The organism is Parvimonas micra (genome assembly GCF_021300775.1).
In the GTDB taxonomy this organism is placed as follows: Bacteria; Bacillota; Clostridia; order Tissierellales; family Peptoniphilaceae; genus Parvimonas.
On sequence record NZ_JAJTJP010000003.1, the window covers coordinates 1 to 57671 of the forward strand.

Below are 57671 nucleotides of genomic sequence, written 5' to 3' on the forward strand. Positions count from 1 at the left end.
ATCACGTTCGACTTGCATGTGTTAAGCACGCCGCCAGCGTTCGTCCTGAGCCAGGATCAAACTCTCTATTAAAAGTTCGTCTGCTCTCGCTGACTTTTTTGTTACACCAAATTATTGTTTTTCTTTGTACTCTCAAAGTTTTTATCACTGTTTACTTTTCTTGGTTCATTGTCGCAATACTCTTGCGACTTTGATATTATAGCACCTATTTTTTAATTTGTCAACACCTTTTAAAAATTTTTTTAAAAAGTTTATATGTGTTTTATAATTATTAAATAGTTTTTTTAATATCTTGCACCATAAGTGCTTTAATATTATATCAGTCATATTTATTATCGTCAATACCATTTTGACATATTTTTTTACTTTTTTTAGTTTTTTTTATTTTTTTCTACCTTTAGTAGAAATCTCATCTATGTTTATTTTTAGTATATAGATTTTTTCAATGTTTTTTTCTATATATTTAATTCCTGATTCTATAAAGTCTGGAGAATATTTATATAATATTGATTGTATTCCTATGTTTTTTTCTACGTCATCAACTATTGAAATTTTTCCAAATACAATTACAGATATATATTTTGTCGAAAACTGGTTTGGTAATCTCTCAACTTTATCTACCACCGTAAAAGAAATTTTAGAATTTTCTTTTATATTTTTTAATTTATGTCCACCTTGATTTGTACAATGAATATATATTACATCATTATAGTATGCATAACTCACTGGTATTCCATAAGGTTGATTACAATTATCAGATGTTGAAAGCACTCCATACTCTCCGTTTTTTAGTAATTCTTTTCCCTCTTCTACACTTAGTTCTCTATCTTTTCTTCTCATTTCCATAATTTTACCCCTTTACTATTTTTTTCTTCTTACATTTTTAAATAACAAAAAAGATAAGCTAAAAGCTTATCTTTTTTGTTTTATATCGGAACATTATATGAAAAAGCAACTAAATAAACTCATTGTCATTTGTTTTATAATACAATCTTTTATTTACGCTTTATATCTAATTACATTATATCATATTTATTTATAATTTCAACAATTTACTTATATTAATTTTCTATAGATATACGTTTAATTATAAGATTTTCTTATAAGAACTTATCTTTCATATTTATCCAATACCAATTTTCATTGAATACTAACTTATATAGTTTAAATAGTGATTTTTTAAATTCAAAATATTCTACATCTGTATAGTCTTTTTCAATTCCATCTATAACAAAGCTTATTTTCTTATGTTGATTTTCTAATGGAACAATTTTTAATGTTGATGTATCAGGAATTACTAATGAATTTGAAATTGTTCTATATACTTTTGAGAATATTGGTGCTAAAGGAGTTAATTGAAACCCTCTTAGTGTTGGGTACATTATACTTCCTCCGGCAGACATATTATAAGCTGTACTTCCTGAAGGAGTTGATATAATTAATCCATCTCCTGCAAATGTCTCAAGATGATTTTCATCGATAAATATATCTAAATGTATAACTTCCGAATTATTAGACTTTATTACAAAATCATTTAAGCATTTATTAGTAAATACTATATCATTAGTTTTTAAATCACAATCTAGTAATCTAATCTTTTCTACAAAGTATTTTTGTTCTAAATAATCATCTATAAATTTCTCAATTTTATCAAAACTAATTTCTTGAAAAAAACCAAGCGTTCCTGTATTTATTCCTACAAAAGGAATTTTTGGAAAATTTGAATTATGTACTCCTCTTATAAACGCTCCATCTCCACCTATACAGATATTTAATTCAGCTTCTTCTCTATATTTTTGAGATACTTCAAACCCTTTTTTCTCAAATAATTCTTTGGTTTTTATAAAAGCCTTTAATGATTTAATATTATCATTAAAGAATATATTAATCAATCTTTTCATAATTTCACCTTTTATTTTAATCTATAAAAGTATTTTATCATATACAAACTATATTAGCAAGAAAAAAGGAGCTTTAGCTCCTTTAAATTTTCTTCTTTTTCTTAATTTTTTTTAATCTATAAAAATCTTCTCTTTCTTTTTCCTCAAGAACTTCTGAAATATATTTTTCAGTTTCTTCAAGATTTGGAATTTGAATTTTATCTAAAGCATTTGCCCTTTTTTGATTCTTTTTTATTTCTATAGATAGTTTATAAACTGTGTTTTCAGTTTCTGAAAGTCTATATACTAGTCTTTTAATTTTTTGAAATATTTTTATGGCTTCATCAATTGCTGGGCTTGTCATATACATTCCATAATGAGGTCTTAAAGTTCCATGCTCATATTTTACACTCGGAACATCAAGTCCCATAATAGATTTATAAGAAATTTCAAAATTTTCAGACTTATCTATTGATAGAGAAATGTCTTGAACATTCATAACTCCCATAGTTATATTTGCCTCTTGTAAAATTGAATATGCTCTTTCAAATAGTACTTTTACATCTTCTTGAATTTCCTTTGCTTTTTCAATTTGTTGCATCATTTCTTTTATAAGTACAGTTCTTTTTTTATCTATTAGATTATAGCCTACTTTAGATAATTTTAAATCGTCTTTAATTTTTAATAGATTTGATTTTGTAGGAGCAATATTTTGAATCATATTACCACCTTCCGTATTTTTCTATATATTTACTTTCCAATCTATCTAATTCAATTTTAGGGAATAGTTTGAATAAATCCCAAGCAATATCAAGTGATTTTTCAATTGTTCTGGATTCATCAAAGTTTTGGTTTAAAAAGTTTTGTTCAAACTCCCTACCGAATTCCATATAAATTTTATCTATCTCTGTTAAATCATCTTCCCCAATTATTTGTGATAGCGAACGAACTTCTATAACCTTTGAATAAAGAGCGAACAACTGAGATTGTACTTGATCATGATCTTCTCTTGTATATCCATCTCCAATACCATCTTTCATAAGTCTTGATAGTGAAGGCAAAATATTAACAGGTGGATAAATATTCTTTTGGAATAATTCCCTTGATAAAACTATTTGTCCTTCAGTAATAAAACCTGTAAGGTCAGGAATTGGATGAGTTATATCATCATTTGGCATAGTTAAAATAGGAATTAATGTAATTGAACCTTTCTTTCCCTTTACCATTCCGGCTCTTTCATATAAGGTAGAAAGATCTGAATACAAATATCCCGGGTATCCCTTTCTACTAGGAACTTCTTCTCTTGCAGAAGAAATTTCTCTTAAAGCCTCTGCATAACTTGTAATATCAGTCATAACTACCAAAATATGCATTCCTTCTTCAAAGGCAAGATATTCTGCAGCAGTTAATACAGTTCTAGGCGTTGAAATTCTTTCAACAATTGGTGCATCAGCAAGATTTATATATGAAACAACTCTGGAAGATGCTCCTGATTCTTCAAAAGCACTTTTAAAGAACTCATAATCATCATATTTAATTCCCATTCCTGCAAATACTATTGCAAATTTATCATCAGAATTTTTTAATTTAGATTGTCTAACAATTTGAGCTGCCAACGCATTATGTGTCAAACCATTTGATGAAAATATTGGAAGTTTTTGTCCCCTAATTAAAGTAGTAAGAGTATCAATTGCAGAAATTCCAGTTTCCAAATAATCTCTTGGATATTCTCTTGCAACAGGATTCATAGGTCTTCCATTTACATTATATTTTTTCTCTGAAATAATATAATCTCCATTGTCAATTGGTTCTCCTACACCATTAAAAGTTCTTCCTAAAATATCTTTACTAAGACAAATTTCAAGCGGAGTTCCTGTAAAAGTAACAGCAGAATTTTGTGTTGAAATTCCGGTTGTACCTTCAAAAACTTGAGCAATTACCTTATCTCCTTGAATTCTAACAACCTTGGCTCTTCTTTTCTCTTTACCGTCTATTACAATATCCATCATTTCATCATAGCTGACATTATCTACACCTTTAAGTACAATCAAAGGTCCATCTATTTTTTCCAGTTTTAAATATTGTCTTTGCATAATAATCACCTACTCTCCCTGATTTTCATCTATCAAAGCAGCATAATAGCTATTAATTTTTGAATTTAAGATTTCAAATGCTTCCTCATATTTTTCATTTGGAATATTATATTTCATCTTTATAACTTCTTCAAACAAATCATCATTTTTTATACGAGTAAGGGCAACTTGTTGTTTTACTGCTAAAGTACAATTCATATATAAATTATCTATTACTTTTAACATTTCAAATTGTTTTTTTAAAGGAACATAACTGTCTGTTTCATGCATTGCATTTTGTTGTAAAAATCCCTTTTTCAAAACTTTTGCAATTTCTATAACTATTCTTTGATCATTTGGTAAAACATCTTCTCCAACCAATTGAACTATTTGATTTAATTTGTTATCTTCTGAGAGAAGTTCCATCATCTTTGCTCTTATTTTCAATAGTTCTGGTGATACATTTTCATCATAATATTCTTTAATTAATGAAATATATCCACTATAACTTGTAAGATAGTTTACAGCAGGATAGTGTCTTATATATGCTAAATTCTTATCCAAACCTATAAAGGCTGAAACAAATCTTTTAGTATTTTCAGTTACCGGTTCAGAAAAATCTCCACCAGGAGGTGAAACTGCTCCGATTACAGTAATAGAACCTTCTTCTTTTGAGAGAGTCTTTACATAACCCGCTCTTTCATAAAATTGTGCAATTCTTGAAGGAAGATATGCAGGATAGCCTTCTTCTGCAGGCATTTCTTCAAGTCTTCCTGAAATTTCTCTCAACGCTTCTGCCCATCTTGAAGTAGAATCTGCCATAATAGCAACATGGTAACCCATATCTCTATAATACTCCGCAATAGTTATTCCGGTATATATTGATGCTTCACGAGCAGCAACTGGCATATTAGAAGTATTTGCTATTAAAATGGTTCTTTCCATAAGCGGTTTTGAAGTTCTTGGGTCAATTAACTTTGGAAATTCCTCAAGAACATCTGTCATTTCATTACCACGTTCTCCACAGCCGATATAAACTATAATATCAGCATCAGACCATTTTGCAAGTTGATGTTGAGTCATAGTTTTTCCTGTACCGAATCCACCCGGAAGAGCAGATGTACCACCTTTTGCTATTGGAAAGAAAACATCAAGTACTCTTTGTCCTGTAATTAAAGGTTTTGAAATTGGCATCCTTAAATTTGTAGGACGTGGAATTCTAACTGGCCATTTATGATACATTTTTAAATTGTGAATTTTCCCATTTTCGTCTTTTATTAATACTAAATTTGTTTCTAAATTATATTTTCCTGAAGGTAAAACTTCAATTACTTCACCACTAACAGTTGGTGGAACTAAAATTTTATGTTTAATAAAACTTGTTTCTTGTGTTGTAGCAAAAACTTCCCCAGATGACAACTTATCTCCAACTTTAACAAGTATTTCAACATCCCACTCTTTATCCTTGTCTATTGAAATCAATCCAATTCCTTCAGCAATAAATTCTCCTGTCATAGAATATATTTTTTCAAGAGGTCTTTGAATACCATCAAATATATTTCCAATAATTCCTGGACCCAATGTTACTGAAAGAGGAACATTGGTACTTTCAATTGTTTCTCCTACTTTTAAACCCTGTGTTTCTTCATAAACTTGTATAGTCGCTACATCTTCGTCAATAGATATGATTTCTCCAATTAATTTTTTATCCCCAACCAAAACCATATCTCTAACTTTGTAAATTTCCATACTATCCGCTTTAACAACAGGACCATTTATATCAATTATTTTAGGTATATTACGCATTACCTTTCTCCTCATTACAATTATTAATTAATTGTTTATTCCAATTTCTTTTTTTAAATTTGCTAAAATTTTTTGGTATTTTGTCGTTAATAGAAAATCGAGAGAATAATTTAATCTATAAGTTTTTTCCACATTTTCTATTTCAAAACCTCCAACTTTTATATCAAGACTTTTTTCAACCTTGATATCTCCTAAGACATTTTTTATTATTTCCTTATCTCTTTCAAAACTTTTTTCATAAACATAAACAATATCATTAGAATTTATTTCTGATTTTACATTTTTTAAAGTATTTTTTAAATATGATACACCTTTTTCAGTCATATATGAATTATTCAATTCTTCTTTAAGAGCTTTAAAAAATTCATCATATATTTCTTTATTCGTATTTAAAATGATATCTTGTCCTTCTTTTAAAGTTTTTGAACGAATTTTATCTGATTTACTTTCAAGTTTTGCCCTATAGTCTCTCTTTAATTTTTCTATTTCTTCGTATTTTTTAGCTTTATATTCTGTAATTAATCTCTCAGTTTCAGAAGCAATTTTTTTTAATTCTTCATTATACTTTTCATCAATTTCTTCATTTAGTATTCTTTTAAATGACTCTATCTTATCTTCAATTGTTATCATAAGATTTCTCCTTAAATATTAATTCCTATTGATTCGTTTATATAGTTTGTAATGAAATTTGGATCTCTTTTCAAACCTGTTCTATCTGGTATCTCAACTATAAGTGGAAAAGTATTTTTTAATTTAACTTCCATAACTTCTTCGCTAATAAGGTCAAAAATATTTTCAGTTAAAATTAAAATTCCAATTTCCTTATTATTTAGACAATCATTAAATTCTTCCAAAGCCTCTTCTCTAGTCTTTAAAACAACTCCAGTTATACCAGCTAATCTCATTCCTACAAGTGTATCTGTATTATCAGATATAAGATAACTTATCATAAAATTCTCCTAAACTCTTTGTAAAATCATAATTGAAATTATAAGTCCGTAAATTGCAATACCTTCTGCAAGTCCAAGAATAATAAGTGTTTTACCTAAAATTGAAGAATCTTCTGAAACAGCACCGATTGCTGCTGAGCCTGCTTGACCAACACCAATTCCTGTACCAATTGCTGCAAGACCAGTTGATAAGGCAGCTGCTAAATATCCCATTCCACTCGCTGAACTTGATGTACTTTGTGTAGTTTCTGCTGCAAAAGCAATATCTGGAACAAGTCCCATTAAAAATAAAGCTAAAATTGAAATGACATTAATTGCTATTGCCTTTTTCAATCCTGATTTTGTTGTTTTCTTTCCTTTTCTTAAATAAGAAATACCTGTTAAAATAGTTGTTCCTATTCCTAATGTTATTAATAATAAAGTAATTTTCATAATTTTCCTCCTAATTTTCTTCTTTTAATTCTACTTTTAACGGTTCATAATTAATTCCTTCACCATTAAAATATTTACTAAATAATTCATAATATTCCAATCTTATCGCTTGAATGAAAACTATAAGTCCTTCAAGACAAACTATGAATATATTTCCTAAAACAATCATAAATATATTTCCAATACTTGAACCCAGCATTTGTCCTAAAGCATGAAATGCCATAAAAAGTCCAACATGGTTAATCGCAAAAGCTCCAACTCTTATAAAAGAAAGTGTATTTGAAAAGAATCCCATTACAGTTTCAAACATTTCAAATCCGCTTTCAACAGGAGAGAATTCTTCTTTTTCTTCTATTTTACTAATCATTGGAACAAGTTTAGGTTTCATAAACATCAATGTTGAAGTTACAACCAAAATTACAACACTTATTATTGTAATCATTGAAGATACATTTATACTTACATACTTTTTTAACAAAACAGTATTTAAAACTATTACTATAAATGAGATATAGAATAAAAATCCTGATAACCCATTTTTATCAAAAAATAATTTTCCAAATTCTTTTCTCATCTTTAAGTTTCTAAAGTTGATAATATATGCAATTAATATCATTAAAATACCAAGTCCAATTGTTGCGACAAGTATTGTGTTAATATCATTCATCGGCCTTATAATTAAAGCTGGAATTAATTCTTCAATTCCAAAAACACTTCCATATACAAAACCGAAAAACATTGATGAAAAACCAATTCTTTGGATAATCTTTGCTATTACACCAAGTTTTTTCGACAATAACATTCCAGCGATTACAAAAATCAAACCCTGCCCTACATCTCCGAACATCATTCCAAACAAAAGCAAATATGTTATTGCAAAAAACGACGTCGGATCTGTTTCCTTATAGTCAGGAATTGAATACATCTTTACCAAAGCTTCAAAAGGTCTTAAAATAAAATTATTTTTTAACTTTGTAGGTATCTTAAATTTTGAAGGAATTTCATTGTCATCTTCAAAATATATCAAAGCACTTTCTGAAACTTTCTCTACTGAATTCTTTATACTTTTAACTTTAGATTCAGGAACAAAAGCACTTAATAAAATAAAATTTTTACTTTCAGCAATATGTCCCTCAAGTTCCTCAATCTTTTCAATAATTTTATATCTATAATAAAAACCTAAAATATCTTGCAAATATTTATCCTTAAATTCAGCTTTTTCTTTTAAAATTTCATCCTGTTCTCTTTCTAAACTTTCCAATTCAGCATTTTTATTTTTAATAAAATCCTTAAAAGAAATATCTACATTAGGAAGTTCAATTCTATCAAAGGACAAAGAACGAATAAAATATTTTGTATCTTTTGCATAAACGGAAGGGGTGAAGATTATTACAGTTTCTCCATAACTACTAGTTCCTAAATGCACAACTATTCCATTAATATTTTCATAATTTTCCTTTAATTTTATCCAAGAATTTTTTGAAATTTCTCCCATATCAAAATTAATATGTTTTAAATTGTAAAACTCAGATATTTTCATATCACTATCAGAAAAATATTCAACAGCATTTAATAATATTTTAATTTCTGCTCTCCTTTTCCTGTTTTCGTCTTCTCTAGACTTTATTGAAGAAGATTTTACAGATATATCATCTAATAATTTAAGTTTTTCACTGTAATTTAATTCTTTTAAATCATTTAAAGTAACATCATCTTCTTTAATGTTAAAAAAATCAAACATTTGATCTAAAAGTTCTTTATACTTTCTCTTTTTAAAAACTTTTTCTCTATGATATGGCCTTATCTTATCAACAGCAACACCCATATCATTAAAAATCCCTATTTGAGAATCCATATACTTCATTGTGAAATTTTCTGAATTTTCAGCATTTGTAATATGAATCGAGCCATTCAAAACAATTTCTCTAAGAATACTGTGAGCATCCTGTTTTAAAGCAACAAGATTCATCATTTTCATTTTTTCAACAGCCAATTTAACACCCCCTAACTAACTAAATTAATGAATATTAATTAGATATTCTTTTACTTCACTTTTACTTAATTTATACTTATTCGCTTCTGCTATTCTAATTAAATTTTCATTTTGAATATTTAACTGAATAATAAACTTGAGCAAAGTCGAAATTGAATTATCATAGTCTTTAAGTTTCTTTAAATGGCTAAGATAAACATATTCTTTAATATTTCTATTTGAAACAATAGTATTTCCATTTGCATCTTCAAGAGTATGTCTTAATTTAGTTTTCTTTATCTTCTCAACAATAGCCTCAACGCTATCACTATATATTAAGTCCTTTAAAAAATCGCCTTTAATAAACTTTCCAAATCTTAAACTATAACTATAAATCTCTTCATTTGGTAAGTCATAATACTTTTTTGCTCTAATTATCCATTGAAGATTGATTGTATCTATTAAAGTAGAAAAATAATCATTAAAGATAGCCTGACTTGATTTTGATAATTTATCTATAGCATTTTTCATAGTTAAAAAATACAAACTATCTAATTTCATTTCAACATGAAAATGTAGTCTAAATATATCATCATCCGTTAAAGAGGCAACTGCTTTTTTGTAAATTGTGCTTTTTAATACTTCAAGTGCCTGATTAAAATTATCACAATTTATAAGCTTCGCATAATCAATATGTTTATTTTTCCTATACATTATTGTATCTCTTTCCAAGTCAATCTTTTCATTTTCAACAATACTTCTAAGAATTATTTTTAAATCTTTAAATTCATACTTCATAAGCATTGCTTCTATAATTTTTTTATCCTCACCAAAAAGGAAAAATTTTAATCTACCAAGCAACTCAGCTTCAATCTTATTGAGCATAAATTCTGTGTCATATCTATTTCTCATAGATCTTTCTTCATACATAGGAATTTCGTATTTATATAGTATATTATTCTTTAAATAATCCACAATCTCATGCCTTTGTTCAAAAGATAAAATTTTGTCATAATCAGATTGCTTTAATATTCCTTTTCTTAAAACTCCAATTTTAGCATTAATTGAATGAAAGTTATTCCCCATAAAACTCACCACTTTCCAAAAGGGAACTAGCAATATTTTTAACCAAGTTTTCCTTTTTATCTTCAAAAACATTTTTTATCTCTAAAGATTTTTTGTTATATTCTTCAAGTTTATCCTTATCTTCATGCTCAATTTTAGAAAGATATAGCTTAAGATTTTCTTGTTCTTCTTCTAAAACTTTATTGTACTCTTCATCAATAACATTAAGTCTTTCTTTTCTATCAAGAAGTAACTTTTGTTTTTCAGCTTCTAATTTCATTTGATAATCCTCAGCACCCTTATCAATATCAAATATATTTTTTATAAAACTTTCCATAAATGCCTCCTTTCTAAAATTATTAAATTTTTAAAAATTTCTCCAAAACAAAAGCGCATTCGTAAAAATGCACTTCCAAATTTGCGATAATAAAAAATAAACTTGTTTACGGTATGATGAACTCAACTATAAACAAATTTGATAATTTATTTTTATTAAAATATAATGTTTTAAGCTAATCTACAATAAGCTTATTTAAAATAAGTTTATCTTCATCATAAGTAAACTATATGATATTTTTAATATTACAATAAGTTAAAAAAATATTTTTTAAACTATTTTAATAACCAATAACTATTTATCAGATAATTCAATCATTGGCATTATTCTATCAGAGTTTTTATCATCTACACTAATTCCCCATCCACAAACTGGGCAAGATAAAAATTTCTTTGATGAAAACGGAAAAATTGGTATAAAAAATAATGTAAACCATTTTTTATCATTATAAAGTGTCCATATTGAAGTATTATCACAATGATCACAATGACACGCTTCTTTTGTTTGACCTATTTTTTTGCTTCTTACTTTAGATCCATAAAAAATTATCATTTTACCTCCTAAATACCATAATTTATATATAGTATTATATACTCTTTAAAATTTCAAAAATATTTTTCAAGAACTATTTTCAGCTCTCTTGAAAACATATATATTATACACCTATGTTTTTATAAAATCAAGCATTTAAATCACAAAATATAAAAGTTTGTGAAAAAATTAATTTCTAGCTTTTAACTTAATATAATTACTATCTTCTTTATAATTTTTACAAAACTTTTCATATAATTTAATTAAACTTTTTTCAGAAATATCTTTTCTTTTATAGTTAAGCAAATAATATTTATTTTTAAGATTAAAATCAATCCTTGAAGTTTTTGAATAAACAAAAAGAAATATTTCATTTCCATTAAATTCAGTTTCTACAGAAGGTGAAGATTTTTCTGTATCTTCCATTGTAATTTTAAATCTAAATTTACAATCAGAAATTAGATTAAAAAACTCTTTTTTATCCTCATCTGACTCTAAATTTGCAGTATATCCACTTCCGTCAAAATATACTTTAATTACTTCATTATTTACAATTTCATTTTTTAAAGAATGTAATTCATATTTATATCTTAAGAATATTGATAAAAATATTATACATATTAGAGCCAAAATTATTAATATGGTTTTAAAAAGTTTCTTATTTTTCATAATCAAAATTCCTCCTAAAATTCTTCTCGTACAACTTACTTATATTATATAGCTAAAGTTTTTATAAAGTCAACTAATAATATTCATTATAATATTAAAAAACTATTGAATAAAAAAATATATATGATATAATTGCTTTAAATATGTATATATCATGTATTATGTATACTTAATTATTTTAATGGAGTATAGAACCATGGAGAAAATATATAGATGCAAGATGCAATTATTTTTCATTATGAAAGGAGAATAGTGTGAAAACCCTAGTTTTAAAATATATTGATAAGAAAAATATTTCAATAATAACTTTGATTATAGCATTTTTATCAAGAATCATTGGAGGTATGATTACTAATAAATATCTATCATATCTACCATATATTAATAAACATTCATTTTTTATAGACTTAATTGGAATTTTTCTTCCACTAATTTTAAGTACAATAAGTATAATGAATTTAAAGCATCTTAACAATAAAAAAATGGAATTTTTATTTACTATATTAAATATAGTTCTTCTTTTATCAATTCCTTCAATCTATTCAGATATTCTAAAATTAATAGATTAATAAAATAAAAAAGCGGATTATATATACTATATCTAAAAAATATAATATATAATAATCCTCCTTTTTCACTCTATAAGATATTAATTATAAATAATTTTGTTTTTGTGCATCCCACATTTTTCTATAATAATCACAATTTTTTAATAAATTGTTATGAGTATCATAAGCTAAAATTTCTCCGTCATCTAAAATTAAAATCTTATCTGAAAATTTTATGCTACCCAATCTATGAGTTATAATTACACCTGTTTTGTCAGATAAAATTTTTTTAAAAATATCGTAAATATCTTTTTCAAAAATAGGGTCTATTTCTGCTGTTGGTTCGTCTAAAACTAAAAAATTACTATCTTTATAAATTCCTCTACAAATAGCAAGTTTTTGCCACTGCCCTCCTGACAGTTCCAGTCCTCCTATTTCTTTTCCTAATAGTTTTTCGTAATATTCACTTTTAAATCCCATTGATTTCATAATAGCAAAAGAATCCGCACTAGATTCACTGCCTAACTCGATATTATTTCTAACATCTAAAGGATATTTACAAAAATCTTGAAAGACAACTGAATTTTTTTCAATTAATTTGTTAGATTCGGACTCACTTGGCTTATATAATCCAAGTAAAATCTTTGCCAGAGTACTTTTCCCAGAACCATTTTTGCCGACTATAGCAATAATCTCTCCTCTATTTATCTTCAAATTTATATTTTTAAAACAATAATTTTTAGCATTTGGATATTTGAACTTCAAATTAGATAATTCTACAGAATTATCATTATGCAAGCTTTCTTTTTCAAATTCTAAGCTCATAAATTCAAAGTATGGTACAGATAATTTTGAGAACATCATAATATATCCTTGTAGCGAAAAAATTTCTTCAATAAATTTTGAAATTATATTTACACCAACTATAACGATAATCAAATTACCGATATCATTGGTATTTATATAATCGAATGTAGCCAGTAGATATATTGATATTTTTCCTAAATATATTAATAATTTCGAAATTAATTCTATGAGATATATCTTATTATTCAAAATAGAAAACTTCTTATTGTGTTCATTAAATGCCTTATCTAACTTTCTTAAAACAAAATCTAAGGTACTATATATTTTAAATTCTGCATAAGTTGAATCTTCTAAAACACAATTCTCAATCTCTTTTTCTCTTCTTTCATATAAGTTCAATTCTAAACGATATTTAGTAATATATCTTCCTTTAAAATAATTTTCTAAAATTAAAGGCAATAAAATTAATATTATAAAAAATAAATACTTTATATTAATAAAAATAATGAAATTTGAAATTAATACAATATTCAAAATTAAACCAAAGTATGAAATAACAGTCTCTACAAGTCTAAATATATTTGTACTACAAACTGTTGCTTCATGAATTTTTTCATTTATAATATTTTTTTCATATTCTATAATTTCAATTTCAGAGCACTTTTTTTGAATTTTTGTTTTTAAAATTTTTTCAAAATTTGGAATTAAGATATATTGTATATAGTATCTATCAAAGTAAATTTTCTTTATAGCTATTATAAATAAAAATGTAACATATGGAAAAAATGAAAAAACAATATTCTTAAAAAAAATATTAAAATTTTCATTTTTAAAAATAACTATCCCTTTAAAAAATTCTCTAGTATAAATCATACCAAACATATAAGTCAAAGCGGTTATCATTGTAACTAATATCATAATAAATAACTCTTTTCTATATGTACTATAAAATAGATTAATGCACCTAGATATCATCTTTATATTAGTCAAAAATTGATTTTTGAATTTCATACATTTCAAAATATTTTCCTCCATAAGAAATTAATTCATTATGTGTTCCCGATTCTATCAAATCTCCATCTTCAATCAATAAAATTATATCAGTATATTTAACAATTCCAAGTCTATGAGAAATAAATATATTTAAGCTTCCAGAAATTTTATCTTGTATATTTTTATAATATTCTAATTCTAAAAAAGGATCTAAATTAGAAGTAGGTTCATCAAAAATGAAAACTTTTGATTTTCTCAAAAAAACTCTATTAAAAAATATATTTTTCCACTGACCACCTGAAAGATTAACATTATTATTGTAATTAATACTGGTGTATGAATCTATTCCATCATTAAAATTCTCAACAAATTCAATAATGCTCTTATCTATGTCTAAATCTCCTTTTTGAGATTCTTCTAAAGTTATATTTTCAAAAATAGTAAATGGATACTTTTTAGGATGTTGAAAAAGCACAGAAAATATCTTTGACTTTTGTTCTAATGATATATCATTTATATCAACACCACCTATTCTTATATTTCCCTTTTCAACTCTATACAATCCTAATAGCAACTTAATTAAAGTACTTTTTCCTGAACCATTTCTACCTAAAATTGAATAATTCTTTCCAAACTCAAAGGTAAATGAAAAATTCTTAATTATATATTCTTCTGAATTAGGATATCTAAAGAAAACTCTATCAAATTCTATATTATAATTACTTAATTTTACATCTTTCTTTGCTAATTTTTTCTTTGTAATAAATTCGTGATATAAATCAATACCATTTAAAAAATTAAAATAATCTGATATTTTATTTAATTCAGTACCAATTATTTCAGTTATTACAATTAATCCACTATTTAACAAGTAAAAATAGGAAATATTAATGCTTCCCAAGTTATATAAATATAAACTTACAATCAGCATAAATAATACAAGAAAATAATTAGAAACTTCATATAAAAAATCAAATTTCAGACGATTTTTAGCATCCTTTAAATTTTCATTAATAGCATCGTCATACTTATGTAAAAATATCTTATTATAAAAATTAAAAACATTAAATATTTTTCTTTCATTGGAATGTTCTTTATCTATCAATATATTATTTATTATATTGTGTTCCTTACAATTTTCCATATATTTAATCCAAATATCTTTAGACGCTTTTAGTTGATTATTCTTTAAATACAAAACAAAAGCAATTACGAATAAATAAATTATAAACATATATACATTAATATAAAAAATAATAAGCAACACAAAAAGAGCTAAAAACAAATTTACAATAGTTTTATAGCAATCTTTAGAAATTTTTATATAATTTTCAATATAATTATTTACTACAAATATTTTATTCTTAAAATCTACACTTTCAAATTCTTTAAGCTCAATATTTTCAAAAGATTTTAACATATTTAATTTCAAGACTTTTTTATGTTTTTCTCCATTCTTTTCTAAACTGTAATTTACAAAAATATTAAAAAATTCTCCGAAAATAAAAAACAATAAAACATATAATAAAACAATTATATCTTCTTTTCTCTTTATTGTTATAATTAATGGAAACATTGAAATTAAAATTAATCTGTCTAGTGATACAATCAAAGAAGCAAATATAACAATTATTTTTTTATTGATACAATTCTTAAAAACTTGAATGAATGACCTCATTAATTCCCCCAACTCCCTATTATATATTTCCATATAATTATATTTAAGCAAAATATTATAATTATTTTCTTAATTAAATAATTTATTTTCCTGAAATTAATCTAATTTTACATATTTCTAATATGTAATTATATTTTATCTCATTAAAAAATCAAAGTCAAGTTTTGACTTTGATTTTTGCTAAATTTCAACAAATTCATTTATTCCAAAAAGATATAATCCCTTTTTGGCAACTTTTTTGCCGGAAATATCTTCAATTGCAGATTTATATAAATCCAATTGTACTTTATATCTTTCCTTTACTTCTTCAAGATTTTCTTTTGTTACATAATCTGTCTTGTAATCCAATAAAATTATTTCCCCATTTTCATTTTCAAAGAAAAGGTCAATTATGCCGACTACCATAATTTTTTCGTCTTCTGAAATATTTTCATCTCTAAATAGATTTTTCAATTTTATATTATAGTCAATGGCTTTTTCTTTAAATAATTTTTCAGATTTATTTGCAATGTAAATTTCTTTAAAAATATCAGACTGAATAAATTTTACAATCCAATTAATATTTATCGTTTCTGCTTCGTCCAAGCTCATAATATTTTTTTCAACAAATGAATTTATTTGCAACTTTACTTCTTCTCTTATTTTTGAAACATCTTCTGTATCAAATTTTGAAAAGTCTAAAAGTTGCATAGCCAAATGAAAAATAGTTCCTTTTTCTGCAGAATTAAAACCGACTTTTTCCTCACCTTGATGAATGAATGACGGAGTTTTTAAAACAAAATTTTCTTTATAATATTTTTGGTGTTTTTCCTCATCTTCTTCCTGAATCATCTTTTTAATTTCAGAAACAGTAATACTTGATGGCTTGTTTAAAACATTTTTATAAACATATTCTATGTTAAATCTATCTTCTAAGAATTCTTTAACAGTTCGCATTTCTTGTTTAACTTCAATATCATCTTCTTCAGAAATTATTTCATTGGTTTTAATTTCTTCTTTAATTCTTTGATATTCTATAAATTCCTCTGTTTTAGTATTTACATTTAATTGAAATTTCAAGTCTTCATTTCCTAAAAAGTTTTCTTCTCTTCCCAAACAATTCAAACTCTTTCCATAAACTGTAAGATTATCAATAGAACTTAATATCCAATCAAGATAATTATTTATTTTTAGAATTTTATAATTACTTATATTGCCTCTTTCATCAATTCCGGTGCTTATTTCTTCTTTTAAATTCTCATAATCTTTTACTCTTCCGGTTATTATGAGTTTTTCCTTTGCCCTTGTCATTGCGACATAAAGAAGCCTCATTTCTTCAGCAATTTGTTCATTCTTCTTAAATTTTTCAATTTTTTTCTTCATAATGCTGTTGAAAGAAGTTTTTTTATCCATATCATAAACAACAGGACCAAAACCAAGTTTTTGATGTAAAACCAAATTGCTGTCATCGGCTCTAAAATTAAATTTCTTATTCGTATTTGCAAGAAATACAATAGGAAATTCCAAGCCTTTGCTCTTATGAATACTCATTATTTTAACTACATTCGCATCTTCAGAAATTAGTTTTGCCTCTGAAATATCACTTTTTAAACTGATTTTTTGAATATAATTTACAAAATTGAATAATCCCTTATAAGAATTTTTTTCATAATTTTTTGCCTTTTCGAAAAGTAACATAAGATTTGTCTTTCTCTGATCTCCCATATCTAAAAGTCCGACATAATTGTAGTATCCTGTATATTTATATAAAAACCATATTAACTCATCTGCTGAAACTAGAGTTTTCTTTTCTATAAATAGTTTTAAATCGGAAATAAATTTTGAAATTTTTTCTCTTATGCTTGCTCTAATTTCTATATTTTCATCGTCTAATATCTTAGTTAAAAGCTCATAAAATTTTAATTCTCTATCTACAAGTCTTATTTGACTTAATTCTGTTGGTGTAAAATTATAAATTGGAGAATACATAACTGAAAGAAGAGGAATATCTTGCATAGGATTATCTATAATCTTGAGTAAATTGATTATTGTATCTACTTCAAAGGTATCAAAATATCCACCCGTACTCTCTGCATAAATCGGAATATTATATTCTAAAAATACTTCTTCTAAAATTTTTGTATTACTACTTGGAGAACGCATCAAAATAACAATATCTTTATAATCAACTTTTCTATAATCATCAAAATTTTTATCATAAACTTTAAAAGGATTTTCTTTATTGTTCATCATATTGTAGATTGTGTTTGCAATTTTTATATATTCAAGCCTAAAAGATTTCATCTCCTCAAAATCTTCTGAATACTCATCAGTTAAAATTATCTCATCTTCGTCCTCATCATCTGATTTTTCATCAACTAAAAGAATTTCAACAGCACCACCGACATTTTCATCACTTTCTTTAAAACTTGCCATAGGATTTAATCTTTCATCAACAGTATAATCAAGTTCTCCCGTTTCTTTTTTCATTATTTTTGAAAATATTAGATTTGTTCCCTCAAGAATTTCTTTTCTACTTCTAAAATTCGCATAGAGCATTATCTTTCTATTAAAACTGTCAATATCATCCTCTACTCTATAATAATTTTCATATTTTTCCATAAAAATACTTGGATCTGCCTGTCTAAATCTATAAATGCTCTGTTTAACATCTCCAACCATAAATCTATTATTTTCTTTAGCAACTGCTGATAAAAGAATCTCTTGAACTAGGTTGCTGTCTTGATACTCGTCAATAAAAACTTCTGCATATTTTTCTTGATATTCTAAAGCAGTTTTTGATGGTTTAATATTTCCGTCTTCATAAATATCTACAAGTATCTCTAATGCCAAATGTTCAATATCTGAAAAATCTACATAATTAAATTTTTGCTTTCTCTCCCAAAACTTTTCCTTATATTTAATTACAATATCAGAAATAGCACGAACATAAGGATAGATTAAATCACTTTCTATCTTTATATTTTCTAAATCTAAATTTAAAGCTCCAAGTGATTCTTTAATTCCGTCTTTTAAACTATCTATTTCTTTTTTTACTTTATTATATATTTCTTTTACTTCTTCATCACATTTTGAAATTCTAAAACTTCCAAAATCTGAATGTAAAAATTCATAAGATAATTTTTTAAATTCATCAAATTTTGTATTATCCTTTAAAAATGTCTTTAAACTTCCCTTTACAACAGATAAAGCATCCAACAAAGTATTATAGATATTTAAATATTTTTCAAGTTCAGGATAATTTTCAATTCTTTTCAAATTATTTTTAATACTAAGTTCAAAAAATTCCAAATCCATATCTACATATTTTACAATATCCAAGATGTAATTTTCTAAATAAAAATTATCATCCTTTGTACTCGTATTAAAAAATTCTGCCTTTTCATTTAGCCAAATATCTGGAAAAGGATGAGAATTCACAAAATTATTTACATTTAATAAAAGTTGCAAAAGTCCTTCATCCGTATTTTTCTTAACATACCAATCAACTAATCTTAAAAAATTTTCATCATTATTTTCATAAAGCTCTTCAAATAGTTCTTGCATAACTTCTTTTGATAAAACTTCATTTTCACTAGGATCTATTACTTTTATATTGTTATCCAAATTTACCAAATGAGCATAAGATTTCAAAACATCCTTACAAAAAGAGTCAATAGTTGTGATGTCAGCACCACTAAGGAGCATTAATTGTTTTTGAAGATGTTCATTTTCTGGATTTTCTTCAAGTTTCTTTTCAATAGCCTTACTTACTCTTTCTCTCATTTCAGATGCTGCCAATTTTGTAAAAGTTACAACAAGTAATTTATTTATATCTATAGGATTTTTTTCATCTAAAATAAGCTCTATAATTCTTTCAATAAGTACAGCCGTTTTTCCAGAACCTGCTGCAGCGGATACAAGTAAATTAGTATTCCTACTATCTATTACTTGTTTTTGCTCTTTAGTCCACTTTACTTCACTCACTATTTCTCACCTCTTTTCTCTTTATTTTTTAATTCCATTTTTTCAAATACTTCATTTGGTTTGTCTTTTGTTACTAAATTCTTAATATTATTATATTTATTATGTTTTACATCAAATCTACAAATGGATTTATATTTACAATAATCACAAGGCTTTTTATCCTTATACCTGAAAGGTTTTATATCAATATTTCCATCATAGATTTCTTCACAAATATCCTTAGTCTTATTTAAAACAAATTCATTTACTATTTCAAATTCATCAGTTGTCAATCCTAAAGTACCTGCTCCAATTTCTTGACCTTTTGATTTCAATTTGATAGGAAGTATCTCAGAAGTTAATCTATTTTCTTCTAAAGTTTTATCTAGATTCTTTAAAAGTTCCATATCCTTGATAACAAAACCGGTAAGCTTATTTTTCTTAAGTTTTTCACTATAAAAGCTATCATCAGTCATATCAAGCATTTTTGAATATGTTTCAAAACCAACTAAATTTGTAGTAAAATCACTATAAAATAATCCTGCAGGTTTATATCTATCTTTATTTGAAGATAAAATTGCATTCATATATACAAAAAGTTGAAGTTGAAGCCCAGCATAAACTTGATTCAAGTCAATATCTCTTTTTGAAGACTTGTAATCAATAATTCTTAAAAAGTCTGAATTTTCACCTTTAAAAACGTCAATTCTATCAATCTTCCCAACTAATTTAATCTCTTTTCCATTCTTTAAAGTATATGAGATTGGCTTGATAGACTCATCTCCAAATTCCGTTTCAAAACCAGTAGGAATAAAATTACCACGTCTTACTTGTTCAGCCATAATTTCTATACTTTCAACAATATTTTTATGAGTAATACTTGAAAAATATTTATATTTTGGAGAGCTTTCAAGAATAAAATTAGATTTTTCAGCCATTTTTGCCGTTAATTTTTCTACTTCCCTTTGAATAAATTCTCTATCAATTGTATTCCAATCAATGTTATTTTCGTAAACATCTTTAAAAAAGTCGTCAAAAATCTTATGGCAATAAGTTCCGTAATCTGCAGGAGAAAAGTCATAGACTTCTCTTTCCTTTGCTCTAAGTCCATAATTTATAAAATATGAAAAAGGACAACGCACAAAGTTTTCTAATTTTGAAATACTTACATTCCCACTTTCATAAAGGAATGATGTATAATCTTTGATATTTTCTGTTTCTTTTTTGTAGTTTAGTTTATCCTTTAAAATTTCAATCTTATATTTATAATCATCATCTTCCATCAAAAAATCTATGATTTCTTTAAAATTATATTTATCATTTTCACTCATTTTATTTGAATTTAAAGCATCTATATTGGATACTAAAATTTGGTATAACCTCTCTTTAGAGAAAGTTTCAAAAATATCCATAATAGTAAAATTTTTAAAGAAATCTATACTTTCAATTTCTAAATTCTTAAAAAGAAATAGCATCTTTTTAACAAATCTAGAAACTAAAAGACTCTTTCCTTCCAAATCAGAAACAGGATAAGTTATATACAATTTTTCTTTGGCAATACTAAAAGTCTTATAACTTAAAAATTGCTCATCAGTAGTTTTAATTAAATTATTATTTGAAAAATTTAATCCTAAAGTTTTTAAATTTTCTTTTTCATTTTCACTAATTAAATCATTATCAACAATGTTTTTTGGAAAATTCCCATCGTTAACACCCAATACAAAAGCTATTTTTGTAAAAGGCTTTTTCATTCTGTCAACTGTTGTAATAAAGATTTCATCTTTTGAAGGTGGTACAATTCCAAGTTCAATATTTTCAATTTCAGTTTTAATTAAATTTAAAAATTTAGAGTAGGAAATTTTATCATCTCCCATAAATTCAACTAACTCATCTAATATCCCAATGAAACTTCCCCACACTTGAGAATACTCTTTTGCCTTATACAAATTACCTTCATTTTGAAAATCTGTTACAAATTCATTTATTCTATCAAAAAGACCAATTTCCAAAGTGAACTCATATAAGTATTTACAAATATCTTTTACTGTATTTCTACCTTTTAACTTTTCATGTAAATTTTTTATCGGTACTACCACTAAATTTTTAATCTCATTTATCTTTTCAAGTTTTTCATCGTCACTTTCTTCTTCAACACTATGAACGATTGACTTGCTCCACAATTCGTCAAACCAACGATTACCTTTTATATCATTAGCAATTACATAGTTTTCTAGAAGAAAAATATCTTCATTTGAAATTCCAGTTAGACCACTTTTTAAATATCTAAAAACAGAATCATAGGAATAATTTTTATCCTTCATATCTAAAATAGATAGTATTAGAATAATAATTGGATTTTCCATAATTGAAATTTTTTCGTCTAAGAAATAATCAATTTTATAGTCATCAAAAACTCTTTCAATAATATAAGAATATTCTTCTAAACTTCTCATACAAAGAGTTATATCATTATATCTATATTTTTTTGTCTTAACTAATTTTGAAATTTCTTCTGCAATAAAAGAAACTTCATCATAAATATTTTTAAACTTTATAATTCTAATATTTTCAGAATCTTTATAATATGGTTTTGCAGAAAAATCCCCTACACTTTTTTCTAAGAAGGATAAATCATCAGAATTATAATAGCTTTCATTTGAAAGTGAAACATTTCCAAGTAATGGAATACTATGCTTCTCACATATATTTTTAATATTCAAAATTGTAGAATTACTTCTAGCGAACATATTCATTTTTGAATGTAAATTTTTAAAATCAGTTAAAAGAGAAAAATAAATATTTTTTGAAAAATAGATTAACTTTTCAATTACCAAGTATTGAGCAGGAGTAAAGTCCATATATTCGTCAACGAAAATAGTTGCTCCTTTAATACTTTCAAAATCATCAAGTTTTTGGGCAAAAATGTTCAAAGTATCTTCTGTATCAGAGTATTTTTTATCAATTAAATTTTCATAAGACTTATAAATATTATATAAATCTTGCATTTTAAATTTTAAAGACTCGTTTTTAACATTCTCTGTAAGTGAAAAAACATCCATAACCGAAAAATCATTTTGCTTAAACTCTATTATCATATCCATAATATTGTTTACAAAACCCATTTTAAAATCATTAGATTTAAAAGTAATCAAATCTTTTGAAACCAAGTCCATTGCTTTAAAAGTTAAAAGACTTCTAGCACTTGTCGTAAGTCTTCTCTCCTTAAGTCCTCCTACATTGGTAAAGACAATTTTACTTAAAGTTGAAAAACTTACAACTCTAATTCTAAAATTAGGATCAATATTTTTTTCATTTTCAAGCTTTTCACTTAATCTTTTTTCCATTTCATATGTAAATTTTTCCGGAACTAAAATATAAATAGGTTTTTTATCTTCTCTTTTAGCCTCTTCAAAACAAAGCTCTAAAATCTTATCAGTCCTATCTGCTCCAAATCTTCCTGTTATAAATCCAACTGCCACAATAATTACCTCTTTCAATCTGATATGATTATTTTATCATATTTTGATATAACAAAAAAGAGTTCCAGAAGTATTGCTTACTTTTCTTATATCCTAGATTTTATGTGCAATACATTAAGTAACTCTATTTTTTACATCATATTTAATAATTTTAATAAGTATAAACTTCAAAATTCTTAATTCATAACAGACTAATAGTTATATTTTAATAATTTTATCAAATTTATCCAAATAATTTTTATCCCAATTATGAGTTATAACGATTACTATTTTATTTTCAATACTAAAAATCAACTCGTTTATCATCTTGGAATTAATAGGGTCAACAACAGAAGTTGGTTCATCATAAATAACAACGTTAAATTTTCTTATTAATGTACGTGCAATAGCAATTCTACTTGCCTCTCCACCAGATACATTATCATTATTAATTATTTTTTTAGAAAGAGATGTTAAATTTAAAGTTTTTATTAAATATTCCATATACTTTTCATCATATTCTTGAAACATAGAGATATTTTCTTCTAAAGTTGAAGTATATATAAATGGTTTTTGAGGAGCATATGCAATATTTTTATACACTTCATTATAAGATATGTCCTTTAATTCTATCCCACCAATAAGTATATGACCATTGTAATTGACTAATTGCATCAAAATTTTACACAATGTACTTTTTCCACTACCACTTTCTCCAACAATTGCAATTTTTTCTCCTTTATTCATTTCTACATTAAAACTATTTAGTATTCTTTTATTCATTTCTACACTTACATTTTCGAATTTTATAGTACCAAATGGAATATTTTTCATTTTTATATCTTTTGAATTAAAATTTAATATATTATTTATATCTTCAAATATATACTTTACACCTTTAATAATTATAACTTTAGAATGTAATAAATTCAAAGATGGAAATATATAATTTAAAATTTGAGTACTCATCACAATACCACCAACTGATATTTCTCCTATAGCTACAAAAAAAGCTGCTACTAACATACAAAATATTTGTGTACTCATTCCTAAAAATTTTATAATAGCAATAATACTCTGATCATTATTGATTGTACAATATCTAGAATGTTCAAAATCCTCTTCTATTTTCATAATGTTATTAAAAAATTTATATTCTGATAAATTTATTCTAATTCCATCTAATCCTTTGATTACTTCTGAACAAAATAGCACTTGCTTTTGTGAATTATCAACATATTGTTTTTTTCTAATTCCTACTCTTTTTTTAAAAATAGGTACAACAAGTATATGAATAACAGAAATCAAAGACATAATTATAAATAATTTATAATTATAAAATAATAATACTATAGAACCTAATAATATTTTTATTGAATATCCTAAAATGAGAACTATATTTTCAAAATAATCACTTCTCAATATGTTTAGTTCATTTAAAATTAAATTTATATATTTTGAAGATGAATATTTGAGTAGATTTTCATTATTAGCATTAAATATGCTATCATATATATCTCTCTTTAAACATATAATAATATGTTCTAAATATTTGTTTCTAACACGACACTCAAAAACGTCGATAATACATATAAATAACAATACGATAATACAAAAAATTCCATATTTAAACAAATCATATATGTTAAAGTTCATAGCACTATTAACAAAATTTCCCATGCAAAATGATAATAAAATACCACTAATAGCTGAAGACAAATAAAATAAAAACAAAATTATCAATCTAAATCTATTTTTAAAAATATATCTTATCATTTAATTCTCCTTAAAACTTTTTTCCATTTCATATGTAAATTTTCCCGGAACTAAAATATAAATAGGCTTTTTGTCTTCTCTTTTAGCCTCTTCAAAACAAAGTTCTAAAATCTTATCAGTCCTATCTGCTCCAAATCTTCCTGTTATAAATCCTACTGCCACAATAATTACCTCTTTCAATCTGATATGATTATTTTATCATATTTCGAAACAACAAAAAAGATAGTATGTCAAAATAAAAAATTTTGCCACACTATCTTCATATATTTTTAATCCAGTTCAAATTTTCCTGTATATAATTGATAATATCTTCCTTGTTTTTCAATCAATTCATCATGAGTTCCCATTTCTAAAATTTCTCCATTATCCAGAACGATTATTCTATCAGAGTTTGAAATTGTAGAAAGTCTATGAGCAATTATAAATACAGTTCTACCTTCCATTAAAACATACATAGCTTTTTGAACGACATTTTCTGTTTTTGTATCTATTGAAGAAGTAGCCTCATCAAGAATAAGAACAGGTTTGTTTTCAAGTAATGCTCTTGAAATTCCAAGTAGCTGTCTTTGACCTTGAGATAAATTTTCTCCTCCACTTCTTAAGACAGTATCATATTGTTCAGGAAGTTTTTCAATAAATTCATGAGCACCTGTTTTTTTACAAGCTTCGATACATTCTTCTCTTGTAGCATCTAAATGCCCATATCTTAAATTTTCTAAAACTGTTCCAGTAAATAGATTTGTTTCTTGTAAAACAACACCTACATTTTTTCTAAGGTCAGATTTTTTTATAGAATTTACATTTATTCCATCAAATAAAATCTCTCCGCTATTTACATCATAAAATCTATTTATAAGGTTGGCAATTGTAGTTTTACCACTACCAGTAGCACCAACAAGTGCAATTTTTTCGCCTTGTTTTGCAGTTATACTGATATTTTTTAAAACTGTTTTTTCTTTATTATATCCGAAAACAATGTTTTTTATATCAATATTTCCTAGAACTTCTGTTTTTTCTCCGTTTTCTTTTACAAATTCATATTTATCATTTTCATTTGATATTGAGACTTTGCCTTCATCCACTTCCGGTTCTTGGTCAATAAGAGCAAAAACTCTTTCAACACCTGCTAAACCCATTATGATTGAATTTAGTTGCATTGAAACTTGGTTGATATTTCCTGAAAACTGCTTTGTCATATTTAAAAATGGAACTACTATACTTATGCTTATTGCCATACCTGAAAGACTTAAATTATATACATTAAAGTAAATTAAAAGTCCTCCAACAATTGCAACAACAACATATAGAATATTTCCTATATTATTTAAAATTGGTCCAAGTATATTAGCATATGAGTTAGCTTTTTGAGAATCGTCAAATAATTTATCATTTACTTCATTAAATTTTTTCATTGACTCATCTTCATAATTAAAAACTTTTACAACTTTTTGTCCGTAAATCATTTCTTCTAAATAACCTTCAGTTTTACCCAATGATTTTTGTTGCTCAATGAAGTATTTTCTTGAATGTTTACCAACATATTTTGTTACAAGATACATGGCAATAACACCTAATAAAACTGTTAAAGTCATCCAAAAACTAAAATATAACATTATTGCAAAAACTGTAACAACAACCACTAATGATGATAAAACATTTGGTAAACTTTGTGAAATCATCTGTCTTAAAGCATCAACATCATTTGTATAATAACTCATTATATCTCCATGACCTTCAGTATCAAAATACTTCAAAGGAAGAGTCTGCATTTTTACAAACATCTTTTTTCTCATTTGATATAAAGTCCCTTGTGTGATAGTAGCCATTGCAAGACTATATATAGCTGTTAATATCAGTGAAAGGATATCAACTCCAACTAGTATTAAAATTAATCCCATCATTTGTTTTGAAAAAACAGACCATGAAACTGAAGGATCTCTAGCTTCAAGTAAACTAACGATTTTTTGAATAAATAAACTTGGAATTGAACTAATACCAGCGGTAACGACTATTCCTACTAAAACTAAAGGAAATAATACTGGAAAAGCTGTAAATACTTCTTTCATTACTCTGAATAAAGTTGATTTTTTACTATTTTTCATCTACAACCCCTCCTTGTGTTAAGTATAAATCACGATACAATCCATCTTGTTTAACAAGAGTTTCATGATTTCCACTAGCAACTACTTCACCCTTATCAATTACTAGAATTATATCAGCATTTTGTACGGATAATATTCTTTGAGCAATAATAATTTTTGTAGTTTCAGGCATATAAGATTGTAAGCCTCTTCTAATCAACTCATCTGTTTTTGTATCAACAGCAGATGTGGAATCGTCAAAAATTAAAATTTTTGGTTTCTTTAGTAGTGCTCTTGCAATACAAAGTCTTTGTTTTTGACCTCCCGATAGATTTGCTCCACCTTGCTCAATATATTCATCATAACCATTAGGCATTTTGTTTATAATTTCAGTTGCTTGAGCAATATTACAAACTAAATCAAGTTCTTCATCAGTTGCATTTTTGTTTCCCCATTTTAAATTTTCTCTAATTGTTCCAGAGAATAGAGTATTTTTTTGAAGAACCATACCTACTTCTTCTCTTAATAATTCAATGTCTATATTTTCTATTTTTGTATTGTCAATTAAAATTTCTCCAGAATTAATATCGTAAAGTCTTGGAATAAGTTGTACCAATGTACTCTTTCCTGAACCAGTAACTCCTATTATACCAACAGTACTGCCTGAAGGAATTTTAAATGAAACATCATTTATTACATTTTCAATAGCATCTTCTGAATATTTAAACACTACATTTTTAAATTCAATTTCTCCACTATTTAATTTTTTGTGAAGTGACTTTTCATCTGTTATTGTAGATTCTGTATTTAAAACTTCAGAAATTCTCTTAGAAGATTCCATCGCCATTGTTATCATAACTAGAACCATTGAGAACATCATTAAACTACTCAAAATCATAAAGCTATAAGTCATAAGGGCAGATATTTGTCCAACATTAAAACTTGGATTAACCCCTGATACTATAACATAAGAACCTAGAAATAAAATCAAAACAGTATCTACATACAAACAAAATAGCATAAGTGGTGCATTCAATGATATTATTTTTTCTGCAAAAGTAAAATTATCTTTTACTTCCGTTGCAACTTTATCAAATTTATCAATTTCGAAATCTTCACGAACTAATGATTTTACAAGTCTTATCGCTTTAATATTTTCTTGAATAGTATTATTCATATCGTCATATTTATAAAATATTTGTTTGAAAATTTTCATAGCTTTTATAATAATAAATGCAAGGCCAATTAAAAGTATCGGAACAACTATTACAAAAATAAATGCAAGTTTTCCACCCATAATAAAGGACATAACAAATGAGAAAACAAACATAAAAGGACTTCTAATAGCCAATCTAATTATCATCATAAATGCATTTTGAACATTTGTAACATCAGTTGTAAGTCTTGTAAGTAATGATGAATTAGAAAAAGAATCTATATTTTCAAATGAAAATCCTTGAACTTTTTCAAAAATATCCTTTCTTAAATTTCTAGCAAAGCCAGAAGACGCAACAGCACTTTTTTTACCTGCCAAGATTCCAAAAGCTAAAGAAAGCATCGCCATTACAACTAAAATTAATCCTTGATTAAATAATTCACTAATTGGAACATTTGACCTTATACCATTTACCAGATTTGCAAGAATAAAAGGAATTATACATTCCATAATAACTTCTAAAACAATATAAATAACAGACATTATCGAGTCCTTTTTAAATTCTCTTATACTACCACTTAAAGTCTTTATCATAAACTCCCTCCATAATTATGTACTTAAATATAAAAAAACTTAAATATAAAATACTTAAGCTTTTAATTTTTCGCAAAAAAATATTCTGTTATTTTATACCCAACTAAAGTATAATTTTAACATTTAAACTAATTTTTTATTTTCTATTCTAATTATTCTATCTGCAAGTCTATTCGCTTGTTTTTCATTATGTGTTGAAATTATTATAGTATATTCTTTTGAAAGTTCTTTTATTAGAGATTCAATTATTATGGAATTTTTTTCATCCAAAGAAGAACAAGGTTCATCAAAAATCAAAACTTCAGGGCAAGTTGTAAGCATCCTAGCAATACAGAGTCTTTGTCTTTGTCCTCCGGATAATTTATATGGAGAAAGATTTAAATTATCTTTAACTTCGTCATATAAATTTACACTTTCTAGAAGTATTTTTACTTTTTCTTTTTTTTCTTTAATTTTACCATCATAAAATTCCATTGCATAAGTAAGATTTTTTTCTATTGAAAAATCAAAAGGTTTAGAGTCTTGAAAAAGTGTAGAGATTTTTCTTTTTAGTTCAATTGTTTTAATATTTTTAATATTTTCTCCTCTAAAAAAAATATCTCCAGTATAGCTACCACCATTTTCTATTAAAAACCCATTCAAGCAAGAAAGTAATGTTGATTTTCCAGAACCAGAACTTCCCATTATACATATTATTTCATTTTGCTTTATATCTAAATTAATATCTTCTAGAATATTTTTTTCTTTGTAGAAGATACTAAGATTTTTTATTTCTAATATATTCAACTATTTTACCTCCAATATTTCTCATTATAATTTCAGATAATAAATTTAGTACTATTAATACGCCAATAAGAACCATTGCAGTAGCATAAGCTTTTTCAGTAGCAACAGATTGACTAAGCAACATATGCAAATGGAACGGTAAAGCCATTATAGGCTTTAACAAACCACTAGGCTTTGCCATAAATACAACCCCAGTTAAAAGTAATGGTGCAGTAGCTCCTATAGCATAACTACCAGCTAAAATAGAAATAGATAGTATTTTATTAGAAATTATTGGTAAAATAAGTTTCCTACACATATAAATTTTATCAATTCCTAAGGAATAACTATCTCTAATACATGTTTTATCAAATTCTTCAATTAATTTTTCAACATTTAATTCTACAAAAGGAAAAACCATAAACGAAAGAGCTATACTTGCAGTAAATAGACTTTTTGGAATATTTAAAGTTACAATAAAAAATCCATACACAAAAAGTCCAATTATAATTGATGGAATTGATGATATACATTGAATAAGAAAACTTAAAAATGTTTTTACTATTTTTGATTTACAAAATATCTTATTGTAAATAGCAAAACAAATTCCTAGTAAAGTTGAAAAAAACATAGACAGAATCATTAATAAAAATGATCCTATTATAGCATTATTTATTCCACCTTCAACACCTAATGGCATTCCTTTAGGATTTTCTGTTAAAAATTTTAAATTAATTCCTGAAACTCCATTATAAAAAATAAAAGAAAATATTAAAAAAATTGTTGAAATAACAATAAAAATAGATACAAAAGAAAATATTTTTATTAAATTATCTTTAAATCTTATCATAACTCCTACTCTTTCTATTAACTAAAAATATTATAATATTAATGATTAAAACTAAAATCAAAAGCGCAAAACCACTTGCAAAAAGGGCATAATAATGTTCACTATAAACTTCACTCATCCCAATTTCAAGTGCTATTAGAGAAGGTATTGTTTGAGCTTTTGATAGTAATCTCGGAAAAATTGGGGCATTACCAATTACCATCATAACAGCCATAGTTTCCCCTATTGCTCTAGAAAAAGAAATCATAAATCCTGTTAGAATTGAATAATTTAATTTTTTAAATACTATCTTTCTAATAAAATACTCTTTACTTATTCCTAAAGCATCTGAATCTTTCTTATATTTTGCTTTTATAATTTCAATAGTCTCTACAAGATTAGATACAAAATATGGCAATATCATAATTGATAAAATAATACTACCAGCCAGTACACTTTCTCCTGCGGAAATCTTAAATATTTTTTCTAAATTTTTTACAATTATAATCATTCCAAAAAATCCATAAATTATAGATGGAATACCAGCTAAAATATTTATTAACCACATAAGTATTACTCTTGATTTATTTGTATAAAAACATATAAATAAAGCTGTTCCAATAGCTATAGGAAGAGATATAATACAAGCTAAAATGGATATTAAGACACTGGCTAATAAAATATTAAATATTCCAAAACTTCCATAAATTTCAGTTGCATCCCAAACTTTACCAAAAATAAAATTTAAAAAATTATTTTTTAGAAAAAAAGGTAAAGATTGATTATATAAAAATATTATCAAAGTAAATAAAAGTAAAATAGTAAATAATGTAAAAATATAGACTATATTTTTAAAAATCTTATTTTTCATAACTACTCCAAAAAAGAGGAATACTAAAAAGTATTCCTCAGTATTTTCCTTAAATTATTTGCTAGGAATGAATCCCATGTTTTTTATAACTTTCTTTCCTTCTTCAGATTGAAGTAAATCAACAAATATCTTTTCTGTTTGAGTTAATTTCCCACTCTTCATAATAATTAATGGTCTTGAAATATAATAACTATTATTTAAAATATTATCTTCTGTAGGTTCAACATTATCAACTTTCATTGGAATTAATTTTCCTTTATTTTGATTAGTTATACCATAAGATGCATATCCAATAGCATTTTTGTTTTCAATAATTTTTGCAACTAATGCACCCATTGAAGGAGCTTGAATTGCATCTTCTCTAACTTTAACATCTTTCATTATTTTCTTTTGGAAAACTTCATGAGCTCCACCGCCTAAATCACGTGTTACAACTACTATTTCTTCATCAGGTAGAGAAGGATCTACTTCTTTCCAAGTTTTATATTCGCCAGAAAAAATCTTTATAATTTCTTCCTTAGTTAAATTTCCATTTTTTGCTTTTAATATATTGTTATCAGGATTTACACATATACAAAGTGCATCTATTCCTAAAGTAAATGATTCTAAATCTTTAACTTTTTCTTTCTCTGAATCTTTTATATCACGAGCTAACATTCCAAAATTAGCTACTTTATCAAGTACTGCTTTAACACCTGCTCCTGAACCGCCAGAAGAAACAAAAATAGTTATGTTTTCTTTTGGTAATGAAGAATCTACTTTATCCCAAGTTGTGTACTTTTCAATAAAATCAGTTGCTATTTTACTGATTACAGGGGCTAAAGTTGAAGAACCGCTAAAACTAATTTGAATATTTACAGAATCAGATTTAGTTTCTGTTTTACTTGCTTCTTCTTTCTTTTCAGTATTTTGCTTTTGTCCTGAACAAGCTGTAAATAAAACACAAACTGCCAAAAGCATTGTTAATTTTTTAAAATATTTTTTCATAATACCCTCCTAAAATTAATACTTATATATATTTTACAATAAAGAATTTTTATTGTAAAATAAATTTTACTAATGGAAATTTATTATTGATAAGAATTTCTTATTGTAATTTTATTTCATTTTTGATTGTAAAAATTCTAAAACCTCTCCTAAATCTTCAAAGATAAAATCTGCCTTTGATTGATCTTGACCAAAATAGTGGTCTTTTAGTGCTATTACTTTTATATTTGCATTTTTTCCTGCTTCTATTCCCATTGAAGAATCCTCAATTACAAATACATCTTCATTTGAAACTTCCAAAACTTCACAGGCTTTTAAATAAACATCAGGATTTGGTTTGCTTTTTTTAACTTCATCTGAACTTATGATAAAATCAAAATATTCTAAAATTTCACAGGCTTTTAGTGCCTTTTCAATTGTCTTTTTAGGACTTGAAGAACAAACCGCCGTTTTAATTTTGTGTTCTTTTAAAAATTTTAGTATTTCTTTAACATTTGGTTTTAAAATTGATTTATAATCTATTGGATTTTCTGAAAAATATTTTTTATTTTCTGCATCAATCTCAGAAATAGAATACTTCCTATCTAACATTTCAAAAAGCAAATTATATGTTCCTTCCATATTTGTACCTATTAATCTATAAGTATCTTCTAGTTTCCCATTAAATCCTTTTTTTGAAATCCAATCAAATGTTCCTTTCATATAAAACATTTCTGAGTCTATTAAAACTCCATCCATATCAAATAATATTGCTTTCATACTAATTTCCTCTATTTTTTAAACAATCATAATTTTTAGCCATATATCTTATTAATTTTAAATAATTATCTTTGTATTTTTTATTTCTCTTATGTTTAATTATATTCTTTATAATCTGAGTTATGTTTTGAAAAGCTAAAATTATTATCATAAATAAAAATACAATCATTCCCACAATTACATATGTCTTTAAATCTTCTGATTTTGTAATATTGTTTTTTCCTATAAATATAGTAATTTTAGATGCAATAGTACTTAAAATTAACCTTATACCAGCAAAAAAAGCTGAAATAAAAGATGATATTAAAATTGTTGAAATTAAACCTGTTTTTATTACAAAAGCTATTGCTACTTTTGCACCTCTACTAAGAGCTTTTTGTAAAAATTCAAATGAATTTATATTAACATTTATGTTTTTTTCAAGTAAGAAATTTTCCCTAACTAAATCTTCTTCTGTTGGAAATTTACTAAAAATAAAATCTTCTAAGTATTTTAATTTCTCATGATTGGTTTCAATATACTCTTTAAAATCAACATTCAAAAATTCTTTAAGTTGTAAACTATAGCCATAATATTCATCATCAAACCAATTATCTATATCATTACTTTTTGGTAATTCTTCCACTTTATTTTTAAATAATTCTTTATTTATACTATATAGTACAAAGAATAATTCTAAACTTAAAAATATAACATATGAATAATTAACCAATGTTAAAAAGTGATTATAAAATATAAAATCGTATTTAAATATAGAAATGTATAAAATCAAAATTAAGTTAAAGAAGGCTAATATTTTAACTAACAAATTTAGAGGATACAAAAACTTAAGCTCATATTTTGTAAATTTATTCAAAATAAAATAAATAGTATTCATAAAATTAAATATAATTATGAATCCCAATAAAATTTGTGAAAAATTAAAAATATAAGAAAGTTGGAATTCTAATACATAAAATGAACTTATAAAATATAACAAGTAAATACAACACCATAAACTATTAAATATAGTATTTATTTTTTTCAATAGTTTTTCGTATTTACAATTAATATTTTCTAATATATTACTTAATAAATTCATTTAATCGCCTACTTCCTTTACATTACAATTTACAAAAAAACTATCCATTATATCAAATCCTTTTTTTGTAAAATATATTCGATCATTTTTAATTTCAATTACATTATTTTCAAGACCTATTTTAACAGCATCTTTATTTTCATCAAGAAAGTCTGCTTCAAAAAGTTTATTGTAATCAGAAATCAAAAATCCTTCCTTTAATCTCATATTCATTATAATATATTCAAATTTTTTAGTATTAATATCAATTTTTTCACAAAAGTCTATTGGAATATTACCTTTTTCAAGTTCTTTTATATACTTTGAAATATTAACTGTATTTGAAAATCTTTCATTATTAAAATAAGAATGTGATGAAATACCAAATCCTAAATATTCTTTACAATTCCAATATTTTTTATTATGAATTGACTCTTTTCCATTTTTAGCAAAGTTGGAAACTTCATATTGTTTTAGTCCAATATTTTCTAATTTTTCAACTAAAATATGATACATTTTTCTCTCAATATCTTCGTCTAAAAAGTTTAGTTTTCCTGCATTTTGTAATGCTTTAAATTTTGTTTTTTCTTCAATAATTAAAGCATAATAAGAGATATGTTCCGGATTAATACTTTTAACAATTTCTAAATCATATAAAATATCATCAATATTCTGATTTTGATAGCCAAAAATTAAATCTATATTCAAATCAAATCCAAATTTTTTTACTAATTTTATGCTATCAATCGCTTCTTTTGAGTTATGATTTCTTCCGAGCTCTTTTAATATTTTATCATTAAAGCTTTGTACTCCAATTGATAGTCTATTAATTTTTGACTTTTTATAAAACTCTAATTTTTTATCATCAAATGTTTTTGGATTTGTCTCAATTGTAATCTCAATATTTTCTAAAACCGTAAATTGTTCTCTTACTTTTTCTAAAATTTCAAAAATATATTCACCGTCTATAAAACTTGGAGTTCCTCCTCCAATAAAAATAGAATCAATTAAAAATTCTTTATTTCCTTTTAATTCAATTTCTTTTTTTATAGCTTCTACATATTCTTTTATTTTTGAATTAGCACCCTGAAAAGCAGTAAAATCACAATAATTGCAAATTTTATCACAAAAAGGGATGTGAATATATATTCCTAGTTTTCTCATTTTTCTCCCATTAGGCAAAAAGCCTATTATATAATAGGCTTTTATCTATTTTTCATCATATTTTAATACTGCTAAGAAGGCTTGTTGAGGAACTTCTACACTACCTATTTGTTGCATTTTCTTCTTACCTTCTTTTTGTTTTTCAAGTAATTTTCTCTTTCTTGAAATATCTCCACCATAACATTTTGCAAGTACGTCTTTTCTCAAAGCTCTGACTGTTTCTCTAGCAATAACTTTTGATCCAATTGACGCTTGAATAGGTACTGCAAATTGATGTCTTGGAATTTCATCTTTTAATCTTTCAACGATATTTCTTGCTCTATCATAAGATTTTTCACGATGGACAATTATTGAGAATGCATCAACTAAGTCTCCATTAATTAAAATATCTAGTTTTGCTAAGTCAGAACGTTGATATCCTTTCAATTCATAATCAAGTGAAGCATATCCCTTTGTTTTAGATTTTAATGCATCAAAAAAGTCATAAATAACTTCATTTAATGGCAAAATATATCTTAAGCTAACTCTATGTTGGTCAAGATATTCCATATTTTCAAAAATACCTCTTTTATTTTGACATAGATCCATTATTGTTCCAACATAATCTTTTGGAGTCATAATATTTGCTTCAACAATAGGTTCTTCCATATATTCTATTTCTGTTTCTTTTGGTAAATTACTTGGATTTTGAATTTCAAGAATTTCTCCTGTTTTCTTTGCAACTTTATAAATTACAGATGGAGCAGTAGTTATTATATTTAAATCAAATTCTCTATCAAGTCTTTCTTGGATAATTTCCATATGCAATAATCCTAAGAATCCACATCTAAATCCAAATCCTAATGCAACAGAGCTTTCAGGTTCAAAAGATAATGAAGCATCGTTTACTTGAAGTTTTTCTAATGCTTCTCTAACACTGTTAAAATCTTCACCTTCAGCTGGATAAATTCCGCAATAAACCATTGGAACAACTTTTTTATATCCTGGTAATGCTGAGTCAGTCATATTTTCGTAATCAGTAATTGTATCCCCAACTCTTGCATCTTTTACATTTTTAATACTAGCTACAACATAGCCTACATCTCCAGCTTTTAATTCTCCAGTTTGAACATTTCCAGATGCTGTATATCCTACTTCTGTTACTTCAAATTTACCCTTAGTTGCCATCATATAGATTGTCATGCCTTCTTTTAATGTTCCTTCTACTACACGAACATAAGACACAACACCTTTATATGAATCGTAATATGAATCAAAAATTAAAGCTTTAAGTGGAGCATTTTCATCTCCAGTAGGTGCCGGAACATTATTTACAATATCTTCTAAAACATCTTCAATATTAAGTCCCTCTTTTGCAGAAACTAATGGTATTCCATCTGTATCAAATCCTGTTATATCTTCTATTTCTTCCTTTACTTCATCAATTCTAGCTGATGGTAAATCTATTTTATTTATAACCGGTAAAATTTCTAAATCTTGTTCTAATGCTAAATATACATTTCCTAAAGTTTGTGCCTCAACACCTTGAGTAGCATCTACTACTAGAATAGCACCCTCACATGCAGCAAGACTTCTTGAAACTTCATATGTAAAATCAACATGTCCCGGTGTGTCTATAAGATTTAAAACATAAGTTTCTTCATCTTTAGCTTTATAGAAAAGTTTAACAGCTTTCAGTTTTATAGTAATTCCTCTTTCTCTTTCAAGATCCATACTATCTAAAACCTGTTCTTCCATTTCTCTTTTGCTCATCATTCCTGTTTTTTCTATTAATCTATCTGCAAGTGTAGATTTTCCATGATCTATATGTGCGATTATAGAGAAGTTTCTAATATTTTTTTGATCTATCTTCATAAATTACTTTAACCCTCCTAAATTATTAAAAGGATAATATCTAAATATAATTTTACCAACAATATCAGATCTTGGAATAACACCTAAATCTCTACTATCTCTACTATTTGATCTATTATCCCCCAAAACGAAAACATATCCTTTTGGAACTTCCCATTTTGTAGTTTCACTATGTGGTGTAGTAACTTCTGTACTAACATAATCTTCTTCCAATTTTTTCCCATTTAAATAAACTCTATCATTTATTAGTTCAACTGTATCACCTTCAACAGCTATAACTCTTTTTAGATAATATTTTTTAGATTCTGGAACATAAAAATCAATAACATCTCCACGAGTAATATTTTTTTTCATAAAAAATAATTTATTAACCATAAGTCTATCCCCGTGATTTACTGTTGGATTCATACTTCTACCATCTACTATTGTACTTGTTACAACAAATGTTTTTATTCCAAAACTAATTAAAAGTGCAAGAACAATAATTTTTGCATAGTCAAAAAAAGTTTTTACAAAACTACTATCTTTTCTATCTTTAAACTCATTTTTTTCTTCATCAAATCTATCGTCTATCATAACTTCCTCCAAAATAAGTTACAAGTATTCCATTAAATTTTTAATGCTTATCTACTAAAAATTTACAATATAAAACATATCCAAATCCACCAAAAAATATAACTAGAAATGGACTAATCTTAAAATAGCTAACTAATATTAAAACAACTAACCCAATTACATAATGAAATGCTTTTAATTGTGTCTTCTTACCAAGAATTACTACTGCTGAAGCTAAAACCGCAACTAAGGCAGGTTTAACAGCAATAAAAAATTTTTTAACATAGTAATTTGTACTCATATCTTTAAAAAATATTGCAATTAAAAGTATTGATAAAAATGCTGGTAAAATAGAACACATTAAGCAAACTATTGCTCCTTTTATACCTTTTATTTTATATCCAACAATAATACTAATATTACAACCTAAAACTCCAGGTACACTTTGTGCTATACCAAGTGCATCTAGAAATTCTTCTTGTGTCATATATTGTTTTTTTTCTACAATTTCTTTATTTATAACTGGAATCATCGCAGCTCCACCACCTACAGTTAGAGTGCTTATCCATAAAAATGTCTTAAATAATTGAAATAACATTGTTGCCTCCTAAATAATCCACATTCCAATAAATCCAGTTACAAAAATAGCAATTATTGGATGTAAATTTTTAAAAGTTGTTAAATAAAAAATAATTCCAAATACAATAAACGAATAAATTGTATAAAAATCTGAATCTATTACTGAAACACAACTTGATGCAATTAAACCAAGTACAACAGGTCTAATTCCAATAAAGAAATTTTTTATATGTATATTGTTACTAAATTTTTTCATAAACATTACAATCAAAGTTATTAAAATAAAACTTGGTAGAATTACTGCTAATGTAGCAATTATAGATCCTATTACTCCATTACCAACAGTATAACCCACAAATGTAGCAAGATTTATAGCTATTGGTCCCGGTGTTACTTGTGAAATTGTTACAAAATTTATAAAGTCAGACATTTCTATCCAACCATATTTATCTACAACAAGAGATATAATCAATGGAATCATAGCATATCCGCCACCAAAATTATATGCTCCTATAAATAAGAATACCAAAAATAAGCTAATTAAAATCATTTTATCTCCTCTTAGCTATTATAATTCTATCAAAACCTGCAAAATCTTTTTTTTGAAACAAAATTTCAAATCCATTATCAATCAATAAATTAGAAATATCTTCCATTTGATTGTATCCAATTTCAAAAGCCAAAATACCATTATTAGATAAATAGTTTAAAGAATCAGTTATTATTTCTCTATAAAAAAACAATCCATCTTTTCCTCCATATAAAGCATTTTGAGGTTCAAATGATAGCTCTTTTTCTAATGTTTTCATATCAACTTCATCTATATAAGGTGGATTTGAAACTATTATATCAAAATTATTATCCTTAACATTTGAAAAAATATCACTTTTAAAAAATTCAACATTTTTTAATTCTAATTTTTCTTTATTTTTTTTAGATAAAGTTAGTGCATCTTCACTTATATCTATTCCATAAATATAAGAATTTATAAGATTATCAGCTAAAGCTAGACTAATAGCTCCACTTCCACAACCAATATCTAAAATTTTATCCTTATTACAATCCATTTTTAAAATTTCATCAACTAAAATTTCTGTTTCAAATCTAGGAATCAAAGCTGATTCATCTACATATAATTCTAATCCATAGAATTCCCATTTCCCAAAAATATACTGTAATGGATAATTTTGTTTTCTCTTTTCAATTATTTCTAAAAACTTATCATATATTTCATCAATACAAAAATTTAAATCAGCTTTTAATTCAACCAATTTTCTTTCAGTTAAAAATTCTAAAATTAACCAATTCTCATTTGTATCTCCATGTTTTTTAATTAAATCTTTTATATTCATATAAAACTCCTAATCTAAGAGATTTTTGAATATAAATCATAGACAAAATTATAAAAATCATCTGAAACTGTTACATAAAAAGTATACTCATTATATTTTAAAGTAGCTGTTTTATCTTCAGCAGATAATGATATTGTAAAAACATTATTATTGCTCTCAAAATTTATTGTTAAGTCTATTGTTCCCATAGTAAGATTAGAATTAGATACAAATTTTGTAAAATCTACTTTTGCAATAACATCATCCATTAATTTTTTATCTTCAATTATATATTTTTTATCGCTATCAGCTTTTGTAATAACTATTTTATTTAACTCTTGAGAAGATAAGTACTTCTTTTCGATTTTTAAAACATCATTTTTATTTGCATCAGTAACAATATAATATTTTTCTCTTTCTTTTCTTAATTTTGCTCTTTCTACGCTGGATTGATAAAAAATTGTTCCTAATCCTAAAAATTCGATGACTAATACTATAATAACTATAGGTCTAATATTCTTTTTCATAAAGCTCTCCCTAATATAATGATAATAACAAATTAAAACTTTATTAATCCATTATTATTTTATCATAATTTGAGAAAAAAATAAATTAAAAATAAGTAATAATAAGCTAAATATTCATATTTTTTAGAATAATATAAAAAAAGAGGTGAATTTTCATTCACCTCTAAAATTCTTTTTGTAAATACTCCAAAAATGCTTTTTTATCTTTAAAGTCTTTATATACAGCAGCAAAACGAACATATGAAACTTCATCAAGTGATTTTAAGTATTTTAAAACCAATTCTCCAATCTGAGTAGATTTAATTTCATTTTTATAATTTTGTCTAATATCCATTTCAATACTATCGATAACAGATTCTATCTCTTTATCTTGTATATTTCTCTTTTCACAGCATTTTTTTATACCAGCAAAAACTTTATTTCTTGAGAAAATTTGTCTTGAACCATCTTTTTTTAATACAAAAATTACAAACTCAGGCATTTTTTCGTAAGTTGTAAATTTATAATTACATTTCTCACAAACTCTTCTTCTCTTTACATAAGTTTTATCATGAGAATTTCTAGAATCTAAAACTCTTGTAGTTTCTGCTCCACAGTTAGGACATTTCATTATCTTAAGAAACTTGGAATGTCTAAATCTAATCCGTCATCTTTTTTATCTAATACAGATTTTTTTTCAACGCCAGATGATCTTCTAATTCCACCTGATACAAGAGGATCAAATCCAGTTGCAATAACAGTAATCTTAATATCATCTCCTAATGATTCGTCAATACCTGTACCAAAGATTACATTAGCATCTCCATCAATAGCTTCTCTAATTAATTCAGCAGCTTCATGTGCTTCTAAAAGACCAACATTTGCAGCTGTAACATTAAGAAGAACAGCTCTAGCTCCATCAATAGAAGTTTCAAGTAAAGGACTATTAATAGCCATTTTTGCAGCTTCAATAGCTCTGTTTTCTCCACTTGCTCTACCAATACCCATATGAGCAACACCTTTATCTTCCATTACTGATTTAACATCTGCAAAGTCTAAATTAATTACACTTGGAACAGCTATTAAATCTGAAATACCTTGAATACCATTCATTAAAACTTCATCTGCCATAGCGAATGCTTCTAACATTGTAGTTCTCTTTTCAGCAATTTGAATTAATTTATCGTTTGGAATTGTAATTAAAGTATCAACTTTTTCTTTAAGAGCTTCAATACCTTGTTCAGCTTGGATTGCTCTTTTTCTTCCTTCAAATGTAAATGGTTTAGTAACTACACCTACAGTTAAAATCCCCATTTCTTTTGCAATTCCTGCAACAACTGGAGCAGCACCTGTACCTGTTCCACCACCCATTCCAGCAGTAACAAATACCATATCTGTTCCTTCAAGAGATTTCATTATTTCTTCTTTACTTTCTTCTGCAGCTTTTTCTCCAACTGATGGATTAGCTCCAGCTCCAAGTCCTCTAGTTAATTTTTCTCCAATTTGGATTTTTGTTTCTATATCAATAGAATTTAAAATTTGTCTATCAGTGTTTACTGCTACGAAATCAACTCCTCTTAAACCAGATTGTTTCATTCTTGAGATAGCATTATTTCCGCCACCACCGATACCAAATACTTTAATCTTTGCTAAATCATTTCCATAAACTTCCATTTCAAATGCCATTATTATTTCCTCCTATGTTATTTATACTTAATTATTTAGATAACCATTTTTATTATACTAAATTTTCAAACAAAATTCTACTATTTTTTAACGATTATTGGATTATCTCCAACATTTAATATAATTTCTTTTGCATTTATTCCTTCTAATTGTATTTTTTTAATTAAAATTCCAATTATTTGAGTTTTCTTTGCATAATCTTTTAAATCTCCAAATATAACTTTGAAAGAATTTTTAAATTCTAAAACAATTTCTGAATCATTTGTAAAGTCTATACTAACAATATCAAAGTAATATTCCTTTGTTATTATATCAAGTAGAAATTTAACTTTATCCTCATCATCAGAGAAGTTTTCTCCTACTTTTAATCCAGTTCCAGGAATACCTTTCAACTGAATTCCAGAAGCTTTAGAATTATCAGTTGCAACTTCTTTAACTTTTCCGTAGTTATCTATTGTTGTCAATCCGCTAGCCGTATTGATATATGCACTTACATAATTTTCTTTAACTTCTATTTCTAAAATATTAGGAAAATTCTTCTTAACATTTACACTTTCAATATTTGAAAGTTCTTTTAAGTTTTTCTTAATTTTACTTGTTGAAACCAAGAATATATTATCTCCAATATTTACTCCACTTTTAGAAATTAAAATTTCTTTTTCGTTTGCTACATTTCCAACTACATTTATATAATCTATTTTAAATAAATCATGAGTTAAACCAAAATAAACTGATATTGCAAAACATGCTAATAAAAATACTAATAAGAATTTACAGAATAATCTAAACCCTCTTCTTTTTTTCTTTTTATTACCTTTCTTGTCTATATAATATTCATCTTCTTCATCTTCTTCATCAAAAGAAAACTCATCTGTAGTATCCTTCAAATCTTCATAATAATCTGGTTTTTGATTTACATTTACAAAAGCTTGTGTCATTGTAGTATCAACTTCGTCTAAGCTTCCAAAATCGTCATCATCTTCTTCAACTAATTCATTATTTTCGATTATTTCTTGATTCTTTTCAAATAAAGAATCATAATTTCCTTCATTACTTGATAATTCATTATTTGCAATACTATATCTATTGAATATTGAATCTTCTTCATTACCATCTACAATAGGTATTTCAGAATTTTCAACTCCATCTCCAAACTTATCTTCAGGTTGAACCTTAATTTGTTGAGTTTCTTCTAAAATATTTTCTTCTTGTATATTATTAGATTGAAGATTATCATTTTTACCTTCTTCCGCTTGTTTATCTAATTCACTTTCAACATTTGGAACAATGTCTTCTTCTGATTCTAAACTTCCAAAATCATCATCGTCATCTTCATCTAATACTTCTTCATATTCTTCTTTAGATTCAAATTCTTTGCTTTCACTAATATCCTTAAGAATTTCTTCTTCCTTTTCATTTACTATTTCAACTTCATTTTCTTCTTTAGCATCAATTTCGTCAGGAATTTCTTGAAAAACTTCGTCTTCTAAAATTTCTTCAGATATTAATACCTCATTTTTTGTTTCTTCAGAAGAAGTATTTTCTTTCTCGTAATTTTTCTTATCAAAATCTACACTTTCAAAATCTTCAAAGAATGATTCGTCAATAGTATAACTCTTAGATTTCAAATTATCATATTCATAAAATTCATCATGCTCTGAACTAACTTCATCAGATCTCTTTTTTACAAATATTTTTGGCTTTTTCCCGTTATTACCAGACATCCTTATCTCCTCCCTTTAAATTTATCATAAAAAATTGAAACAAAATCGCTTACTGCATTTGGTGTTGCAAATTTCTTTGCGTTTTCTTTCATTTGTTCAAGTTTATTATTATCAAAAACTATTTTTTCTATATTTTCCCATAATAAATCTGAATTCAAATCTTTTTCAAGAATTAGCTCAGAAGCTCCTATATCTTTATAGGCTCTAGCATTATATTCTTGATGATTTTCAGTAGTATAAGCTTTCGGTATTAATATACTAGCCAATCCAATTTTTGAAATCTCAGCTAGTGTTATTGCTCCAGAACTTGTTATTACTAAGTCTGAAACTCCGTATGCTTTATCCATTTCTATCATATAAGGTAAGATTCTTACATTCTTACCAATTTTAATTTCTCTTTTATTTACTTCTTCTATGAATTTATCATAATTTTTTTTACCAGTAACATGAATTAAAGATATTTTTTCATTATTATTAAATTTATCTAGAATTCCTATTACAGCTTTATTTAATTCTTCACTACCATTACTTCCTCCAAAAGAAAATATATTTTTAGTATTTTTATCAAGTCCAAAAAACTCTAATGAACTCTCTCTATCTAATACTTCAAATCTATTTCTTATCGGATTACCTGTTACAACACATTTTTCATTATTTTTAAAGAATTTAATGGATTCCTTAAATGTAACAGCCATAGCGTCAACATATTTTGACAATATTCTATTTGTAATTCCAGGGTAGCTATTTTGTTCGTGGAATATTGTATAAATTCCAAGTTTGTGTGCTTTATATAAAACCGGTCCCGTTACAAATCCTCCAGTACCAATAACTACATCTGGTTTGAATTCTTTTAATATTTTCTTTGCTTGAGACAGTCCTTTTAACAATACAAATACTGACTTAAAAAGTTTTAAATTAATTTTTCTAGGAAGTCCCATTACTTCTATTGATTTATAGTCGATATTTAAGCTTGGAATCAATTCACTTTCCATACTATTTTTCGAACCTATATATAAAATTTCTATATTTTCATCTCTTTTTTTTAATTCTTCAATTATTGCAACGGCAGGATATATATGTCCTCCTGTACCTCCACCTGTTATTACAACTTTCATATTATCTCCCTTTAGTATCATGTCTTACAATTCCCAAAATTATTCCAATCATTATTGAAGTCATAACCAAAGATGAGCCACCATAACTAATAAAAGGTAAAGTAACTCCTGTAGGAGGAATTGTTCCTGTAGCTGTTCCTATATTTACCAATGTTTGTAGTCCTATTGAGAAAGTTATTCCAAATATTACCATTTGTCCATATAAATTTTTAACATTTCTTGCAATCATTATTCCAAGGTAAGCTAAATAGATATATACCCCAATTAAAATTACTGACCCTACAAATCCAAATTCTTCTGCAATAGTTGCAAAAATGAAGTCATTGTGTGCTTCGGACAATGTAAATTTTTGTCTGCCATTTCCAAGTCCAACTCCTAAAATTGAACCATTCGTTATTGCAAAAAGAGATTTTATTAATTGCCATGATTTAGAATCTCTGTATTTTAACGGATTAATAAATGCTTGAATTCTACTCGCTCTACTATATCCAGAATTTAACTTATATATAACACCAGCGCTAGCAAGTACAATTCCCATTCCAGAAAATAATAATACTTTTTTATCCATTCCAGCAATTACATACATTGCAGTTAAAGTTCCTATAATTATTAATGTAGTTGAAAAATCCGGCTGAATCATAACTGAAATAGATGATACAGCTGCAATTACAAAATATTTTAGAAATATATTTCTAAAAGTAAAATTATTCTTATATCGATCAATAACATATGCCATCATCATAATTGAAGCGATTTTCATAAAGTCAGAAGGCATAAATGTAAATCCACCTAGTTTTATCCATCTTCTAGCATTATAAATGTTCATTCCAAGTGGTGTAAGCACTAAAAATCCCATAAGAAATACAGCAATAAAAATTTTCGGACTTTGCTTTCTAAATTTTAAAATATTTATATGTGAAAATAAAAGCATAGATAGAATAGAAATAGCAACAAATATCACATGTTTTCTTGTAATTTCTATTTCATTTCCTTTTATTCTATAGCTATATGGCCAACTTGTACTAAATACCATTACTACTCCAAAAAGAAGTAATAGAAATACAACCATAATTAGCCTCTTAGTATATTTGTCAATTTTATTCATTATAATCCATTTACCAACTTTTTAAATAAATTTCCTCTTTCTTCATAGCTTTTAAACATATCCCAACTAGCAGACGCAGGTGAAAGTAATACATTGTCACCACTTTTTGCAAGTTCAATACATTTTTCTACTACTTCTTTATAATCATTAACTAATATATTATTATCAAATCCATTTTTCTTTGCAGTTTCATAAAACTTTTGTTTTGTATCTCCAACAAGAACCAGAGCTTTTACTTTACCATTAAAACTTTCAAATAAAGGGTTAAAGTCAACATTTTTGTCGTACCCACCCAATATCAAAATTATTGGTTTTTCTAATGCTTCTACAGCTTTTATAGTTGAATCTACATTTGTTCCTTTTGAATCATTATAAAACTTAATTCCATTAAATTCTCTAACGAATTCAATTCTATGTTCAACGCCACCAAAATTTTTACATGCAAAAATAATAGTATCTAGATTTATACCATAATTATAACAGATTGCGATAGAAATTAAAACATTTTGAGCGTTGTGTTTTCCTAAAATTTTTAAATCTTTCATAGAAAATAACATTTCGTTTTTATGATAAAAATTATTTTCTCTAAGATAAAAATCTACACTATTATCTTTCAATGAAATCTTTGTAATATTTGTATTTTCAACTTTTATATTATTTAAAATTTCATCATCAATATTTAAAACTAGATAACCATTTTTATCCATATTTTTAAATATTTTTAGTTTATCTTCTATATAATTTTCATAACTTCCATGCCAATCAATATGATCTGGAGTGATATTACCGATTGATGCAACAGTAGGCTTAAAATTTTCAGTATTATGAAGTTGAAAACTGCTTACTTCAATAATATTAACAGTTTCTTCATCTGAATTATAAATTTCCCAAAGCATGCCGATTCCAATATTACCAACTACTTTTGACTTGATATTTGCCGTTTTGAAAATTTCTCCCACTAAGCTTGTTGTAGTAGTTTTTCCGTTTGTACCTGTAATTGCAATAATTTTTCTTTTTGGAAATAAAGAGTATGCTAATTCTAAATCTGTATAAATTGGAACTTTTTTAGTTTCAAAATATTTTATTACTTCATTAATCGGTTTGATTCCTGGACTTTTAACTATAAAATCAAAATCATATTCTTTATAATTTTTAATAAACTTAAAATTAAAATCCTTAATTTTTTCAAAAACACTTCCTAATTCTGATTCTTCTTTGTCATCATAACAATAAACATCAGCCTTTAAAGAACTAAGAGTTTTTATAGTTGAGATTCCAGATAAACCTAAACCTATAACCAAAACTTTTTTATTTGCAATTTCCATAAACTACTCCTAATTAAATGCTATAAAATAAATTCACAGCTATTATTGATAATATTCCACTAATTACAGCAAATGCTGTAACAATTTGTGGTTCTTTATATCCTTTTAATTCATAATGATGATGAATAGGACTCATCAAGAAAACTCTTTTTTTATTTCTTGTCTTATAACTTACAACTTGAATAATAACTGATAATGCTTCTATTACATAAATTCCACCAATAATTGGTAAATAGAAAATCATTCCATTTAATATACAAATTGTTGCAATAGCACCACCTAATGCCATTGAACCAGTATCTCCCATAAAAACTCTTGCAGGGTATGAATTAAATAATACAAAACCCATTAAACTAGCCATAAACACTAATGAGAATACTCCAACACTTGGATATCTTGATGAGCTTATAACTGCTAGTCCTAAAAATACAGGTATTGATACTGAAGATGAAAGACCATCTAGGCCATCTGTCAAATTTGTCGCATTTGCAGTTCCAATCATAACAAAAATAACTATTGGGTATATTATCCATCCAAAGTTAACAGGATTCTTAACAAAAGGTACTAATTGATATGTTAAATCTGTTCCTACAACTAATTCAATAAAAATAATTACAACTATACTAATTACAAATTGAATTATCAATTTTTGAATTTCAGTAAGTCCTAAAGATCTCTTCATAACAAGTTTAAAGAAGTCATCTAAGAATCCAATGAAAGTAAATCCTAACATTCCAATTAATACTGAAAAAACTTCTCTTGAAAAATTACCTAAACAAAATGTTGTAAGTATAATTGCCACAACAAAGAATACTCCACCCATCGTTGGTGTTCCTGCCTTTGATAAATGGCTTTGAGGACCATCATCTCTTATATTTTGACCCAGTTTAAACTTTCTTAAATAAGGAATAGAATACTTAGCTATAATCACCGTTAGAAAAAAGCTAACTAAAACACTCCATAGTGTATAATTTGATATTCTCATTGTTCATCTCCTAAATTAGTCTTCAAATGTAAGCACTATTTCTTCATCTTTAGAAATATAGCTTCCTATTTCTTTACTTGAAGATACAAATTTACCTTTACCACCTGAAGTTTTATATTTGTATCCCATCTTATTTACAACATTAATAACTTGTTGATATGTCATTTTTGAAAAATCTACAACTAATAATTTTTCGTTTTCATCGTCTGATAATGTCAACTTAATTGTACTTCCATCAACAACACTATTTCCAGGATCTTCACTTTGTTTTGTTACAACAGATTTTGAAGAGCCTGATCCGTCAATTGTATAATTTAAATATTCTTCTTTTAAAATTTCAGAAGCATATTCTAATGTTAAACCTCTTACATCTGGTACCCTTGTTTTTCTAACTAATCCATTTTCATCATTTGATTTAGCAATTTGTTTATACTCAACAATTTCTTCAGCTAATTTTTTCGCTAGTGGTGCACATACACTTGTACCACCAACATTCACCTTAGGTTCGTCAAAAACAATTAAAATACTATATTTTGGATTTTCAATAGGAAAAGCAATATACAGTGATGCAATTGTCTTTTTATCATCATATTTACCATTTACAGTTTTTATTGTTGTACCAGATTTTCCCCCAATTCTAACGCTATTGGAGTATACTTTCTTAACAATACCATCTGTTACGCCATGTTCCATTATTACTCTCATTTTATCACTTGTTTCTTTGGAGATAATTTGATTTTTAACAATGGCTTCATTTTCTTTTAATTTAATTTTATCTTCTGAATCTTTTTCTACATTTTTTATACTAATTTGAGGCTCTAATAAATAGCCTCCATTAACAACTGCATTTGCAGCCATTATCATTTGAATTGGAGTTACAGCTAAGCCATGACCATAACTCATTGTTGCAAGTTCAGCTGCCCCAATGTCAGATAAAGATTTTGGTATTTGTCCAATTGATTCTCCTGGTAAAGTTATTCCAGTCTTATTTCCAAAACCAAAAGCATTTATATATCTATAAAATTTTTCTTTGCCTAAATGTCTAACCATTTGTACGAAAGCAGGGTTACAACTATTATCCATTGCTTCTGTAAAAGTTTCTTTACCATGAGGATTTTGCCAGCTAAAACATCTAAGAGTAATTCCGGGAATATCTTTTATAAATCCATTACAGAAAAATGTTGAATCTAAAGTATCTGTATTTTCCTCTAAAGATGATGCCGCAGTGATCAGCTTAAATACTGAACCAGGTTCATATGCGTCACTAACAGCTGGGTTTCTCCACATACCATATACTTTTTCTAATTTTGCTTTTTCATCTAAATTTTCAAATTCTTTAAGTGCATCTTCATCAAGTGGAACAGTTGGATTATTAGCATCATATTTTGGAAAACTATCCATTGCAATAATATCACCATTTGTTACATCTGAAACTATAATACTTAATTTTATTGGCTTTTCTAAATCAAAATACTGTTTTCCATAATCCGAAACATATTTTTGAATTGTGCTATCAATGGTTAAGTATAAATCTTTTCCATCTTTTGCTTCTACTACATCTTCTACTGATTTATTAAGGCTTTCTCTAATAACTCTCTTTGAGCCATTAGTTCCAGCTAAAGAATCATTTAAATAATTTTCGATTCCACTTTGTCCACCATTTTCACTGGCATGACCAATAACAAAAGGTGCTAAAGTTCCGTCTACATAAGTTCTACTTTGTTCTATTTCTACACTAATAATAGAAGAATTTATATCTTTAATTTCTTTAGCTACTTCAGGGCTAATACTCTTTTTAATTTTAAAATTCGTTCCTCTATCAGCTCTATCAAATACTTTTTTCTTATCCAGCTCAAGAGCAGAAAATATTTCATCTAATTTCTTTTCTTCTGTTTCTCTAGCTTTTTGAGAATAAAGTTTAAATTTATCATATTCTAAAATAGAAAAATAAACTTCTTTACTATTATTGACACTTATAATAAGAGAATTTTTAGATTTCACAACAGAACTTTGTTCTTCTGTAATATCTTTTTTAATTAATAAATTATTATATTGATCAGCTTTTTCAAAAATTTCTTCTTTATTTAATTGTAAAATATCAAAAATTTTATCTAATTTTTCCGTCTCAGCATCTTTATTCTTTCCTGTAGACTTTTTATAACGATTATAATCAAAAGTTGAAAAATATCCATTATATACACTAATACTTTTTGCTAATATATTTCCATTTCTATCAAAAATAGAACCTCTTTTAGCTTCAAGTTCTGTATAACTAACAGAATCTTTAAATTCTTCAACACTATATTTATTTCTTGAATATAATTGTAAATATGCCAATTTGGTAATTATTATACTGAAAAGTATTATAAATACAAAAAATAAAACAGCCGAACGAGAAGAGACTGTTTTATTTTTAATACTATATTTCTTATTTTTCATTTAAACTCCCCTTGTCTAAGTTTAATAAGAATCCCACCCATTCCTTGATGCTTAGCATCGGGCGGGCTCTTGGGAACCTTGTTGTTAAACAACAAAATAAATTATTCAATCTTATCTAAATATCTAACTTGTTCTTTTTTTGGATAATCCATATTATAATTAAGTCTTGCAATCTTTGCAATTCTATCAACAGATTTATAAGGCTCAAGTTTCATATTATGATCATCTCTTTCTGTTTCTAACGAGCGAATTTCAGAGTTTAGTGTATTTATTATTCTATTTTGTTGAGCAATATTTAGATATCCATATAAAATCACTACACTAAACAAAACTGTAACAGTTATCAATGTGATAAGTGCAATGTTTTTATATAAACTGGATTCTCTGGTAATTCCGTAGGCTTTTTTGTTTTGCTCCGAAATTCTCTCGCCTGAAACTTTAATATATTTTACTTGAGCCATGCTCATATAAATCATCCTCCTAATACTTTGAACAAACCCTTAATTTTGAACTTTTTGATCTAGGGTTTTTTTCCATTTCTTCTTTAGAAGGCACTAGTGGTTTTTTAGTTATAATTTTTATCTTTGGCTTATTATTACAAACACAAACATATAATTCCTTTGGACAAATACATCCTCTAGCCAAATCTTTAAATGAATCTTTCACTATTCTATCTTCTAAAGAGTGAAAAGTTATTATACATAATCTACCTTTTTCATTTAATCTTTCCACTATATCAGGGATAACATTTTTTATTACCTCAAGTTCTCTATTAACCTCAATCCTAATTGCTTGAAACACTCTTTTTGCAGGATGTCCACCTTTAGCTCTAACAGATTTTGGAATAGCCCTTTCAATAATATCGACCAATTCAAAAGTAGTTCTTATTAACTTTTCTTTTCTATAATTAACTATAAATTCTACAATTCTTTTCGTCCATTTTTCTTCACCATAGTTATAAAAAATATATTCCAAATCATCAGAATTGTAAAAATTTACAACATCAAATGCTGTTTTTTTAAGATCTCTGTCCATTCTCATATCCAATGGAGCATCAATCATATAAGAAAAACCTCTTTGTCCATTATCTATTTGATACGAAGAAACTCCAATATCTAATAAAACGCCATCAACTTTTTCTATCTCAAAATAATCCAATATTTCTTTAAAATTTTCAAAGTTACTTTTATAAAATAGAACATTATTTGAAACTTTTAAAAGTCTATCTTTTGCAACAGATAAAGCCTCTTCATCTTGGTCAACACAAATTAGTTTTCCATTTTTTATTCTTTTTAAAATTTCAGTTGAATGGCCTGCACCACCAACAGTTAAATCTACATAAATTCCATCTGGTTTTATATCTAGGTTCTCTATTACTTCATCCAACATTATTGGTATGTGATTAAATTCCATAATTAAATCCCTTAAAAATCAAGACCATCAAATTTTTCAGACATAATATCGTCGTTACTATATTCAGCTTGACTATATTCATCCCATTTTTCTTTAGACCAAATTTCAATTCTGTCGGAAACACCAATAATCATTACATCTCTTTCGATTCCGGCAAATTCACGTAGATTTTTGTTTACAACAAATCTTCCTTGTTTATCTAAGTCAGAATTCATAGCACAACTACAAAAGAATCTAGTAATTGAACGTACGTCTTTTTTACTAAAACCCTTTGAATTAAGCTGTTCTGTAAATTCAGTCCATTTTTGTTCAGTAAAAACAAATAGACAGCCTTCAAGACCACGAGTAACTATAAAATTAGATCCTAACTCATTTCTGAATTTTGATGGCATAATCAATCTGCCTTTATCATCTAAAGTATGTGGAAAATCTCCTAAAAACAATGCCATCACCTCCTAAAAATCTAACTCCATTTCACTCCATTTTGTACCACAGTTTTTGATACATCTATATTTTATACTATTTTTTCATATATTGCAACCCTTTTTGTAAAAATTTTTTAAAAAATAAAAAATACAATTTTATGTTAAAACGTGTATTTTTAAACATTTTATTAATAACCTCAAAAAAAGTGGAGGAAAATTCCTAAAATTTTTTAAAAAAATTATGTTTTTTTTCTATTTTTTGTAAAAAAAAACTACATAGATTAATCTATGTAGTTAAATTTATATTAATTATATATCTTTTCCGTATTTTCTATTTAAGAAGAAAAGAATACTTCCTACTATCACTCCAAAAAGTGATAAAACTTGTGAAACTCTGAAACCCAAGAACATTAAACTATCTGTTCTTAATCCTTCAACAAAAAATCTTACAATTCCATACAAAATTGCATAAAAAAGTATTATTTCACCTTTTTTCTTTTGATATTTTCTTATATGAATCATTAGAAATGTAAAAATCAAGAAATTTCCTATTGATTCATATAAGAATGTTGGATGATATTTTTTTCCATCAATTATTACCGCCCAAGGTAATGTTGTTTCAGTACCGTGAGCTTCTTGATTGATAAAATTACCCCATCTTCCAATTGCTTGTCCAAGAATAAGTCCTGGAGCGCATACATCAGCTAAATCTCTAAAATCAATTTTATTATATTTACTGAAAAAGTAAACCACAATTATAGCTCCGATAACTGCGCCATATATAGCTAATCCACCTTCCCTAATATTTATCATTGATTTGAAATTGCCTTTATATTTATCCCACTCAAATATTACATAGTATATTCTTGCTCCTATAACACTTATAGGTAATGCAAAAAGCAATAAATTAGAAATATCATCTTCTTTTATATTTCTAAGTTTTGAGTTTTTTGTGGCTACAAAAAGTCCTGCCATAATTCCAAAACAAATAATAATAGCATACCACATTATATCTACTCCAAAAAGAGAAAATGCAACTCTGTCAATTTTTACTTCCATATTTTTCTCCTAATTATAATCATAATTTTTCATACTTAAAAAAATATAAATTAAACAAATAACAATTGTTGATATTACTAGTACATTTAAAAATAAAACAAAGAAAAACTCTTCAGGTAATATTCTTATCATTAAGTCTGTTTTATAGTCCAAAAGCCATAAATCATTATTAAAAAATAACTTATGGAAATAGATAAAACTATCCGAAAAGAATATAGAACAAACCCCAAGAAAAGAAATCACAGAAAGATAAGCTATCAAAATATACTTTTTAATATATTTTAAAAATAAATTGTCATTTTTAAATGTTTTATATAACAATACCGTAAATGAAATAATAAATAAAATTATATATACTATTCTGTCTAATTTAAAAAGTTTATACACATCTTCCATATGTGAAATTTCTTTTTCATTGAAATGATTTTTTAAAACTTCTTTATCTCCATTTTTTATAAATTCAACTAACGATTTGCTAGCACTCTCAATCCATTCTTTAGAAAGCCCCGATTCTTCGTCAATTTTATATTCTGTATGAAAATTATTATAGTAAGAAATATCTTTAGCCATAAAATCTATTGAATATAATAAAATACATAAAATTATACTCAATGAAATCAAAAAAGCAAATATTTTTTTCATACTATTCTACATCTAGATCTTCAGGTATTTCCCAATTATGGTAAACATTTTGAACATCATCATTATCTTCTAATTGGTCAATCATCTTAACCATTTTTTTAATATTATCTTGATTTGTGATTTGAGAATTATTGCTAGGTACATATTCTAAGTCACAAGCACTAAAAGTATATCCCTTTTCTTGTAATGCATCTCTTAATGATATAAAATCAGCTACTTCAGAATATATTGTATAACCTTCTTCATCAGATTCAAAATCACTTGCCCCATTTTCTAAAGCAAAATCCATTAATTCATCTTCTTCTGCTTGATCCCTAGAAATTATAATAACTCCTTTTTTATCAAACATAAATAATACTGAACCATTTTGTCCTAAATTTCCACCATGTTTATCAAAGGCATGTCTTACATCTGCAGCAGTTCTATTTCTATTGTCTGTTAAACATTCAACTACTACTGCTATTCCTTCCGGACCGTATCCTTCATAGATTATAGTTTCATAGTTAGAAGAATCTCCATCTCCAGATCCTTTTTTCAATGCTCTTTCAATATTATCATTAGGCATATTTTCTGCCTTTGCTTTTTCAATTGCAGTTTTTAATGCTGGATTGTATTCAGGATCTGCTCCACCTTCTTTAACTGCTACAATTATATAACGAGCAAGTTTTGTAAATATTTTTCCTCTTCTTGCATCTTCTTTTCCTTTTTTATGCTTAATCGTGCTCCATTTATTATGTCCTGACATAATTACCTCCTAAATCCTTTTGCAAAATTTCTTTTATGCTCAGAAATTTTTACCATTCTATTAATTTTTTCTTCTATTCTTTCATCTATTTTTTCGTTATTTATATATTTTTCTAAGTCATTATAAGTAAAACCCATTTCATCTTCATCCGTTTGATCTTCAAATAGACCTGCACTTGGTGGCTTTTGAATAATCTTATCTGGAATTTCTAAATATCTTGCCAATTCAAATATTTCCTTCTTAGTAAAATCTACTAATGGCATTAAATCAGATCCACTGTCTCCATATTTTGTAAAATATCCTACTGTAAATTCTGATTTGTTACTTGTTCCAACGACTAAATATCCTTTTAATTGTGCATAATAGTATAATGTTGTCATTCTAAGTCTTGGCTTAACATTAGCATAAGCCATGTTATTATCACCTTTTTCAACAACTTCTACAAATTCAGAATATGTTCTTGATAAATCAACTTTAATAGCATTTAAATTAAACTTGTCAATAACTAACTTTGCATCTATTTCGTCTTCAAAAGAACTATTTATCGGCATCATTATAGCTAAAGATTCATCACCAAAGGCAAGTTTTGAAAGTGCGGCAATAACAGCTGAATCAACTCCTCCACTAAGTCCATAAACTATTCCTTTACAATTTGCTTCCTTTACAGAATCTCTGAGCCATTCAACAAGATTATCAACTATTTCTTTCATAATAACACCTCCTTATAATCTTTATTAAATATACAAACTAATTAAAAGTCTTTACAATTTTAATAATTTCACAAATAGCGCAAAACTGTAATTATTATACCAAAAAATCAAAAAAAATTCTACATAAAGTCAAAAAAAGCTATGATTTTACTCATAGCTTAGTTTTTTTCTTGATATTCTCTAAAACTTTTATTTACATCTGCAAGATGAAAATTATGGTGATTTTCTCTTTGGTCTTCTGGTGGCAATTTCATATAATCACCATATAAAACTCTTAAATATTCATCGTAATTTTCAGGAGCATTAACTTTCAAACCTTCAAAGTCTACTTTTACTCCCTTCCCTAACAAATCTCTTTTAAAAGGCATAATATAAAAATTATCTACTAGACAAGCAACATATTCACAATCTGTAAATTTTGGATTATCTTTTGGAACGGACATTTTTGATATATCAGTCTTTATCTTATTTGGTATTGTTTCTCCCAATTTATAAACAAATTTTTTACTAAAACCACTTATAGCATTCGATAAAGCATTAGTATCCGCTTCTTCAAACACAGGTTTTTGTTTAACCCTTAAATCCATAACTTTACTTTGACCTTTGATATATCCATCTAGCGGAAAAATATCAATAAATACTCCATGATTTATATCAACATCAATAACATGTTTTTCAAAAAGAGTTGTATCACTATCTCTAAGTTTTGCAAAATTTAAAGCATACTTTGGATCAGTTTCCATTGTCTGTATAAAATAATTTTCTGGCAAATATTTACTAGCTTCAGCAATAAATTTATCATAATCTTCTCTCGGCATACAAACATCAACATCATCATCCCAAGGGATAAATCCTTTATGTCTTATAGCTCCAAGCAAAGTTCCAAATCCAATATAATATGTTAAGTTCATCTTTTCACAACAAGTAATGAAATTCTTAAGAATTTCTAATTCCTTTTTCTTTAAAGCCTCAAAATCTATATCAAATTTTCCCTTTTTGTATTCACTTTTTATTTTCCAAGTGTTTTTTGAATCAAATTTAAAAATCATTATTTTTCTTCCTTCGGTAATTGTAACATTATAATATAGCCTACAACAAATAGAGGAATAATACCAAGAATAGAATATCTTGGATTATTAGTTATTGTAGTTATCAAACTCATAATAAAAGGTCCTACTATAGCTGCAAACTTTCCAAATATATTATAGAATCCGAAAAATTCATTTGCATTTTCTTTCGGAATAATCTTTGCATAATAACTTCTACTCAAAGCTTGAATTCCACCTTGAGCAGATGCAATAAATGTTGATAAAACAAAAACATGAATAAGATTACTCATAAAATAAGCAAAAATAACGGAAACCATATATGTAATAATTCCAACTTTAATCATAGTTTTAGTTCCAAATTTATCTGCTAGCTTTCCATAAATTATAGCAAAAGGAAAGGCTACTATTTGAACATATATTAAAATACCTAAAAGAACAAGTGTATTAAATTTATCTGCATCTAAAACGGACTTAGCATATGGTATAACCATTTTTATAATAGTATCTACTCCATCAATATATAAGAAGTAGGAACATAAAAATATAACTACTACTTTGTTCTTCTTAATATCTTTTAATGTATGGAAAATTGTTGAAAAACTTTTTTTAATAGGATTAGGAACTGGATCAACTCCATATACCTGATCTACATTTTTATACATTGGAATCGTAAGTACTAACCACCAAAGTGCCGTTATTACAAAGCCTATTTGATAACCAAGAGGATTTTTCATTCCAAAGATTAAAATTGTCCCTAAACAAAACATAAATGGAATCACACTCGCTATGTAACCATAGGCAAACCCTGCAGTGCTAATTTTATCCATTCTTTCATCATTTGTTACATCAACTAAAAATGCATCATAAAAAATATTAGAACCTGCAAAAGTTACACTACCTAAAATAAAAAAAGCCATCAATAAAGGTAATCCTAGTTCACCTGCAAAAGATAAAAATAGTGTAGAAAAAATTGCAATAATTGAAAATAACGTAAATAATCTTTTCTTCATACCTCTAAAATCAGCTATAGTTCCAAGCACAGGACTAAGAATAGCTATAATAATGCTTGCAAATGAATTATAGTATCCTAAATTCATTTCATTTCCACCAATCATTCCAAAATAAATTGGGAATAATGCTGTAGTAATTGCCATAGAATAAGCAGAATTAGCACAATCATATAAAATCCAGCTCAATTCTTTTTTTGAATAACCGAACATATACTTCCTCCAAATAATA

Annotated in this window: 52 protein-coding genes and 1 rRNA gene; 1 reads left to right on the forward strand and 52 read right to left on the reverse strand. The window is 26.0% G+C overall.

From position 1 onward, the window contains the following. The 14 genes from LW893_RS05250 to LW893_RS05315 form a co-directional block, all read right to left on the reverse strand. A 16S ribosomal RNA gene (locus tag LW893_RS05250) occupies window positions 1-72 on the reverse strand; the annotation flags it as partial. Between the two features lie 309 nt (window positions 73-381). Beyond that, window positions 382-846: a pyridoxamine 5'-phosphate oxidase family protein gene (locus LW893_RS05255; RefSeq protein WP_233056254.1), complete on the reverse strand. Its 465-nt coding sequence runs from the start codon at window positions 844-846 to the stop codon at window positions 382-384. A gap of 254 nt (window positions 847-1100) precedes the next feature. Further along, window positions 1101-1901: an NAD(+)/NADH kinase gene (locus LW893_RS05260; protein ID WP_233056255.1), complete on the reverse strand. Its 801-nt coding sequence runs from the start codon at window positions 1899-1901 to the stop codon at window positions 1101-1103. 82 nt (window positions 1902-1983) lie between these two features. After that, window positions 1984-2601: a V-type ATP synthase subunit D gene (locus LW893_RS05265; RefSeq protein ID WP_233056256.1), complete on the reverse strand. Its 618-nt coding sequence runs from the start codon at window positions 2599-2601 to the stop codon at window positions 1984-1986. Window position 2602: 1 nt separating this feature from the next. Continuing rightward, entirely contained in the window at window positions 2603-3973 is a 1371-nt protein-coding gene (locus LW893_RS05270; RefSeq protein ID WP_233056257.1) for a V-type ATP synthase subunit B, read from the reverse strand. 9 nt (window positions 3974-3982) lie between these two features. Continuing rightward, complete coding sequence (locus LW893_RS05275) at window positions 3983-5758, reverse strand: V-type ATP synthase subunit A (RefSeq protein ID WP_233056258.1); 1776 nt, start codon at window positions 5756-5758, stop codon at window positions 3983-3985. 27 nt (window positions 5759-5785) lie between these two features. After that, the gene (locus LW893_RS05280) at window positions 5786-6388 is read right to left on the reverse strand and encodes a V-type ATP synthase subunit E (RefSeq protein WP_233056259.1); all 603 of its coding nucleotides are present in this window, start codon (window positions 6386-6388) and stop codon (window positions 5786-5788) included. An 11-nt stretch (window positions 6389-6399) separates the two neighbouring features. Continuing rightward, the gene (locus LW893_RS05285) at window positions 6400-6708 is read right to left on the reverse strand and encodes a V-type ATP synthase subunit F (RefSeq protein ID WP_233056260.1); all 309 of its coding nucleotides are present in this window, start codon (window positions 6706-6708) and stop codon (window positions 6400-6402) included. A gap of 9 nt (window positions 6709-6717) precedes the next feature. After that, complete coding sequence (locus LW893_RS05290) at window positions 6718-7140, reverse strand: ATP synthase subunit C (protein ID WP_233056261.1); 423 nt, start codon at window positions 7138-7140, stop codon at window positions 6718-6720. Window positions 7141-7150: 10 nt separating this feature from the next. Beyond that, entirely contained in the window at window positions 7151-9133 is a 1983-nt protein-coding gene (locus LW893_RS05295) for a V-type ATP synthase subunit I (RefSeq protein WP_233056262.1), read from the reverse strand. Between the two features lie 24 nt (window positions 9134-9157). After that, the gene (locus LW893_RS05300) at window positions 9158-10198 is read right to left on the reverse strand and encodes a V-type ATPase subunit (protein ID WP_233056263.1); all 1041 of its coding nucleotides are present in this window, start codon (window positions 10196-10198) and stop codon (window positions 9158-9160) included. After that, complete coding sequence (locus LW893_RS05305; protein ID WP_233056264.1) at window positions 10188-10514, reverse strand: hypothetical protein; 327 nt, start codon at window positions 10512-10514, stop codon at window positions 10188-10190. Before LW893_RS05305 ends, LW893_RS05300 begins: the two co-directional genes overlap by 11 nt. A 294-nt stretch (window positions 10515-10808) precedes the next feature. Beyond that, window positions 10809-11066, reverse strand: coding sequence for a zinc-ribbon domain-containing protein (locus LW893_RS05310; protein WP_233056265.1), 258 nt, complete (start codon window positions 11064-11066; stop codon window positions 10809-10811). 168 nt (window positions 11067-11234) lie between these two features. After that, the gene (locus LW893_RS05315) at window positions 11235-11714 is read right to left on the reverse strand and encodes a hypothetical protein (protein ID WP_233056266.1); all 480 of its coding nucleotides are present in this window, start codon (window positions 11712-11714) and stop codon (window positions 11235-11237) included. Between the two features lie 254 nt (window positions 11715-11968). On the opposite strand from LW893_RS05315, the gene LW893_RS05320 reads away from it, so the two are divergent. Then, the gene (locus tag LW893_RS05320) at window positions 11969-12283 is read left to right on the forward strand and encodes a hypothetical protein (RefSeq protein WP_233056267.1); all 315 of its coding nucleotides are present in this window, start codon (window positions 11969-11971) and stop codon (window positions 12281-12283) included. Window positions 12284-12367: 84 nt separating this feature from the next. Here the strand turns inward: LW893_RS05320 and LW893_RS05325 are convergent, their stop codons facing one another. The 38 genes from LW893_RS05325 to LW893_RS05510 form a co-directional block, all read right to left on the reverse strand. After that, window positions 12368-13987 carry an ATP-binding cassette domain-containing protein gene (locus LW893_RS05325; protein ID WP_233056268.1) on the reverse strand — a complete coding sequence of 540 codons (1620 nt, stop codon included), beginning with the start codon at window positions 13985-13987 and terminating at the stop codon, window positions 12368-12370. A gap of 64 nt (window positions 13988-14051) precedes the next feature. Further along, entirely contained in the window at window positions 14052-15740 is a 1689-nt protein-coding gene (locus tag LW893_RS05330) for an ATP-binding cassette domain-containing protein (protein WP_233056269.1), read from the reverse strand. Window positions 15741-15920: 180 nt separating this feature from the next. Continuing rightward, window positions 15921-19706: a helicase-exonuclease AddAB subunit AddA gene (gene addA, locus LW893_RS05335; RefSeq protein WP_233056270.1), complete on the reverse strand. Its 3786-nt coding sequence runs from the start codon at window positions 19704-19706 to the stop codon at window positions 15921-15923. Further along, the gene (locus tag LW893_RS05340; RefSeq protein WP_233056271.1) at window positions 19706-23164 is read right to left on the reverse strand and encodes a PD-(D/E)XK nuclease family protein; all 3459 of its coding nucleotides are present in this window, start codon (window positions 23162-23164) and stop codon (window positions 19706-19708) included. Before LW893_RS05340 ends, addA begins: the two co-directional genes overlap by 1 nt. Before the next feature lie 198 nt (window positions 23165-23362). Next, a complete protein-coding gene (locus LW893_RS05345; RefSeq protein ID WP_233056272.1) occupies window positions 23363-24919 on the reverse strand; it encodes an ATP-binding cassette domain-containing protein in 1557 nt (518 codons plus the stop codon). Continuing rightward, window positions 24920-25081 (reverse strand): hypothetical protein, encoded by a 162-nt coding sequence (locus tag LW893_RS05350; RefSeq protein ID WP_233056273.1) that lies wholly within the window; start codon window positions 25079-25081, stop codon window positions 24920-24922. A gap of 107 nt (window positions 25082-25188) precedes the next feature. Then, window positions 25189-27021: an ABC transporter ATP-binding protein gene (locus LW893_RS05355; RefSeq protein ID WP_233056274.1), complete on the reverse strand. Its 1833-nt coding sequence runs from the start codon at window positions 27019-27021 to the stop codon at window positions 25189-25191. Continuing rightward, window positions 27011-28750: an ABC transporter ATP-binding protein gene (locus LW893_RS05360; RefSeq protein ID WP_233056275.1), complete on the reverse strand. Its 1740-nt coding sequence runs from the start codon at window positions 28748-28750 to the stop codon at window positions 27011-27013. Before LW893_RS05360 ends, LW893_RS05355 begins: the two co-directional genes overlap by 11 nt. Before the next feature lie 123 nt (window positions 28751-28873). Then, window positions 28874-29536, reverse strand: coding sequence for a phosphate ABC transporter ATP-binding protein (locus LW893_RS05365; protein ID WP_233056276.1), 663 nt, complete (start codon window positions 29534-29536; stop codon window positions 28874-28876). Next, window positions 29508-30365 carry a PstA family ABC transporter permease gene (locus LW893_RS05370; protein ID WP_233056277.1) on the reverse strand — a complete coding sequence of 286 codons (858 nt, stop codon included), beginning with the start codon at window positions 30363-30365 and terminating at the stop codon, window positions 29508-29510. Before LW893_RS05370 ends, LW893_RS05365 begins: the two co-directional genes overlap by 29 nt. Beyond that, on the reverse strand, window positions 30352-31215 hold the full coding sequence (pstC, locus tag LW893_RS05375; RefSeq protein WP_233056278.1) for a phosphate ABC transporter permease subunit PstC: 864 nt from the start codon (window positions 31213-31215) through the stop codon (window positions 30352-30354). Before pstC ends, LW893_RS05370 begins: the two co-directional genes overlap by 14 nt. Window positions 31216-31269: 54 nt before the next feature. Further along, on the reverse strand, window positions 31270-32202 hold the full coding sequence (locus LW893_RS05380) for a phosphate ABC transporter substrate-binding protein (RefSeq protein WP_233056279.1): 933 nt from the start codon (window positions 32200-32202) through the stop codon (window positions 31270-31272). Window positions 32203-32313: 111 nt separating this feature from the next. After that, a complete protein-coding gene (locus LW893_RS05385; RefSeq protein ID WP_233056280.1) occupies window positions 32314-32961 on the reverse strand; it encodes an HAD family hydrolase in 648 nt (215 codons plus the stop codon). Between the two features lies 1 nt (window position 32962). Next, window positions 32963-34042 (reverse strand): hypothetical protein, encoded by a 1080-nt coding sequence (locus LW893_RS05390; protein ID WP_233056281.1) that lies wholly within the window; start codon window positions 34040-34042, stop codon window positions 32963-32965. Continuing rightward, on the reverse strand, window positions 34043-35185 hold the full coding sequence (hemW, locus tag LW893_RS05395) for a radical SAM family heme chaperone HemW (RefSeq protein WP_233056282.1): 1143 nt from the start codon (window positions 35183-35185) through the stop codon (window positions 34043-34045). A gap of 45 nt (window positions 35186-35230) precedes the next feature. Beyond that, window positions 35231-37039: a translation elongation factor 4 gene (gene lepA, locus LW893_RS05400; protein WP_233056283.1), complete on the reverse strand. Its 1809-nt coding sequence runs from the start codon at window positions 37037-37039 to the stop codon at window positions 35231-35233. A gap of 3 nt (window positions 37040-37042) precedes the next feature. Then, the gene (gene lepB, locus LW893_RS05405) at window positions 37043-37615 is read right to left on the reverse strand and encodes a signal peptidase I (protein ID WP_233056284.1); all 573 of its coding nucleotides are present in this window, start codon (window positions 37613-37615) and stop codon (window positions 37043-37045) included. A gap of 40 nt (window positions 37616-37655) precedes the next feature. Further along, complete coding sequence (locus LW893_RS05410; RefSeq protein WP_233056285.1) at window positions 37656-38192, reverse strand: chromate transporter; 537 nt, start codon at window positions 38190-38192, stop codon at window positions 37656-37658. 9 nt (window positions 38193-38201) lie between these two features. Next, entirely contained in the window at window positions 38202-38723 is a 522-nt protein-coding gene (locus LW893_RS05415; RefSeq protein ID WP_233056286.1) for a chromate transporter, read from the reverse strand. Between the two features lies 1 nt (window position 38724). Continuing rightward, entirely contained in the window at window positions 38725-39525 is an 801-nt protein-coding gene (prmC, locus tag LW893_RS05420) for a peptide chain release factor N(5)-glutamine methyltransferase (RefSeq protein WP_233056287.1), read from the reverse strand. Between the two features lie 14 nt (window positions 39526-39539). Next, window positions 39540-40031, reverse strand: coding sequence for a hypothetical protein (locus LW893_RS05425; protein WP_233056288.1), 492 nt, complete (start codon window positions 40029-40031; stop codon window positions 39540-39542). Between the two features lie 163 nt (window positions 40032-40194). Further along, window positions 40195-40641, reverse strand: coding sequence for a transcriptional regulator NrdR (gene nrdR / locus LW893_RS05430; protein WP_233056289.1), 447 nt, complete (start codon window positions 40639-40641; stop codon window positions 40195-40197). Next, window positions 40641-41696 carry a cell division protein FtsZ gene (gene ftsZ / locus LW893_RS05435; protein WP_233056290.1) on the reverse strand — a complete coding sequence of 352 codons (1056 nt, stop codon included), beginning with the start codon at window positions 41694-41696 and terminating at the stop codon, window positions 40641-40643. The genes nrdR and ftsZ overlap by 1 nt, the downstream gene beginning before the upstream one ends. 80 nt (window positions 41697-41776) lie before the next feature. Further along, window positions 41777-43420: a cell division protein FtsQ/DivIB gene (locus LW893_RS05440; protein ID WP_233056291.1), complete on the reverse strand. Its 1644-nt coding sequence runs from the start codon at window positions 43418-43420 to the stop codon at window positions 41777-41779. A gap of 2 nt (window positions 43421-43422) precedes the next feature. Then, on the reverse strand, window positions 43423-44535 hold the full coding sequence (gene murG / locus LW893_RS05445) for an undecaprenyldiphospho-muramoylpentapeptide beta-N-acetylglucosaminyltransferase (protein WP_233056292.1): 1113 nt from the start codon (window positions 44533-44535) through the stop codon (window positions 43423-43425). Window position 44536: 1 nt separating this feature from the next. Beyond that, window positions 44537-45604: an FtsW/RodA/SpoVE family cell cycle protein gene (locus LW893_RS05450; RefSeq protein ID WP_233056293.1), complete on the reverse strand. Its 1068-nt coding sequence runs from the start codon at window positions 45602-45604 to the stop codon at window positions 44537-44539. A 35-nt stretch (window positions 45605-45639) separates the two neighbouring features. Continuing rightward, window positions 45640-46965, reverse strand: a complete 1326-nt coding sequence (murD, locus tag LW893_RS05455; RefSeq protein ID WP_233056294.1) for a UDP-N-acetylmuramoyl-L-alanine--D-glutamate ligase — start codon at window positions 46963-46965, stop codon at window positions 45640-45642. Between the two features lie 13 nt (window positions 46966-46978). After that, entirely contained in the window at window positions 46979-47950 is a 972-nt protein-coding gene (mraY, locus tag LW893_RS05460) for a phospho-N-acetylmuramoyl-pentapeptide-transferase (RefSeq protein WP_233056295.1), read from the reverse strand. Between the two features lie 15 nt (window positions 47951-47965). Further along, window positions 47966-50389 carry a penicillin-binding transpeptidase domain-containing protein gene (locus LW893_RS05465; RefSeq protein ID WP_233056296.1) on the reverse strand — a complete coding sequence of 808 codons (2424 nt, stop codon included), beginning with the start codon at window positions 50387-50389 and terminating at the stop codon, window positions 47966-47968. Window positions 50390-50490: 101 nt separating this feature from the next. Next, the gene (locus tag LW893_RS05470; RefSeq protein ID WP_233056297.1) at window positions 50491-50856 is read right to left on the reverse strand and encodes a septum formation initiator family protein; all 366 of its coding nucleotides are present in this window, start codon (window positions 50854-50856) and stop codon (window positions 50491-50493) included. A 13-nt stretch (window positions 50857-50869) separates the two neighbouring features. After that, a complete protein-coding gene (gene rsmH, locus LW893_RS05475) occupies window positions 50870-51802 on the reverse strand; it encodes a 16S rRNA (cytosine(1402)-N(4))-methyltransferase RsmH (RefSeq protein ID WP_233056298.1) in 933 nt (310 codons plus the stop codon). 11 nt (window positions 51803-51813) lie between these two features. Then, entirely contained in the window at window positions 51814-52251 is a 438-nt protein-coding gene (gene mraZ / locus LW893_RS05480; RefSeq protein WP_233056299.1) for a division/cell wall cluster transcriptional repressor MraZ, read from the reverse strand. 285 nt (window positions 52252-52536) lie between these two features. Beyond that, the gene (gene lgt, locus LW893_RS05485) at window positions 52537-53286 is read right to left on the reverse strand and encodes a prolipoprotein diacylglyceryl transferase (protein ID WP_233056300.1); all 750 of its coding nucleotides are present in this window, start codon (window positions 53284-53286) and stop codon (window positions 52537-52539) included. A gap of 9 nt (window positions 53287-53295) precedes the next feature. Next, window positions 53296-53928 carry a TIGR01906 family membrane protein gene (locus tag LW893_RS05490; RefSeq protein WP_233056301.1) on the reverse strand — a complete coding sequence of 211 codons (633 nt, stop codon included), beginning with the start codon at window positions 53926-53928 and terminating at the stop codon, window positions 53296-53298. A gap of 1 nt (window position 53929) precedes the next feature. Beyond that, a complete protein-coding gene (locus tag LW893_RS05495) occupies window positions 53930-54673 on the reverse strand; it encodes a YebC/PmpR family DNA-binding transcriptional regulator (protein ID WP_233056302.1) in 744 nt (247 codons plus the stop codon). A 2-nt stretch (window positions 54674-54675) separates the two neighbouring features. Then, complete coding sequence (gene nadE, locus LW893_RS05500; RefSeq protein WP_233056303.1) at window positions 54676-55383, reverse strand: NAD(+) synthase; 708 nt, start codon at window positions 55381-55383, stop codon at window positions 54676-54678. Between the two features lie 158 nt (window positions 55384-55541). Further along, complete coding sequence (locus LW893_RS05505; RefSeq protein ID WP_233056304.1) at window positions 55542-56432, reverse strand: LicD family protein; 891 nt, start codon at window positions 56430-56432, stop codon at window positions 55542-55544. Next, the gene (locus tag LW893_RS05510; RefSeq protein ID WP_233056305.1) at window positions 56432-57652 is read right to left on the reverse strand and encodes an MFS transporter; all 1221 of its coding nucleotides are present in this window, start codon (window positions 57650-57652) and stop codon (window positions 56432-56434) included. The genes LW893_RS05505 and LW893_RS05510 overlap by 1 nt, the downstream gene beginning before the upstream one ends. Window positions 57653-57671: the final 19 nt, after the last annotated feature.

Excerpts from the sequence above, each read along its gene's own strand:
- LW893_RS05325 (WP_233056268.1), bottom strand. The coding sequence starts at position 13,987 with ATGATATTAGTTACAATGATAACCGCTTTGACTTATATGTTTGGTATG.
- LW893_RS05385 (WP_233056280.1), bottom strand. The coding sequence starts at position 32,961 with ATGAAAGCAATATTATTTGATATGGATGGAGTTTTAATAGACTCAGAA.
- LW893_RS05330 (WP_233056269.1), bottom strand. The coding sequence starts at position 15,740 with ATGAGGTCATTCATTCAAGTTTTTAAGAATTGTATCAATAAAAAAATA.
- LW893_RS05495 (WP_233056302.1), bottom strand. The coding sequence starts at position 54,673 with ATGTCAGGACATAATAAATGGAGCACGATTAAGCATAAAAAAGGAAAA.
- rsmH (WP_233056298.1), bottom strand. The coding sequence starts at position 51,802 with ATGGAATTTAATCACATACCAATAATGTTGGATGAAGTAATAGAGAAC.
- LW893_RS05470 (WP_233056297.1), bottom strand. The coding sequence starts at position 50,856 with ATGAGCATGGCTCAAGTAAAATATATTAAAGTTTCAGGCGAGAGAATT.
- LW893_RS05415 (WP_233056286.1), bottom strand. The coding sequence starts at position 38,723 with ATGATTTTAATTAGCTTATTTTTGGTATTCTTATTTATAGGAGCATAT.
- mraZ (WP_233056299.1), bottom strand. The coding sequence starts at position 52,251 with ATGGCATTGTTTTTAGGAGATTTTCCACATACTTTAGATGATAAAGGC.
- lepA (WP_233056283.1), bottom strand. The coding sequence starts at position 37,039 with ATGAAGATAGATCAAAAAAATATTAGAAACTTCTCTATAATCGCACAT.
- LW893_RS05310 (WP_233056265.1), bottom strand. The coding sequence starts at position 11,066 with ATGATAATTTTTTATGGATCTAAAGTAAGAAGCAAAAAAATAGGTCAA.
- ftsZ (WP_233056290.1), bottom strand. The coding sequence starts at position 41,696 with ATGGCATTTGAAATGGAAGTTTATGGAAATGATTTAGCAAAGATTAAA.
- LW893_RS05270 (WP_233056257.1), bottom strand. The coding sequence starts at position 3,973 with ATGCAAAGACAATATTTAAAACTGGAAAAAATAGATGGACCTTTGATT.
- lgt (WP_233056300.1), bottom strand. The coding sequence starts at position 53,286 with ATGGAAGTAAAAATTGACAGAGTTGCATTTTCTCTTTTTGGAGTAGAT.
- LW893_RS05360 (WP_233056275.1), bottom strand. The coding sequence starts at position 28,750 with ATGATAAAGACTTTAAGTGGTAGTATAAGAGAATTTAAAAAGGACTCG.
- LW893_RS05285 (WP_233056260.1), bottom strand. The coding sequence starts at position 6,708 with ATGATAAGTTATCTTATATCTGATAATACAGATACACTTGTAGGAATG.
- LW893_RS05490 (WP_233056301.1), bottom strand. The coding sequence starts at position 53,928 with ATGAAAAAAATATTTGCTTTTTTGATTTCATTGAGTATAATTTTATGT.
- murD (WP_233056294.1), bottom strand. The coding sequence starts at position 46,965 with ATGGAAATTGCAAATAAAAAAGTTTTGGTTATAGGTTTAGGTTTATCT.
- LW893_RS05505 (WP_233056304.1), bottom strand. The coding sequence starts at position 56,432 with ATGATTTTTAAATTTGATTCAAAAAACACTTGGAAAATAAAAAGTGAA.
- LW893_RS05425 (WP_233056288.1), bottom strand. The coding sequence starts at position 40,031 with ATGAAAAAGAATATTAGACCTATAGTTATTATAGTATTAGTCATCGAA.
- LW893_RS05440 (WP_233056291.1), bottom strand. The coding sequence starts at position 43,420 with ATGTCTGGTAATAACGGGAAAAAGCCAAAAATATTTGTAAAAAAGAGA.
- lepB (WP_233056284.1), bottom strand. The coding sequence starts at position 37,615 with ATGATAGACGATAGATTTGATGAAGAAAAAAATGAGTTTAAAGATAGA.
- LW893_RS05450 (WP_233056293.1), bottom strand. The coding sequence starts at position 45,604 with ATGGTTGTATTTCTATTACTTCTTTTTGGAGTAGTAATGGTATTTAGT.
- nadE (WP_233056303.1), bottom strand. The coding sequence starts at position 55,383 with ATGAAAGAAATAGTTGATAATCTTGTTGAATGGCTCAGAGATTCTGTA.
- LW893_RS05355 (WP_233056274.1), bottom strand. The coding sequence starts at position 27,021 with ATGAAAAATAGTAAAAAATCAACTTTATTCAGAGTAATGAAAGAAGTA.
- mraY (WP_233056295.1), bottom strand. The coding sequence starts at position 47,950 with ATGAGAATATCAAATTATACACTATGGAGTGTTTTAGTTAGCTTTTTT.
- LW893_RS05280 (WP_233056259.1), bottom strand. The coding sequence starts at position 6,388 with ATGATAACAATTGAAGATAAGATAGAGTCATTTAAAAGAATACTAAAT.
- prmC (WP_233056287.1), bottom strand. The coding sequence starts at position 39,525 with ATGAATATAAAAGATTTAATTAAAAAACATGGAGATACAAATGAGAAT.
- LW893_RS05305 (WP_233056264.1), bottom strand. The coding sequence starts at position 10,514 with ATGGAAAGTTTTATAAAAAATATATTTGATATTGATAAGGGTGCTGAG.
- LW893_RS05260 (WP_233056255.1), bottom strand. The coding sequence starts at position 1,901 with ATGAAAAGATTGATTAATATATTCTTTAATGATAATATTAAATCATTA.
- LW893_RS05410 (WP_233056285.1), bottom strand. The coding sequence starts at position 38,192 with ATGTTATTTCAATTATTTAAGACATTTTTATGGATAAGCACTCTAACT.
- LW893_RS05275 (WP_233056258.1), bottom strand. The coding sequence starts at position 5,758 with ATGCGTAATATACCTAAAATAATTGATATAAATGGTCCTGTTGTTAAA.
- LW893_RS05255 (WP_233056254.1), bottom strand. The coding sequence starts at position 846 with ATGGAAATGAGAAGAAAAGATAGAGAACTAAGTGTAGAAGAGGGAAAA.
- LW893_RS05390 (WP_233056281.1), bottom strand. The coding sequence starts at position 34,042 with ATGAATTTATTAAGTAATATATTAGAAAATATTAATTGTAAATACGAA.
- hemW (WP_233056282.1), bottom strand. The coding sequence starts at position 35,185 with ATGAGAAAACTAGGAATATATATTCACATCCCTTTTTGTGATAAAATT.
- LW893_RS05345 (WP_233056272.1), bottom strand. The coding sequence starts at position 24,919 with ATGATAAGATATATTTTTAAAAATAGATTTAGATTGATAATTTTGTTT.
- LW893_RS05465 (WP_233056296.1), bottom strand. The coding sequence starts at position 50,389 with ATGAAAAATAAGAAATATAGTATTAAAAATAAAACAGTCTCTTCTCGT.
- LW893_RS05290 (WP_233056261.1), bottom strand. The coding sequence starts at position 7,140 with ATGAAAATTACTTTATTATTAATAACATTAGGAATAGGAACAACTATT.
- LW893_RS05510 (WP_233056305.1), bottom strand. The coding sequence starts at position 57,652 with ATGTTCGGTTATTCAAAAAAAGAATTGAGCTGGATTTTATATGATTGT.
- LW893_RS05370 (WP_233056277.1), bottom strand. The coding sequence starts at position 30,365 with ATGATAAGATTTAAAGATAATTTAATAAAAATATTTTCTTTTGTATCT.
- LW893_RS05300 (WP_233056263.1), bottom strand. The coding sequence starts at position 10,198 with ATGGGGAATAACTTTCATTCAATTAATGCTAAAATTGGAGTTTTAAGA.
- LW893_RS05315 (WP_233056266.1), bottom strand. The coding sequence starts at position 11,714 with ATGAAAAATAAGAAACTTTTTAAAACCATATTAATAATTTTGGCTCTA.
- nrdR (WP_233056289.1), bottom strand. The coding sequence starts at position 40,641 with ATGAAATGTCCTAACTGTGGAGCAGAAACTACAAGAGTTTTAGATTCT.
- LW893_RS05265 (WP_233056256.1), bottom strand. The coding sequence starts at position 2,601 with ATGATTCAAAATATTGCTCCTACAAAATCAAATCTATTAAAAATTAAA.
- pstC (WP_233056278.1), bottom strand. The coding sequence starts at position 31,215 with ATGAAAAATAAGATTTTTAAAAATATAGTCTATATTTTTACATTATTT.
- LW893_RS05380 (WP_233056279.1), bottom strand. The coding sequence starts at position 32,202 with ATGAAAAAATATTTTAAAAAATTAACAATGCTTTTGGCAGTTTGTGTT.
- murG (WP_233056292.1), bottom strand. The coding sequence starts at position 44,535 with ATGAAAGTTGTAATAACAGGTGGAGGTACAGGAGGACATATATATCCT.